The sequence below is a fragment of the Providencia sp. NPDC089933 genome (assembly GCF_049545585.1).
GTDB classification, from domain to species: Bacteria; Pseudomonadota; Gammaproteobacteria; order Enterobacterales; family Enterobacteriaceae; genus Providencia; species Providencia huashanensis.
Map to the genome: position 1 here is coordinate 269,322 of NZ_JBMWDT010000004.1, position 41,264 is coordinate 310,585.

The 41,264-nt window shown below is 41.5% G+C and carries 35 protein-coding genes; 20 read left to right on the plus strand and 15 right to left on the minus strand.

Features of this window, described 5'->3' with window-relative positions:
• Positions 1–332: 332 nt before the first annotated feature.
• Complete coding sequence (gene cysS, locus ACPEH5_RS08535; protein WP_129466312.1) at positions 333–1,721, minus strand: cysteine--tRNA ligase; 1,389 nt, start codon at positions 1,719–1,721, stop codon at positions 333–335.
• A 269-nt stretch (positions 1,722–1,990) separates the two neighbouring features.
• Here cysS and ppiB point away from each other — a divergent pair, with 269 nt between their 5' ends.
• The 5 genes from ppiB to ACPEH5_RS08560 all read left to right on the plus strand — a co-directional run bounded on the left by ppiB (position 1,991) and on the right by ACPEH5_RS08560 (position 6,326).
• On the plus strand, positions 1,991–2,485 hold the full coding sequence (gene ppiB / locus ACPEH5_RS08540) for a peptidylprolyl isomerase B (protein ID WP_042848090.1): 495 nt from the start codon (positions 1,991–1,993) through the stop codon (positions 2,483–2,485).
• A gap of 10 nt (positions 2,486–2,495) precedes the next feature.
• On the plus strand, positions 2,496–3,221 hold the full coding sequence (lpxH, locus tag ACPEH5_RS08545) for a UDP-2,3-diacylglucosamine diphosphatase (protein ID WP_042848091.1): 726 nt from the start codon (positions 2,496–2,498) through the stop codon (positions 3,219–3,221).
• A gap of 149 nt (positions 3,222–3,370) precedes the next feature.
• A complete protein-coding gene (gene purE / locus ACPEH5_RS08550; RefSeq protein ID WP_048608054.1) occupies positions 3,371–3,886 on the plus strand; it encodes a 5-(carboxyamino)imidazole ribonucleotide mutase in 516 nt (171 codons plus the stop codon).
• Entirely contained in the window at positions 3,886–4,968 is a 1,083-nt protein-coding gene (purK, locus tag ACPEH5_RS08555; protein ID WP_042848094.1) for a 5-(carboxyamino)imidazole ribonucleotide synthase, read from the plus strand. The genes purE and purK overlap by 1 nt, the downstream gene beginning before the upstream one ends.
• A 119-nt stretch (positions 4,969–5,087) precedes the next feature.
• Positions 5,088–6,326, plus strand: a complete 1,239-nt coding sequence (locus ACPEH5_RS08560) for a CynX/NimT family MFS transporter (RefSeq protein ID WP_281110578.1) — start codon at positions 5,088–5,090, stop codon at positions 6,324–6,326.
• A gap of 129 nt (positions 6,327–6,455) precedes the next feature.
• Here the strand turns inward: ACPEH5_RS08560 and ACPEH5_RS08565 are convergent, their stop codons facing one another.
• The 3 genes from ACPEH5_RS08565 to ybbA form a co-directional block, all read right to left on the minus strand.
• A complete protein-coding gene (locus tag ACPEH5_RS08565; protein WP_042848098.1) occupies positions 6,456–7,826 on the minus strand; it encodes an esterase-like activity of phytase family protein in 1,371 nt (456 codons plus the stop codon).
• Between the two features lie 214 nt (positions 7,827–8,040).
• On the minus strand, positions 8,041–10,488 hold the full coding sequence (ybbP, locus tag ACPEH5_RS08570; protein ID WP_048608057.1) for a putative ABC transporter permease subunit YbbP: 2,448 nt from the start codon (positions 10,486–10,488) through the stop codon (positions 8,041–8,043).
• Positions 10,485–11,171 carry a putative ABC transporter ATP-binding protein YbbA gene (gene ybbA, locus ACPEH5_RS08575; protein WP_042848102.1) on the minus strand — a complete coding sequence of 229 codons (687 nt, stop codon included), beginning with the start codon at positions 11,169–11,171 and terminating at the stop codon, positions 10,485–10,487. Before ybbA ends, ybbP begins: the two co-directional genes overlap by 4 nt.
• On the opposite strand from ybbA, the gene tesA reads away from it, so the two are divergent.
• The 5 genes from tesA to ACPEH5_RS08600 all read left to right on the plus strand — a co-directional run bounded on the left by tesA (position 11,139) and on the right by ACPEH5_RS08600 (position 15,014).
• On the plus strand, positions 11,139–11,780 hold the full coding sequence (gene tesA, locus ACPEH5_RS08580; RefSeq protein ID WP_042848104.1) for a multifunctional acyl-CoA thioesterase I/protease I/lysophospholipase L1: 642 nt from the start codon (positions 11,139–11,141) through the stop codon (positions 11,778–11,780). The genes ybbA and tesA overlap by 33 nt on opposite strands.
• Positions 11,781–11,859: 79 nt before the next feature.
• On the plus strand, positions 11,860–12,663 hold the full coding sequence (locus tag ACPEH5_RS08585) for an SDR family oxidoreductase (protein ID WP_042848107.1): 804 nt from the start codon (positions 11,860–11,862) through the stop codon (positions 12,661–12,663).
• A gap of 59 nt (positions 12,664–12,722) precedes the next feature.
• The gene (locus ACPEH5_RS08590; RefSeq protein WP_042848109.1) at positions 12,723–13,580 is read left to right on the plus strand and encodes a co-chaperone YbbN; all 858 of its coding nucleotides are present in this window, start codon (positions 12,723–12,725) and stop codon (positions 13,578–13,580) included.
• A gap of 13 nt (positions 13,581–13,593) precedes the next feature.
• On the plus strand, positions 13,594–14,538 hold the full coding sequence (locus ACPEH5_RS08595) for an SPFH domain-containing protein (RefSeq protein WP_042848111.1): 945 nt from the start codon (positions 13,594–13,596) through the stop codon (positions 14,536–14,538).
• Positions 14,535–15,014 (plus strand): NfeD family protein, encoded by a 480-nt coding sequence (locus ACPEH5_RS08600; protein ID WP_129466316.1) that lies wholly within the window; start codon positions 14,535–14,537, stop codon positions 15,012–15,014. The genes ACPEH5_RS08595 and ACPEH5_RS08600 overlap by 4 nt, the downstream gene beginning before the upstream one ends.
• Here the strand turns inward: ACPEH5_RS08600 and cueR are convergent.
• Positions 14,968–15,378 (minus strand): Cu(I)-responsive transcriptional regulator, encoded by a 411-nt coding sequence (gene cueR / locus ACPEH5_RS08605; protein ID WP_129466317.1) that lies wholly within the window; start codon positions 15,376–15,378, stop codon positions 14,968–14,970. The two genes, ACPEH5_RS08600 and cueR, sit on opposite strands and share 47 nt — an antisense overlap.
• Before the next feature lie 117 nt (positions 15,379–15,495).
• On the opposite strand from cueR, the gene copA reads away from it, so the two are divergent.
• The 5 genes from copA to ACPEH5_RS08630 all read left to right on the plus strand — a co-directional run bounded on the left by copA (position 15,496) and on the right by ACPEH5_RS08630 (position 20,941).
• On the plus strand, positions 15,496–18,438 hold the full coding sequence (copA, locus tag ACPEH5_RS08610; protein WP_131680957.1) for a copper-exporting P-type ATPase CopA: 2,943 nt from the start codon (positions 15,496–15,498) through the stop codon (positions 18,436–18,438).
• Between the two features lie 151 nt (positions 18,439–18,589).
• The gene (locus tag ACPEH5_RS08615; protein WP_042848118.1) at positions 18,590–19,171 is read left to right on the plus strand and encodes an HdeD family acid-resistance protein; all 582 of its coding nucleotides are present in this window, start codon (positions 18,590–18,592) and stop codon (positions 19,169–19,171) included.
• A gap of 170 nt (positions 19,172–19,341) precedes the next feature.
• Positions 19,342–20,139: a TraB/GumN family protein gene (locus ACPEH5_RS08620; RefSeq protein ID WP_129466318.1), complete on the plus strand. Its 798-nt coding sequence runs from the start codon at positions 19,342–19,344 to the stop codon at positions 20,137–20,139.
• 29 nt (positions 20,140–20,168) lie between these two features.
• Positions 20,169–20,642 (plus strand): Cys-tRNA(Pro)/Cys-tRNA(Cys) deacylase YbaK, encoded by a 474-nt coding sequence (ybaK, locus tag ACPEH5_RS08625; protein ID WP_042848122.1) that lies wholly within the window; start codon positions 20,169–20,171, stop codon positions 20,640–20,642.
• Between the two features lie 11 nt (positions 20,643–20,653).
• Positions 20,654–20,941 (plus strand): hypothetical protein, encoded by a 288-nt coding sequence (locus ACPEH5_RS08630; RefSeq protein ID WP_042848125.1) that lies wholly within the window; start codon positions 20,654–20,656, stop codon positions 20,939–20,941.
• A 42-nt stretch (positions 20,942–20,983) separates the two neighbouring features.
• Here ACPEH5_RS08630 and ushA read toward each other — a convergent pair whose 3' ends face one another.
• On the minus strand, positions 20,984–22,654 hold the full coding sequence (gene ushA / locus ACPEH5_RS08635) for a bifunctional UDP-sugar hydrolase/5'-nucleotidase UshA (protein ID WP_129466320.1): 1,671 nt from the start codon (positions 22,652–22,654) through the stop codon (positions 20,984–20,986).
• A gap of 256 nt (positions 22,655–22,910) precedes the next feature.
• On the opposite strand from ushA, the gene ACPEH5_RS08640 reads away from it, so the two are divergent.
• From ACPEH5_RS08640 to ACPEH5_RS08650, 3 genes are all read left to right on the plus strand, one after another.
• Positions 22,911–24,134 (plus strand): MFS transporter, encoded by a 1,224-nt coding sequence (locus ACPEH5_RS08640; RefSeq protein ID WP_042848128.1) that lies wholly within the window; start codon positions 22,911–22,913, stop codon positions 24,132–24,134.
• Between the two features lie 286 nt (positions 24,135–24,420).
• A complete protein-coding gene (ybaL, locus tag ACPEH5_RS08645; RefSeq protein ID WP_042848129.1) occupies positions 24,421–26,172 on the plus strand; it encodes a YbaL family putative K(+) efflux transporter in 1,752 nt (583 codons plus the stop codon).
• Positions 26,173–26,283: 111 nt separating this feature from the next.
• Positions 26,284–27,075, plus strand: a complete 792-nt coding sequence (locus ACPEH5_RS08650) for a hypothetical protein (RefSeq protein ID WP_131680958.1) — start codon at positions 26,284–26,286, stop codon at positions 27,073–27,075.
• A 68-nt stretch (positions 27,076–27,143) separates the two neighbouring features.
• On the opposite strand, the gene ACPEH5_RS08655 is transcribed toward ACPEH5_RS08650, so the two are convergent.
• The 4 genes from ACPEH5_RS08655 to ACPEH5_RS08670 form a co-directional block, all read right to left on the minus strand.
• Entirely contained in the window at positions 27,144–27,494 is a 351-nt protein-coding gene (locus ACPEH5_RS08655) for a DUF1937 family protein (protein ID WP_042848131.1), read from the minus strand.
• A gap of 108 nt (positions 27,495–27,602) precedes the next feature.
• Positions 27,603–28,379, minus strand: a complete 777-nt coding sequence (locus ACPEH5_RS08660; protein WP_042848132.1) for a DeoR/GlpR family DNA-binding transcription regulator — start codon at positions 28,377–28,379, stop codon at positions 27,603–27,605.
• Positions 28,380–28,414: 35 nt separating this feature from the next.
• Positions 28,415–29,644: an NAD(P)/FAD-dependent oxidoreductase gene (locus tag ACPEH5_RS08665; RefSeq protein ID WP_166687265.1), complete on the minus strand. Its 1,230-nt coding sequence runs from the start codon at positions 29,642–29,644 to the stop codon at positions 28,415–28,417.
• Positions 29,641–31,041: an NAD(P)/FAD-dependent oxidoreductase gene (locus tag ACPEH5_RS08670; RefSeq protein WP_281110598.1), complete on the minus strand. Its 1,401-nt coding sequence runs from the start codon at positions 31,039–31,041 to the stop codon at positions 29,641–29,643. The genes ACPEH5_RS08665 and ACPEH5_RS08670 overlap by 4 nt, the downstream gene beginning before the upstream one ends.
• Positions 31,042–31,282: 241 nt before the next feature.
• Here ACPEH5_RS08670 and ACPEH5_RS08675 point away from each other — a divergent pair, with 241 nt between their 5' ends.
• Together ACPEH5_RS08675 and eutH are read left to right on the plus strand one after the other, a co-directional pair.
• Positions 31,283–32,722: an FGGY family carbohydrate kinase gene (locus tag ACPEH5_RS08675; RefSeq protein ID WP_042848140.1), complete on the plus strand. Its 1,440-nt coding sequence runs from the start codon at positions 31,283–31,285 to the stop codon at positions 32,720–32,722.
• 20 nt (positions 32,723–32,742) lie between these two features.
• The gene (eutH, locus tag ACPEH5_RS08680) at positions 32,743–33,987 is read left to right on the plus strand and encodes an ethanolamine utilization protein EutH (RefSeq protein ID WP_042848141.1); all 1,245 of its coding nucleotides are present in this window, start codon (positions 32,743–32,745) and stop codon (positions 33,985–33,987) included.
• Between the two features lie 331 nt (positions 33,988–34,318).
• On the opposite strand, the gene ACPEH5_RS08685 is transcribed toward eutH, so the two are convergent.
• The 5 genes from ACPEH5_RS08685 to htpG all read right to left on the minus strand — a co-directional run bounded on the left by ACPEH5_RS08685 (position 34,319) and on the right by htpG (position 40,827).
• Positions 34,319–35,632: an inosine/guanosine kinase gene (locus ACPEH5_RS08685; RefSeq protein WP_048608064.1), complete on the minus strand. Its 1,314-nt coding sequence runs from the start codon at positions 35,630–35,632 to the stop codon at positions 34,319–34,321.
• A gap of 105 nt (positions 35,633–35,737) precedes the next feature.
• Positions 35,738–36,859, minus strand: coding sequence for an LPS O-antigen length regulator Wzz(fepE) (gene wzz(fepE), locus ACPEH5_RS08690; RefSeq protein ID WP_225832991.1), 1,122 nt, complete (start codon positions 36,857–36,859; stop codon positions 35,738–35,740).
• 123 nt (positions 36,860–36,982) lie between these two features.
• Entirely contained in the window at positions 36,983–37,948 is a 966-nt protein-coding gene (gene hemH / locus ACPEH5_RS08695) for a ferrochelatase (protein ID WP_071548528.1), read from the minus strand.
• A 173-nt stretch (positions 37,949–38,121) separates the two neighbouring features.
• Entirely contained in the window at positions 38,122–38,766 is a 645-nt protein-coding gene (adk, locus tag ACPEH5_RS08700) for an adenylate kinase (RefSeq protein WP_004913624.1), read from the minus strand.
• Between the two features lie 192 nt (positions 38,767–38,958).
• Entirely contained in the window at positions 38,959–40,827 is a 1,869-nt protein-coding gene (htpG, locus tag ACPEH5_RS08705; RefSeq protein ID WP_042848252.1) for a molecular chaperone HtpG, read from the minus strand.
• Positions 40,828–41,264 lie beyond the last annotated feature (437 nt).

Consider the following 41,264-nt stretch of genomic DNA (forward strand, 5'->3'; position numbering starts at 1 on the left):
AACTTGGGGAGCATACAAAGGTATGTGACCCAAGTAGCCAAGTGATGGCAACACCGCCACAACGTGAAGTTGATTCTTATTAATACGCTAAATAGTTCGTATTGTGGCTAGGAACCGAAAGCGGATAACTTAGGGAGCATACAAAGGTATGTGACCCAAGTAGCCAAGTGATGGCAACACCGCCACAGCTTGAAATTAACACTTATTAATACGCTAAATAGTTCGTGTTGTGGCTAGGCGCCGAACGCGGATAACTTGGGGAGCATACAAAAGTATGTGACCCAAGTAGCCAAGTGATGGCAACACCGCTACAGCGCGAAATATGACGCGTATTATTTGCGACGCCACGTAGTGCCAGCCGCACCATCCTCCAACACCACCCCCATTGCAGTAAGTTCATCACGCGCCGCATCCGCTTGTGCCCAATCTTTATTCTGACGCGCATCTAAACGTTGTTGAATTAATGCCTCAATTTTTGCCACTTCCGCATCATCTTCAGTCTGTGCGCCACCTTTTAGGAAACTTTCTGGGTCTTGTTCTAACAAACCTAGAACACCGGCTAGCTCACGAAGTTGTGCCGCCATCCCATTGGCCGCTGACATATCTTCTGATTTCAAGCGGTTTACTTCACGTACCATATCAAACAATACAGAATAGGCTTCTGGAGTATTAAAATCGTCATTCATCGCTTCAATAAAACGAGCTTTAAATTCTTCACCGCCAGCTGGTACAGCTGATTTATCGGTGCCTCGTAATGCGGTATACATGCGCTCAAGTGCTGTACGAGCCTGCTTTAAATTTTCTTCGGTATAATTGAGTTGGCTACGATAATGACCAGATAACAAGAAATAACGTACCGTTTCTGCATCGTAATATTCAAGCACATCACGAATAGTAAAAAAGTTATTGAGAGATTTAGACATTTTCTCTCTATCGACCATCACCATCCCTGAGTGCATCCAATAATTAACATATGGGCCATCATGGGCACAGGTAGATTGTGCAATTTCGTTTTCATGGTGTGGGAACATTAAGTCAGAGCCCCCACCGTGAATATCAAAATGGTTACCTAACGTTTTGCTATTCATCGCGGAACATTCAATATGCCAGCCTGGGCGACCTAAACCCCAAGGTGACTCCCAACTAGGTTCACCTTGTTTGGACATTTTCCACAACACAAAATCCATTGGATTTCGTTTAACATCCGCAACTTCAACGCGTGCACCCGCTTGCAGTTGTTCTAAATCTTGGCGCGACAATAAGCCATAATTCGGGTCAGTTTTTACCTCAAACATGACATCGCCATTACCTGCAACATACGCGTGTCCACGTTCAATTAAACTTTGGGTTAATTCAATAATTTCACTAATATGGCGTGTTGCACGTGGCTCGCTGTCTGGGCGCAAGATATTTAAAGCATCGAAATCTTTATGCATTTCAGCCAGCATACGCGTTGTCAGCGCTTCAACGCTTTCATTATTTTCCGCCGCACGTTTAATGATTTTATCGTCAATATCAGTCACATTACGAACATAATTCAAGTCATAACCTAAATAACGTAAATAACGGCTAATTGCATCAAACGCTACAAATGTACGGCCATGACCGATATGACACAAGTCGTAGATAGTGATGCCACACACATACATCCCAATCTTACCTGCGTGGATGGGCTTAAACTCTTCTTTTTGACGACTTAGTGTATTAAAAATTTGCAGCATCTGAACTTTTCCATTTTATTTGAAAAATGATTATCGATTTCTATCGATAAAATATCATGTTATTGAACCCCGTTCACCTTAAGAATGCAAGGGTTTAACCGACCTTTACTATCGGTTTTTTCATTGTATTTAAGACGCACCTATTATGCTATAAAACAGCTACAATGCGTACTGCTGCTTCAAGTCAGGTTTTATCTGTGATATAAACTTGCTGATCTCAACGCTTTCGCAAGATAGCGCATAAAAAACAATTATTCAGGATAGCTATTATGGTTACATTTCATACCAATCACGGTGACATTGTTATCAAAACCTTTGACGATAAAGCCCCCGTCACAGTCGAAAACTTTTTAACTTATTGTCGTGAAGGTTTCTACAATAATACCATTTTCCATCGTGTTATTAATGGTTTCATGATCCAAGGTGGTGGTTTTGAGCCCGGCATGGAACAAAAAAACACTAAAGCTCCTATCAAAAATGAAGCTAACAACGGTGTCAAAAACAGCCGTGGTACATTAGCAATGGCTCGTACCAACGACCCACATTCTGCAACCGCACAATTTTTTATTAACGTTGTTGATAATGACTTCTTAAACTTCCGCTCAGAGCGCCCTGATGGCTGGGGTTACTGCGTATTTGCAGAGGTTGTTGAAGGCATGGACGTTGTCGACAAAATCAAAGGGGTATCGACTGGTCGCAGTGGGTTCCACCAAGACGTTCCTCGTGAAGATGTAATCATTGAGAAAGTGACAGTTAGCGAGTAAGCCTGAGCGCATGTCCACTTATATCATTGCAGATTTGCATTTGAGTGAAGATGAACCGGCGATCACCGCCGGTTTTATTAATTTTATTCAACAGCAAGCCATCCACGCCGATAGCCTGTATATCCTCGGTGATTTTTTTAATTATTGGGTGGGTGATGATGATCAAGGCCCGCTTCATCAACTTGTTGCTAACGAATTAAAAACACTGACAAGTCAGGGAGTCCCTTGCTATTTCATTCACGGAAATCGGGATTTTTTGATGGGTAAACGTTACGCCAAACAATGTGGCATGACTATTTTGCCCCAAGAAACATTGCTGGAACTTTATGGTAATCGCATTTTGATTTTACACGGTGATACTTTATGCACTGATGATGCCGCTTATCAAAACTACCGTAAAAAAGTCCATACTCCATGGGTTCAACGTATTTTTCTTGCACTTCCCTTATTTATTCGCCGCCGCATTGCCCAAAAAATGCGCCAAAATAGCCAGTATGCAAGCAGTATGAAAGCAGAATCCATCATGGATGTTAATCCTCAAGCGGTTATTGACGCACTAAAAAGGCACCAAGCCCAATGGATGATCCACGGTCATACCCACCGCCCTGCTATTCATGAAATCAATATTGGTGGTAAAGTTCATTTTCGTGGCGTGTTAGGTGCATGGCATCATGAAGGTTCTGCCTTTGTTATCAATCAACAAGGTATCGAACTCATTTTCTTCCCATTCGAATAACGCTTCTGCAACTTCTTGGTTGTAAACATAACTGATTGCCTATTTATTAATCACGCAAACGTTTTCCTTGCTGCTTTGTCGTGATATGATCGGCACAATTCAATTCTCCGCCTTCGGGTGACGTTTTTTTCAATACAGGAAAGCACCAAATGACTGCCCAAGCTTCTGATCAATCTGCGGCAAAAATCGCCATTGTTATGGGTTCGAAAAGTGACTGGACAACCATGCAGCATGCTGCTGATGTGTTAACCGAGCTCCAACTCCCTTTTCATGTCGAAATAGTCTCAGCACACCGCACCCCAGACAAACTGTTTTCTTTCGCTGAAAATGCGAAAGAAAATGGCTTTGATGTGATTATTGCCGGTGCTGGCGGAGCCGCTCATTTACCGGGTATGTTAGCAGCGAAAACCTTAGTTCCTGTATTTGGCGTTCCTGTACAAAGTGCTGCACTCAGTGGCGTCGATAGCCTCTATTCTATCGTACAAATGCCCAAAGGGGTCCCCGTTGGGACCTTAGCTATAGGCAAAGCAGGCGCTGCCAATGCGGCTTTATTAGCCGCTCAAGTACTCGCAATCAGTGACTCCGTCGTTTTCAATCGCCTCGCTGCATGGCGTGCGACGCAAACTGATGATGTGTTAAACAACCCAGATCCGAGGGAAGCCTAATGAAGCCCGTCTGCGTTCTTGGTAATGGCCAATTAGGCCGAATGCTTCGCCAAGCGGGCGAGCCATTAGGTATCGCTGTTTTTCCTGTTGGCCTTGATGCGGAACCTGAGGCGGTTCCTTATCAACAAAGCGTGATCACTGCGGAAATTGAACGCTGGCCTGAAACCCCATTAACAAAAGAACTCGCACGTCATAACGCTTTTATTAATCGTGATATTTTTCCACGCCTAGCGGATAGGTTCCCACAAAAAAGCCTATTTGATAGCTTGCAGCTTGCAACGGCGCCTTGGGCACGGCTTGAGTCACCAGAACAATGGCCTGAGCTATTCGCTACGTTAGGGGACTTTCTCATCGTCAAGCGTAGAACTGGCGGTTACGATGGCCGAGGGCAATGGAGAGTGCGCCCCGGCGATGAAACTCAATTGCCCGCAGAAATTTATGGTGAGTGCATCGTTGAGCAAGGCATTCCCTTTGATGGCGAAGTGTCTGTGATTGGCGCACGCAACCAAGCAGGGGAGTCCGTTTTCTACCCAATCACCCATAACCTTCATCAAGAAGGGATCTTGCGTACCAGCGTCGCTTTCCCTAAATCTGCTACTCCATTACAAGCGCAAGCGCAGGCGATGTTAAGTGCAGTCATGGATGAATTAGGTTATATCGGTGTCATGGCAATGGAATGTTTCGTGGTTGGCGATAACTTACTTATCAATGAGATTGCCCCTCGCGTTCATAATAGTGGGCATTGGACTCAAAACGGTGCCTCCATTAGCCAATTCGAATTACATTTAAGGGCAATTTTAAACTTGCCGATGCCATCCCCTGAGGTTTATAGCCCTGCGGTTATGGTCAACCTTATTGGCACTAATATCAACCTTGACTGGCTTAAACTACCGCTTATTCACCTACACTGGTATGAAAAAGAAGTACGCCCTGCCCGTAAAGTTGGTCATTTAAATTTAGCCCATAATGATTACCAGCAACTTATTTCAACCCTTAATAGCCTAATTCCGCTTTTACCAAATGAGTACAAAAGTGGCATTGAGTGGGCAAATGCAAAATTAGACTGGCACTCTCAGCAATAAATAGCGAAAATAACGCTTAATCGATGCCCGAACATGTTTTCGGGCATTCTGCTATTTTTGGCCGTCACCCAATCAATACGTATCCTGGTTTCAAGGTGTGCGGCATTACCGGAGTTAATATGTCCTCGCAGCCTTTTAGTCCGCTTTATCAATGGTGCATTCTCATCCTTTTAGGGCTGGTTTACTTTTTAGCCACCGCAACAACCTTTACCTCTTTGGGTGTGGTACTACCGGAGATGATAAGCGAACTTAAATGGAGCTGGAGCGAAGCAGGCTTCGGTTTTACTTTACTCGGGTTAACCTGTGGTCTCGCCAGTTTTCTCCCTTCACTTCTTATCCGTAAAATGGGGGTACGCGCCACTTTACTGTTGGGAACATTGGTCTTTATCACGGGTTTTTATAACTTATACTCCACACATACCATCAGTACTTATTTTCTTGGCACAGCACTAATTGGGATAGGTTTTACCCTACTGGCTACCGTTCCAGGGACTTATGTCCTCTCACGGTTATTTGAAAAACAATCTCTCGCCTTTGGGATGTATTTCACCATAGGCGGGTTAGGTGGCGTAGCAGGCCCATGGATCTACTTTTATGCCTCTAATCAGCTCGGCTCATGGCGTATGCATTGGGTGCTTTGCGCCGTTTACCTGAGCATTGTTACTTTAATCACGATTTTTATGTTGCGCGAAGGCAAACAAGAACAAGCTCATGCAAAAAAAGTGATGCAAAAACAAGTGAGTGATGCCAATAAACCCATTTATCGTACTGCTGAAGTATGGACTGTCGGCAGAGCACTGCGTACATGGCAATTTTATTTAATTGCAGCAACCTACACCTCTTTTTTATGGTGTGGCATTACTGTCAACAGCTTTGCCGTGGCACATATTGAGGAGCGCGGGTTTGGTATGACCGTTGCAGTTTCATTACTTAGTACAATGGCATTTGTTAATGCATTCTCAAGGTTTATTGGTGGAGCTGCTGGTGAATGGTTAGAACCTAAAAAACTATTAATTGGTAGTCTAATCATTATGGTACTTGGCGTGGTTTTCCTAAGCATTGCGACATCTTGGTTATGGCTCATTTTATTCGTACTGTGTGTCGGTGTTGGGTATGGTATGACCTTCCTTGCATCGAGTGTTCTGCTGTCTAACTATTTTGGTCGTGGCCCTTATTTAGAATTGTTTTCCGTGGTAAATTTAATTTCTACTATTGCCTGTTTGGCCCCTTTTATCGCTGGCGCAATAAAAGATTTTACAGGCAGCTTCAACCCAGCATTTTTAATTATTGCTGCCCCTGTTGTCGTTATTTTACTGCTAACATTGATGATGAAGCCTCCTGTACTCAATACCCAATAAAAAATCCCGAGACTCTAGCTCGGGAAAGATTAAAACCAAGGGAAAATAAGCTAAAAGACCAGATATTGGATCAACACATGCGTATCAGTTTATGCCACCCAACATCGTGTTAAAGTGGCATAAAATAAATTAAGGTTTTAGTAACTCAGGGACTTTCAGTAAAATAAATTCGTTGTCATCCGCTTTATTCGGGTCACGGCTCGATGAGAATGGGAAATTATTGTCATTCCCCACAATAATATGTTCATCATCCACAATATCCACATTTTCAATAGTAAAGAATGGGAAGGTAAATACGCCCTCGTTTAACGCTTTTCTTGCTTGGTTATTCGGGTCTTTAATCTGCATCAAATCTATATATGCTTGCTTATCGACCGCACCGCCTACATTTTTATCCGAGAACTCAATGCGATATACGCGTTTAAATTTCGCTAAATGACTAAAACAATTTTCAGTGTTACTACTACCCGCTGCACATGCCTTGTCAGCTGTCCCCTCGCCATTATCACGCTCAATAATTAAACCGTGGGTATCATCAATTAAATTGAAATCACCAATCGCATTTTGGTTATCTTCAAAGACATACAACCAACTTCTGCCTGTCCAACCTTGTTTCTTGACATCAAATTCCAAAATGCGAGCGGCTCGCTTACCATCCACACTTTCATAGTCTTGCTTTTTATCGTCCCAAATTGCCCCTTCTAGCATCGGATATAATTTTGAGCCATCCGGTGATGATGCCATCCCTTCGAAACCTTTTGAGCGATTAACTTGAAAAGCCACTGTATCAGATGGTTTGCCTGGCGTTGTTACTTGGTAGTGATCTGGAGAAATCACTTTTTCCCCATTCACTTGGGTTTCAAACAATGCCAAGACTTTACCATCAAGGTCCATCTTGATTAAATAAGGGCCAAATTCATCACCTACCCATAACGCACCATCAGCAAACTGAAAGCTTTCTGGGTCGAAATCACTCCCCGTCAGATAACGTTCTTTTGAGTCTTCATTAATAATATGAAAAGGAATAATTTTATTTGGGTCATGGAAGAAAACGGTTTTCAATGGTGTCGTTTTACCTGATTTAAAATCAATATCATATTGCGTGATATATAACATAGAATCTGGTGAATTTACTTTGTTACCAAAGCCGTTATCAGTCAAAACCCAATAAGTACCATCAGCCATATGCTTGATACCTGAATGACCTTGCCGCGGTTGACCTTTAATTGGAATAGACATCCCTGTTGGTCGATCAGCAGATTTACCTTCGACTTTACCGAGAGTATCAACACGAGTCCCCGTAGTAAATTTACCGCTAACTTGTAAACCTGAAGGCGCATTGTGTGGCGCTGAAACCGTTGAATCAACAGGCAAAATAGAATGCCCAGCCAGCGTTGCTGGTACTTCCTGTTGAGCGAACCCTGAAATGCTAAAAGTAATTAAACTTGCCAACAAAGATAAAGAACCGAACTTACGCTTAATAGAATTGTTATATTGCATTGTTATATTTCCACTGTATGACCATCAATAATAGACAGCGGAATCATAACTATAGTGAATGACAATTTTGTGATGAATTAAAGACAGTTATTTGACTAGAGACACCAACAAACGGCCTGCTATGATTAAGGGCAAGCAAACAGCACTCATACTTGCCCCTTTATTTAAGTTAACTTTTAGCATTACAGACCGCCTAACGCTAAAAATCACCCTGTTAACTATTTGGTAGCCGCCTGTGCTGGTTTCCTGTTCCAACCAGACGCAGCCCCAGCCACCCGCCACAAATAGATAACAATAAGGCGGCACTTAAAGGGAGTAATACCCACATACGCCACTCGGGTTGCCATGGAAAATCAAATACTTTACTTTGCAGTAACCATAACGCGATTTCTGCGCCAAATGCAGCCGCAAGACCCGCCATTAAACCAAGTAAAGCAAATTCACTCCACAGTGTTCTTCGCATCAGTTTTTTACTTGCACCGAGGGTGCGATAAACAACCAACTCACGTTCACGCTGGCTCATTCCCACTTGGATCTGCGCTAATAGCAACAGTATTCCACAGAAGATAACCAACACAACCATTACTTCAAGAGCTTGGCTGACTTGCTGAAGAATTTGCTGGATCTGTGTGATAATCGCCCCAGTATCAAGGACATTAATAGTTGGATACTGACGACTAAGTTGTGTCAATAACTGACCATCGCCTTCGTAATGGAAGCTACTTAGCCAAGTTGCTGGCATGGCCGATAACGTTTCTTCTGAAAAAATAAAATAGAAGTTTGGCCGTAAACTTTCCCAATCAACAGTACGAATACTGCTTACTGTTGCCGAAAACACCTGAGCACCTGCGTTAAAAGTAAGTTTATCGCCGATTTTTAAACCTAGCTCTTTAACCACCGTCTGTTCAATTGAAACTTCACCCGCTTTAGGTGGCCACGTCCCTTCATCCACTACATTCGCAGGGGCTAATTCCGATTGCCATGTTAAACTTAATTCACGCCTAACCGTATTATTATTGGGATCTCGCTCATCTGCCCATTCAATAGCAGATTGATCGTTAATATCCGTTAAGCGTGCAAGTACCACAGGGTTAAACTCTGTCGGTTTAACTTGGTACTGTGCAAGTAATTTTGTCACAGGCTCAAGCTGTGAGTGATTCATGTTGATCAAAAAATAATTAGGGCTATCCGCAGGAAGTTGCTGCTGCCAACGATCAAGAAGATCACCGCGCACTAAGATCAATAACGCCAATAACATAAACGATAATGAAAATGCACTCATCTGAGTAATCGTTTGTAGTGGTTGCCTTAGTAACCGGCTCACAGAAAGACGTAAGCTAAGCTGGCGGAATTTAATATGTCGAAGCCCCCATAGCCCTAGCCAACCAATTAAAGCCAATAAAATAGCAACAACCACAATCCCTGCTAGAATCGACCATAACAGTGGGTTTACCCCCGCAAAGATAAATAAACCACCAACAACAATGAATACTACGATAGGTAAATAATAATATAGTGGCCAAACAGGAGACTGAGCATCATCCCGTAATACCCTTGAAGGCTGAGTTGCCATAAGTTGGTAATAAGGCCGGCTACCAACAATAATAGCAATAATAAATAGGGTACCTACAGCCCAAACCCAAGGCATTAAGCTTGCTGATGGAAGTTCTTTCGGTAACATGGCCCCAAGGATTTGCATTAAAATGCCTTCAAAAGCCAACCCTAATAATGAGCCGAGTAGTGCCGCAGCAATTAAGATCACCAACCATTGGCCAATAATCCATTTCCGTAACGCATTTCGCCCTGCACCTAAGGTTTTAAGCACTGCTATTAACTGGTGACGGCTGCGACAATAATGGGTCATAGACACCACTACCGCGGCAATGGCTAACAATAAGGTTAATAAAACTGACAGTAACAAGAACTGTTGCGCCCGCTGGAAGGTTTTTCCGACCGCCCCGTTATTCTCACTTAAAGTATACCAACGTTGGTCACTTCGGAGCTGTTGATCAAATTTTTGTTGAAAACTGCTGACCATGTCGGTATCACCAGCAAACATATCGCGATATGTTAAACGGCTCCCCAATTGAATTGCCCCTGTTAATGGTGCATCTTCAATCGCAATTAATACCCTTGGCGCTATTTGAAATGGGTTAAAACCGCTATCAGGTTCTTGGAGCAATTTACCTGAAATTTTAAGTGTGGCATCACCAATATCGAGGCTATCTCCAACTTTAAGTCCCAATAACTCAAGTAGCCGTGGTGCAACTAAAACCTGCCCTTGTCTAGGCTGTAAGCCTTCAGGTTCAGTTACTAACCCACCATAGAGTGGGTAAGCGTTATCTGCGGCTTTGACTAGTACCAGTTGCGGCCTTGCATCTTCATCTTCGGTTGCATATGCCATCGTCGAAAATGAAATCTGCTGGCTCAGCTGTAGCCCTGTATTTTTCGCTTCTTGCAACCATTTTGGGTCAGCGGGGTGTGAAGAACGTAAAACTAAATCACCAGCCAGTAACTCACGGCTTTGGTAACTCATACTATTTTCAATACGATCACTAATGCGCCCCAACGCTAATACGCAGGCAACAGCAAGCGTCAATGCAAGCCAAACAATAAGTAGCGATGGTGTTTTCCATTCACGCCAAAACCAACGCCAAATCATATTTCTTCCCTCAATTGCCCATCAACTAACCGTAAACGACGCTGGCAACGAGCGGCTAATTCGTTATCATGAGTGACTAAAATTAAGGTTGTGCCATGGTCTTTATTCATAGCAAATAATAAATCAGCAATTTTATCCCCAGTATGGCGGTCTAAATTCCCCGTTGGCTCATCTGCAAACAAAATTTTCGGGCGCCCATTAAAAGCGCGAGCTAATGCAACCCGTTGCTGCTCCCCTCCTGAAAGCTGAGCCGGCATATGATTAAGGCGTTTCCCTAGCCCTAATTCAGCCAGTAAATCAGCGGCTTGTTGGTAGCTTTTTGATTCAGATTCACCACGTAATAAGGCAGGTAGCTGCACGTTTTCAACCGCATTTAATGTTGGAATAAGCATAAAAGACTGGAAAACAAAACCGACACTTTCAGCACGTAAACGCGCACGTTGTTCTTCATCCATACGGGTTAGCTCTTGCCCTAGTAAACTAACCGTGCCACTAGAACCATCATCTAAGCCTGCGATGATCCCCAATAGGGTCGATTTTCCAGATCCAGACTCGCCAATTAAAGCAATTGTTTGACCGGGCTCGACAATTAGCTCAACACCTTGCAATATAGTCAGTTCATGTTCACCTTGACCAACACGTTTAATGAGATGATGAACTTCAAGAATATTATTCGCCGACATATATTGGTTTTTCTCCTGTTACTAACCGCGAGTGGACACGCACTGGCGTCAACTAAGTTATTGATCTTAGGGGATAGCCTGAGTGCAGGCTACCGTTTACCGGCTGAGCAGGCTTGGGCCTCGCTACTTGCCGACCGTTGGCAGAAACTGTCACCGCCCATTGCAGTTATTAACGGCAGCATCAGTGGGAATACCTCAGCACAAGGGCTTGAACGCCTTTCTACCTTACTTACACAAAACAAACCAAACTGGGTTCTGATTGAATTAGGTGCCAATGATGGCTTACAAGGCCTCCCTGTTGAGGATCTCGAAACTAATTTACAGCAAATTATCGACCAAATAGAGCAATCTGGTGCAAAACCGCTCTTAATGCAAATTCGTATTCCACCCAATTATGGAAAACGTTATACAACAAGCTTTGAAAAAGTTTATCCCAAACTTGCTGAAAATAATAAAATACCTTTATTACCATTTTATATGGAAACGGTGATTACAAAGCCTGAATGGATACAACAAGATGGTATTCATCCTACAGTAGAAGCCCAACCATCAATTGCTGATTTTATGGAAAAGCAACTTTCTGCGCATATTTTACCGCCTAAGCAGTAAAATAATGGCTAAACTCAGAGTATAAAAGCCCTCTTTTATACTCGAAATAATTTAAATTGCATGGAATCAAGGTAAAGTTATGCAAACATCAGCACGAAACAAAAAATCAATCTTGGTTACCGGAGCATCGAGTGGTATTGGCTTTTGTGCTGCACAAACCCTACGCCAGCGTGGTTACCATGTTATTGCCGCTTGTCGAAAAGAAAGCGATATTTTACGCCTTCAAGCACTTGGCTATGACACTGTCTCCCTTGATCTTAATGATAACAATAGCATAGATGCTGCGGCACAAACTGTATTATCTCTCTGTAACCATCGGCTTTTCGGATTATTCAATAACGCAGGGTTTGGCGTATATGGGCCTTTAAGTAGCATTAGTCGCGAGCAACTCGAAGCGCAATTTTCCACCAATTTTTTTGGTGTCCACCAGCTTACCTTACAATTACTCCCTTCCATGCTAGAGCACCATGAAGGCCGAATAATTCAAACTAGCTCCGTAATGGGCATTATTTCGACCCCTGGCCGCGGGGCCTATGCAGCCAGTAAATATGCCCTTGAAGCTTGGTCAGATGCATTACGATTAGAGCTAAAAGGTAGCGGTGTATTTATCAGCTTAATTGAACCCGGCCCTATTCATACTGCATTTACCCAAAATGTCGAACAAACTCAAAAAGATAAACCCATTCAAAACCCAGGGATTGCTTCTCGCTTTACATTAACGCCAGAGCATGTGGTTGAGAAACTAATCCATGCTTTAGAAAGCCCACGCCCCAAAGTACGCTATTCAGTCACATTATTAACCGTTGCCGTGCGTATACTTAAACGTATTCTACCCGACAAATTAATGGATAAAATACTGGCAAATCAGGGGAAAAAGGCTTGAAAAAAGCAAAATCAGCCCCACTCTACTATTAATGTTAAAAAATTCTAAAGAGATACCTTATGTTTGCTAACGCTCAAATTATCGATATCAACGAAACTAACCTGCATCAAGTCATTGAACAATCAATGAACTTACCTGTCATGTTTTATTTTTGGTCCCCTCGCAGCCCACACTGCCAAGATTTTGGTACCCTGTTGGAAAAAATCACCAATGACTATGCAGGTTTATTTATTTTAGCTAAAGTTAATTGTGATGAAGAACAAATGATTGCAGGTCAATTTGGCTTAAAAGCAATCCCAACCGTCTATGTATTGCAAAATGGTCGCCCCGTCGATGGCTTTGAAGGGCCACAACCTGAAGAGGTTGTGCTAGAAATTTTATCTCGGGTACTCCCTAGCCCAGAAGAAATGAAAGCGGCACAAGCCGCGGAGCTAATCGCGGAAGGTAAAGCACAAGAAGCATTACCATTATTAAAAGAAGCTAACCAACTTAACCCTAAAAATAGTGACATCACACTATTATTGGCAGAAACACAAATTAGCTTAAACTTAGTTGATGATGCCCAAATCACCCTAAATAGTGTTCCATTACAAGATAAAGACAGCCGTTATCAAGGTTTAGTTGCTCAGATTGAATTGCTGAAACAAGCTGCAGATACCCCAGAAATTCAACAATTGCAGGATGAATTTAACCAAGAACCACAAAATACAAATTTAGCGGTACAATTGGCATTAAAACTCCATGAAGTGAACCGTAATGAAGAAGCACTGGAATTATTATTTGGCTTCTTACGTAAAGATTTGGGCGCTGGTGAAGGTGCCGTTAAAAAAACTATGATGGATATCATGTCAGCAATGGGTACTGGCGATGCGTTAGCAAGTAAATATCGCCGCCAAGTTTATTCATTACTTTATTAATTAAGAGGTCGATATGGACTTGTTCGCCTATGGTGCAATACCGATTATCATTTTTGTCGCTATCGTTATTGTTTTTACCTGTGTTAAAACAGTGCCTCAAGGTTTCCAATGGACTGTAGAGCGCTTTGGTCGTTACACCCGTACCTTACAACCAGGCTTACATATCATCGTGCCATTTATGGATAAAATAGGCCGTCGTATTAATATGATGGAACAAGTCCTTGATATCCCATCTCAAGAAGTCATTTCTCGGGATAACGCCAACGTCACTATCGATGCCGTGTGCTTTATTCAGGTCGTAGACCCTGTTCGTGCAGCTTATGAGGTCAGTAATCTAGAGTTATCCGTACTGAATTTAACCATGACCAATATTCGTACTGTATTAGGTTCAATGGAACTTGACGAAATGCTGTCTCAACGTGATTCTATCAATACTCGCTTATTACATGTCGTTGATGAAGCAACTAACCCTTGGGGGGTTAAAATCACCCGTATTGAAATTCGTGATGTCAAACCACCAAAAGAACTTATCAGCGCGATGAATGCACAAATGAAGGCTGAACGGACTAAGCGTGCTGATATTTTGGAAGCTGAAGGGGTTCGCCAAGCGGCTATTTTAAAAGCCGAAGGTGAAAAACAATCCCAAATCCTAAAAGCAGAAGGTGAACGCCAGTCTGCTTTCTTACAAGCAGAAGCGCGGGAAAGAGCCGCGGAAGCCGAAGCGAAAGCGACTCAAATGGTGTCCGATGCTATAGCCGCAGGGGATATGCAAGCGATTAACTATTTCGTTGCCCAGAAGTACACTGATGCGCTAACCAGTATTGGTTCCGCTGAAAATAGCAAAGTGATTATGATGCCATTAGAAGCTAGCAATCTAATGGGAGCAATCGGCGGAATTACAGAGCTAATCGGCGAAAGTAAAAAAGCCAACAATACCAAAAAACAGGTCGCAGAATGATAGAGCTTATCAGTGCTCAGCCGGCATGGTTTTGGCTGTGTCTTGGTGGGCTATTGCTAATTGCCGAACTACTTGGTACTGGCGGTTATCTACTATGGTCAGGAATTGCCGCTGTTGCCGTCGGGTTACTCACTTGGTTACTGCCATTTCTTGGTTGGGAATGGCAAGGAATTTTATTCGCCGTATTAACGGTTGTGTCTGCCGTTTTATGGCGTAAGTGGTTAAGTGGGCGAAAGAAAACGACTGCCGATGACGTCAATCAAATTAGTCACCAACTGGTTGGCTTCAAAGCACGTTTATTAACCGATACTGAAGAGGGCTATAGCCGCATACGCCTTGCCGATGGCAGTTGGCGTGTTTATAGCGACGTCCCTCTTTCTGTAAACACTGAAGTGGTCGTCGTTGCCGTTGATGGTATCACTTTGAAAGTTAAGCCTTCTGATGGTGACAACAACTACGCGCCAAATGGTCAATAATTGGGCAGTCAGCACCATCATCCCCGGGGCACACATCGACAAGCTCTTGTAATGTATCTCGAATAGCAGACAATTTTACGATTGTCTGCTCTATTTCATTTATCTTAGCAATAGTTGTGCTTTTTACATCCGCACTATGTCTGCTGGGGTTACGGAATAACCCTAACAGCTCGCCACATTCATCCAGTGTAAAGCCAACGTCTTTTGCTTGTTTAAGTAACACAAGTTCATTCAAGTGCCTCTCTTGATAATAGCGGTAGCTATTCTCCCCCCTTTCTGGTGGAGTAATTAGCCCTTTCTCTTCATAAAAACGAATCGCTTTTGCAGTTAGGCCAGTTTTTTTGGCAATTTCACTAATATTCATAATTCCTCTTGACCTTAACCTTGCTGGAAGGTGTAACCTTTGCATATCGACGAATTATAGACCAAATTAAAGATAAAATTATAGACCCATTTACTAAAAGGGTTTGGAGGCTGGAAAATGAGTAATAAAGTTATATTGAAATTACAAGGGCTAAGCTGCATGCATTGCGTCAGTTCAGTCACTAAAGCATTGGAAAGTCGTGATGATGTGGCTAACCTTAAAGTTACCATCGACTATGCTGTTTTTGACAGTGATACCGATGCAACTGATTTTATTCCTACAATCACCGACGCTGGCTATGAAGCTACAGTCGCAACAACCCCTGACGTACAATTACAGCTTTCCGGTCTAAACTGCATGAAATGTGCAGGTAAAACCCAGCAAGCACTTGAATCTGTTGATGGTGTTGCCGTCGCAATTGTTGATACCACGCATGCAAAAGTCTATGGAACCGCTGATCCACAAACTTTAATTAGCGCGGTTCAGCAAGCCGGTTATCATGCGGAGCTTGCACTACCTAATACAACAACACTAGCTCTTTCTGGCTTAAGTTGCATGAAATGTGCAGCGAAAACGCAACAAGCTTTAGAAGCCGTTGAGGGGGTTGAACGTGCTGAAGTTGATACTAAATCGGCTGTTGTTCACGGTCATGCTTCCGTTGATGCACTAATTAGTGCAATTGAAGGGGCAGGATATCAAGCATCCCTCAGTCAAGAAGGTTCTGAATCCCCAAAAACTGAGCCGCTGACGATAGAAACTGAACAGCCGGAAGCTGATTCAGCGGCAATATGTGATATTCCGGCACAGCAGTCTGATTTAGATGAACAACCTAACATAACACCAACCGATGACAGTGTTCAATTATTATTAGACGGGATGACTTGTGCCAGTTGTGTCAGTAAAGTGCAAAAAGCATTAAATAGCGTCCCAGGTGTTGAGAATGCACGTGTAAATTTAGCTGAACGCAGTGCGTTAGTTACAGGAACCGCAGTCCCTGAAGACCTGATTAACGCCGTCATAAAAGCCGGTTATGGCGCTGAAATTATTCAAGATGAAGCAAAACGCCGCGAACGACAGCAAGAAGTGGCGCAGGGAAATATGCGTCGTTTTCGCTGGCAATCAGCGTTAGCACTCGCTCTTGGTATCCCAGTGATGGTCTGGGGGATGATGGGCGATAATATGGTGCTCACTGAGCAAAACCATACTATTTGGCTAACCATTGGTCTGTTAACCCTTGCCGTCATGGTGTTTGCAGGCGGCCACTTTTACCGTAATGCATGGCAAAGCCTAAAAAATGGCAGTGCCACAATGGATACCCTAGTTGCACTAGGAACAGGTGCAGCTTGGCTTTACTCTATCGTCGTCAATATTTGGCCAGAGTGGTTTCCTGATCAGGCAAGGCACCTTTATTACGAAGCCAGTGCAATGATTATCGGTCTGATTAACCTAGGCCATGCGCTAGAGCAACGTGCTCGTCAGCGTTCATCAAAAGCTCTCGAAAGGCTATTGGATTTAACGCCCCCCACTGCCCGTGTCGTCACAGAGCAAGGCGAAGTGGATATGCCATTAGAGCAGGTGACAAAAGGGATGGTGTTACGCTTAGCGACGGGCGACCGCGTACCTGTCGATGGTGAAATCATTGAAGGAGAAGTCTGGCTAGATGAAGCAATGCTAACTGGTGAGCCAATCCCTCAGCAAAAAAGCAAGGGTGACCAAGTCCATGCAGGTACTGTAGTTCAGGATGGAACTGTGCTATTTCGCGCAGCAGCTGTGGGGAGTCAAACTACCTTAGCTCGTATTATTTATCTTGTTCGCCAAGCACAAAGCAGCAAACCACAAATCGGCCAACTTGCTGACCGTATTTCTGCGGTGTTTGTACCTATCGTCGTGGCTATTGCTTTGATTTCAGGTGCCATCTGGTACTTTGTTGGCCCTGCCCCACAAATTACCTATGCACTGGTCATTACCACCACGGTACTTATTATTGCTTGTCCTTGTGCCTTAGGTTTAGCGACGCCTATGTCCATTATTTCAGGCGTAGGTCGAGCTGCTGAATTTGGTGTCTTAGTGCGTGATGCAGATGCGTTACAACAAGCCAGTGAATTAGATACCATAGTATTCGATAAGACAGGTACATTGACTGAGGGTATGCCACAAGTTACCGATATCCATGTATTTAATGGTTATGAACAAGATACCGCCTTACAACTGGCGGCCTCATTGGAAAATGGTTCTAATCACCCATTAGCACGTGCGGTATTAGCCCGAGCAAAAGGCTTAACATTACCAACCAATGAACAATTTAGGACTCTCGCAGGCCTTGGTGTCAGCGCCATCATTAATGGGCAAACCATTTTATTAGGCAACCAAAAGCTGTTAACACAAAATAATATCGACACCCGCGATATTGAAGAGACATTGCATCAACAAGCAACTCAAGGTGTAACACCTGTCATGTTAGCGGTGGATGGCAAAGTCGCTGCACTATTATCTATCCGTGACCCATTACGTGAAGACAGCATAAGTGCGCTGGCGCGTTTACATAAACAAGGTTTCCGTTTAGTCATGTTAACCGGAGACAACCCAGTAACCGCCAATGCGATAGCCAAAGAAGCGGGTATTGATGAAGTTATCGCCGGCGTAATGCCTGACGGTAAATCAGCAGCAATCGAAGCCTTGCAAGCCAAAGGCCACAAAGTGGCGATGGTCGGTGATGGTATCAATGATGCCCCTGCTCTAGCCCGAGCTGACGTTGGTATTGCGATGGGTGGCGGTAGTGATATCGCGATTGAGACCGCATCCATTACCTTAATGCGCCAAAGCTTACATGGCGTTGCCGATGCAGTGTCTATTTCAAAAGGAACACTGCGTAACATGAAACAAAACCTGTTTGGTGCCTTTGTTTATAACACATTAGGCATTCCAATCGCGGCGGGTATTTTATACCCAATTACGGGGACTTTACTTAACCCTGTCGTTGCAGGTGCAGCAATGGCCTTATCATCCATTACCGTGGTCAGTAACGCCAACCGCTTATTACGCTTTAAACCTGAGAAATAACCCTGTAAGGAGAGGAAATTGATTTCCTCTCCTTTTATCCATTCTCACAGAAAATGCTTTATGCAGTAAAATCTTATTATCTTATATGTTATTAATTGAAAGCGAAGTCTATAATGTTAAATATCCCGTTATTTAATATTTGGAGTACAAAATGCTTAATATTGATAGTGATAAGCTCGCAAAACTCGCTAGTGAAGAGTTTAAAAAACAGCGCACCATTTTGTTAATATTATCTTTTTTACTATTAGCAGGTGGGATTTTTTGTATTATTAACCCAATGATATCTGGTATCGCCGTCAGTACAGTACTAGGTGTTTTGCTTATTATTGGTGGTGTTGGCGCAATTGTGAGCATCTTAAGCACCGTTATTTACACGGGGTGGTCACGCTTATTTGGCTTTATTATTGGGCTAATCTATATCATTGTTGGCTATTCCTTTATCAAAGACCCGCTCCAAAGTCTAATTGCTCTCGCCATTTTTGTAGCCGCTCTTTTTATTATTGGTGGTGTTATTCGGCTATATGTTGGCTTCCAACAAATCAGCTCCGCTAGCGGTTGGTTGCAAATTATTATTGGTCTTTTAGATTTCTTTATCGCCTATTTACTCATCGGAAACGGCCCAATTACGTCAATCACTTTACTGACAACATTGATTGGTATTGAAATGGTATTTAGTTCCTTTAGCTTATTTACGTTGTTAAGCGTGTTTAAAAATATCAATAAGCAAAGTTAATCACTGATAATGCCTCTATTATAGAGGCATTATTTCCTCGGTTTTATCCACCCTTTATTTAATCACTTTTAATGACAAACACACTAAAAATGCGCAATTGACGTTCAACATTCGCAAAATGACCAAAGATTGTTTAACCTAGTTGTCTAACTAAGAATTGGGTAGGGAACATGGGAAAACTTATCGAAAATTTAAAAAATTGGCTCCATATGGAAACTGCGCCAGTCTATCCTTATCCCGCCATTGATGTTCGACTATCAAAGTACCTCAAACTGCACATAGTGGGCAGTATTCATATGGGAACAGAAAATATGTTTCCCTTATCTAGTGTACTATTAGACAAACTTAACCAAGCAGATGCATTGATTGTTGAAGCGGATATTACTGATACCCACTCACCTTTTTCTGACGGTAATACTGAGCTACCTCCAGTCCAACAGCGGTTAACTGATAAAGAGTTCAGTCTTTTCTTACAGTCTTGCCAAGAAATACACCAATCACCTGAACGCTTTGACGCACTACCTTCATGGCAAATCGCGTTGATCTTACAAGCAACACAAGCCCAAGAACTGGGTTTGCGCGGTCATTATGGCATAGACTATCAATTACTCCGCAGTGCCCAATCGCAGAATAAACCTATTATCGAGCTTGAGGGAACCCATTCCCAAGTTGAATTGTTGCTTTCCTTGCCTAATAATGGGCTTACGTTATTACAAGACTCACTGGTTCACTGGCGAGAAAACGCACGTTTACTGCAAACCATGATAGGTTGGTGGCTAGATTACCAACCCAATAATCGAACGATTCTCCCAAATACCTTTAGCGAAGGGACATATCAAGTATTAATGAATCAACGTAATGCAGATTGGGGAAAGAAGCTCAAAGCGCTCCCTGATGGAAATTATGTTGTCGCCGTGGGCGCATTGCATTTATTTGGTGAAAATAGTCTTGTTGAATATTTGCGTTAGTAAGTCATAACTCAATAAAAGGCAAAAGAATGACTCCAGCCGTTAAATTACTCGAAAAACAAAAAATTCAATTTACACTGCATCCCTATGAACATGACCCCAATGAAAGTAACTTTGGTGATGAAGCAGTGCGTAAGCTCGGGTTAGATGCCAAACAGGTATTTAAAACACTCTTAGTCGCCTTAAATGGTGACCAAAAAACATTAGCCGTTGCTGTCACCCCTGTTTCAGGTCAATTAGATTTAAAGTTAGTCGCCAAAGTATTTAAAGTAAAAAAAGTTGAAATGGCCGACCCTCAGATAGCCCAAAAAACAACGGGGTATTTGCTTGGGGGGATTAGCCCATTAGGCCAAAAGAAGCGTCTGCCCACCGTTATCGATGACCAAGCACAACAATATGCGACGATGTTTATTTCTGGGGGAAAACGTGGATTAGATATTGAGCTCGCCCCCACAGACCTCGCTAACGTACTGAATGCCACCTTTGCTGAAATTCGCAAGTAGCTACTGATTTAATGTTTCCCGTTACTATTGAATGGGTATTAACTAAAAATGGTGGTAGAAAACAACTACCACCAATCGGGCTCTATTATGCAGTCGCTCACTTCGATATCCCTAACAGTAAAAATTGGAGTGTAGTATTTCAACTTGAAATCCACTTAATAAATAGCCATCAGTTGTGGTTAACACAAGGAAAAGTTCGTTTTCTTGTTGACCATGCACCTAATGACTATTTTAAGCACTTATCTACTTTCAAGATCTTTGAAGGACCACGTTTAGTGGCAAATGTATTTTTGCGATAAAAAAGCCCCATATAAATGGAGCTTTTCTACTGGTTTTATGAATTATTTATTGTTGTAAATAATTTCACCTTTAGGTTCATAGTCCGCGGCCTTCAGAGGGGAATGTTTTTCAATATACCCCTTGAGGACTTCTGCATCGACAAAACCTGTATTGACGTAGTTTGGATGGTTGTCGATTTTCGGATAACCATCTCCACCGATAGCATTGAAGTTTAATGTTGCCATGCGATAAGTTTTGCTAGGGTCAACAGGCTTACCATCAATTTTAACATCACTGATAGTGCCATCTTTATTCAGTGTTAAATTCACATTATAAAACTGACCATACGCACCCGCATCAGGCTTCATATTTGCCACAGCTGTCAAATAAGGGATCACTTCATCCCCTTTAAAATCAACATACACTAGCTCATTAGCAAACGGTTGAACTTTAAGGACATCTTTGTAGGTAATATCACCACTTTCAATAGAATCACGAACACCACCACCGCTCATGATGGCGAAATCGGCCCCTGCTCGCTCTTTTTGTGCAGCTAACAGAAGATGCCCCATATTGGTTTGAACAAAACGAACTTTACTGCGGTCACCTTCAAGTTTACCTTCAACTGACCCCACCTTCACACTAAGTTGCTTATCACCTTTTTCTTGGTAAGGCGTCAGAAGCTTGGTCATTTCAGGGTTGTGAGCTATTTCTTGCGTATAATAAACGCGCTCACTCGTGCCGTCTTCTTTCGTGATTTTTTTCTTTAAGTTAATTGGAATTAACTGGTAATGTTTCAGGGTAAACTTACCATTTTTAAATTCAAAATCAGCACGTCCGACATATTTACCCCATTCGTGTGCTTGAACAATCCAAGTCCCATTTTGGTTATCTGGCGCACAAGGCGTGCCTGGCACATAATCAGCTTGCTTGTAGTTTTTATTTTCTTGAGACATACAAACAGGGTCTTGTGAATGCCCCCCAACAATCATATCTAAATAACCCGCGGGTAAACTACGAGCCATTTCTACATCACCCGGCGCATTTGAACCATGATTGCCATCATCATAGTGCCCCATGTGGGTTGCGGCGATGATGATGTCTGGTTTTTCTGTTTCTCGTAACTCTTCGACGACTTTTTTCGCTTCATCAGCAGGTACGCGAAACTCAACGTCAGGGAAGTTTGCTGGGTTACCGATACGAACTGTATCATCGGTTGTTAGCCCCATCACGGCGATTTTTACGCCTTGCTTATCGAAAACTTGGTAAGGCTTAAATAAACGCTTACCTGTGCTTGCCTGATAAATATTGGCAGATAAGAAAGGAAACGTTGCCCATTTTTCTTGCTGGCGCAGAGTTTCCAAAGGATTATCAAATTCATGGTTACCCAATGCCATTGCATCGTAACCTACAAGGTTCATACCTTTGAAGTCAGGCTCTGCATCTTGCAGATCTGATTCAGGAACACCTGTGTTTATATCACCACCAGACAGCAATAAAACGCTACCACCCTGCTTTGCTACTTCATCGCGAATTTCATCAACCACTGTTTTCTGAGCTGCTAGCCCGTATTCGCCATGGTCATTATGCCAAAAGTGCCCATGATGGTCATTGGTATGCAAAATAGTGATATTATAGGTTTTATCTTTTTCCCACGCATTTGCCATAGTGGCGGGTATTAACGCTAATGATACCGTCAATGCACATGCGGATGCCTTAAATGTAAACCTCATACATTTCTCCCTGCTGGTATAGGAATTTTAATTGACTAATATTAGATTATAGCTTGTCACGACCCTCAGTTTTATAGCACAAAAATATGAACAGGATTTGATACCTATTGCAGAATAAGAAATTCGTTTCATAAAAATGAGATCGCCATCAAATAAATCACTGGTGTTATTTTTTCATGTGACTTATTTATTCATTTAAATAAATTGTATTTCAGCTATATTGATAACAATTATGTAACACAGAAAGTTGATAATTATGAGTGAGCAAACCACAACCCCAAATAACACGAATCCATCAAAACCACTGAATAAAACTGGGAAAACTGTTTTTAGTATTCTAACTGCTATCAGTGTTTCTCATTTACTCAATGATATGATCCAATCGTTGATATTAGCGATTTACCCTTTGTTGCAAGCTGATTTCTCATTGAGTTTTGCCCAAATAGGGATGATCACCTTGACCTATCAGATTACGGCTTCATTATTGCAGCCTATCATTGGGTACTATACCGATAAGCACCCACAGCCGTATTCATTGCCGATTGGAATGACCTTTACCCTAACGGGGCTTATTTTGCTCGCAATGGCTGAAACTTTCCCTACCATTTTGCTCGCTGCCGCTTTAGTCGGAACCGGCTCTTCGGTCTTTCACCCTGAGTCTTCGCGTGTTGCTCGTATGGCATCAGGGGGGCGTCATGGCCTCGCTCAGTCCTTTTTCCAAGTTGGCGGCAATTTAGGCGCTTCTTTAGGACCATTACTCGCGGCTTTAATTATAGAGCCTTATGGGAAAGGGAATATTGGCTGGTTTTCATTAGCGGCATTACTCGCCATCGTCATTTTATTACAAGTCAGTAATTGGTATAAGCAACAGCACCGTGCTGCAAGTAAAAAACCCGCTTCTACCGCTGATATTAACGTGTTACCACGTAAAGCGATTATTGGTTCACTAGCAGTATTGTTAGTGTTGATTTTTTCCAAATATTTCTATTTGGCCAGTATTAGCAGCTATTACACTTTTTATCTGATCGATAAGTTTGGTGTTTCTGTGCAAAACGCCCAGATCCACTTATTTGTTTTCTTATTCGCAGTTGCAGCAGGCACCATGATTGGCGGCCCTATTGGTGACAAAATAGGGCGTAAATACGTTATTTGGTTCTCAATCCTCGGAGTTGCACCTTTTACCTTAATTTTACCTTATGCCTCACTGTATTGGACTGGTATCCTTACCGTGATTATCGGGATGATTTTAGCCTCCGCTTTTTCTGCTATTTTGGTCTATGCGCAAGAACTAATCCCCGGTAAAACAGGCATGGTGTCAGGGTTATTCTTTGGTCTCGCTTTTGGAATGGGAGGCGTCGGTGCTGCCGTCTTAGGGCATATCGCTGACTTAACCAGTATAGAACAAGTTTATCATTATTGTGCTTTCCTACCATTACTTGGCATTTTTACAGTATTGCTGCCGAATATCGGTCACAAATAGATTTATTTTGTTATATTTCCCACACTTACCTAAAAATAAGTGTGGGTCTTTCTCACCACATTAGAGATAAATTCCAGATAAAAATCCCATAATCTTATCGTTTGTAACGATTTAGCACCCTTAAAGCGTCTTTTTTTTAAAAACATTTCATTTTTTTAAGGAAATTTTTCTCAAAAAAAGTTAAAATATAAAAACATCGCATTTGCATTTTAAAATGAAGGCCTCATTTTAAAAGTCAACGGCATGTACCCACCTATTATTATTTATACTAATCAGAGGAGACTAAATGGAGCATTCAACGCCCTTAATCACAACCATTGTTGGTGGTCTCGCCCTTGCATATGTGTTAGGTATGATCGCACAGCGATTAAAAATCTCCCCTTTAGTTGGTTACCTTGCAGCAGGTGTTCTCGCAGGCCCATTTACGCCAGGGTTTGTTGCGGATGCGGCTCTTGCACCCGAGTTAGCTGAAATCGGTGTTATTTTACTGATGTTTGGGGTTGGCCTACATTTTTCACTGAAAGATTTACTCGCCGTTAAATCCATCGCCATTCCTGGGGCAATTGCACAAATCGCAGTAGCCACCTTACTTGGTCTTGGGTTATCCCTATTGTTCGGCTGGGGGATCTTTACGGGTATTGTTTTTGGTCTTTGTCTTTCGACCGCCAGTACTGTGGTATTACTTCGTGCATTAGAAGAACGGCAACTGATTGAAAGTCAACGTGGGCAAATTGCGATTGGCTGGCTGATTGTGGAAGACTTAGCCATGGTATTAACCTTGGTCCTACTCCCCGCAGCCGCTGCCATCATGAATACCGATGACGCAAGCTTTAGTGAATTAGCATTAGGCCTAGCTTGGACTATCGGGAAAGTTGTTCTATTCATCTTCATTATGATAGTGATTGGCAGAAAGGTCATTCCATGGATTTTATCGCGCACCGCTTCTACGGGGTCTCGTGAACTATTTACCCTTGCAGTACTTGCGCTAGCATTAGGTATTGCCTACGCAGCAGTCGCGATTTTCGACGCTTCATTCGCTCTTGGTGCTTTCTTTGCTGGGATGGTATTAAACGAATCAGAATTGAGCCACCGCGCAGCACAGGATACCTTACCATTACGTGATGCATTTGCTGTTCTGTTCTTTGTCTCCGTCGGGATGCTATTTGACCCAGTCGTACTTATTGAACAACCTTTAGGCATTCTTGGTGTACTCGCCATTATTATCATTGGTAAATCTGCGGCGGCATTAGCACTAGTCAGGATGTTTGGCCATTCACGGCGAACCGCCTTAACCATATCAGTTAGCCTTGCACAAATCGGTGAGTTTGCATTTATCTTAGCAGGTATGGGCTTAACACTCGGTGTCATGGATAAAGACGCGCAGAACCTTGTGTTAGCAGGGGCAATTGTCTCTATTATGCTTAACCCTGTGTTATTTACTTTATTAGATAAATACCTCGAAAGTACCGAAACCATTGAAGAACAACTTCTGGAAGAAACGCTGGAAGAAGAAACTCAAGTGCCTGTCGATATTTGTGGCCATGCCATCATTGTCGGTTATGGGCGTGTAGGCGGTATGCTAGCAGACAAGCTACGTAGAAAAGAAATCCCTGTTGTTGTCGTTGAAGATACTCGAGCAAGGTTTGAAGAGCTGGCCGAAAATGGCTTTAGTGCGATTTTAGGTAATGGCGCGAATAAAGACATTATTAGCCTTGCCCGCATCGAATGTGCCAAAACGTTACTGCTAACCATTCCTAATGGTTATGAAGCAGGTGAAATTGTGGCAACAGCTAAAGAAATGAACCCTAACATTACTGTGATTGTTCGTGCTCACTATGATGACGAAGTCAGCTTTATCAAAGAACGCGGTGCTGACCATATCATTATTGGTGAACATGAAATTGCCAAATCAATGGCGACACTCATGTGCCACGATGTAGAGGAATTTGGCTGTTCTGTCGATGATTTTATTGATGGTGACAACGATAAAAAAGGTGAAGGCAAGAATTTAGCGGAATACCTAAAACCTAGCCACTAGAGCTTTATTCCCCCTTTAAAGCCGTAACTCGAGTTACGGCTTTTTTACACAAACTTTTTGATTACACCTTCTATATTATTTCCTACTCGTTAAAATTCAGGAAAATAATAAATGAAAAAAAACCACCTGCTTTGCTTATTGTCATTATTTATTTCATCGGCTTATGCAGTAGATGACTGTCGTGATGAGTTACGAAACACACATCGTGAAAACTTGCATTTAATGACTCAAAAGATAGTCTATGGCCCTATTAAATCAATAAAGTCAGTAAGCTATGCATCAACTCCCACAGGCTCGCCTCTAGATACAAAAACGCTACAAATGCAGTTTTCAACTTGTGGTGCTTTAGAAAGCTATCAAAGTGAGTCAAAATGGTTTTTAGACAAAGAACTAAACTCATCACTAAAGAGAACCATCCAAAAAAATCCAACCTATGAAATGGTAAATATTATTTCATTCGGCCAGCCAATACAGAGTATCGAAGGTAAGTTCACCTTTGAGCAAGACCCATCCGGGAAAATATCCACAGTCAAAACCCATGACCAAGCAGGTAATGACTATACAGTCAGTACCACGTACAAAAATGGCAAAATAGATTCCACAAAGGGCTTTACTGAAGGAGTCGAGGTATTTTACCAATATTCCTATGATGACCAAGGAAAACTTGTCTCAATGGTCGGTAATTCAGGGCAAGATATCCGCCAGTTTAGTTATGACACTCACGGTTTTTTTAAACAAGAAATACGTAAAATCAAACTCAATAATGAGGAAGTCTCCACCACTATTGAGTGTTTAGAAACTGATAAATTTGGTAACTGCCTAACAGAAAAGTTAACGAATTCACGTAGTAATCTACCTGATACTTTAATTGAAACGTTCAAATATCAGTACGAATATTATTAAATAATTGGCATAAATAAAAAGTCCATAACAACAATAGGTTATGGACCGATTTATTTTATGGCTGGAAATTATTTTTCCATTTGAGCCTTAAACTCGTCGCCAGTCCAAACAGGCAAGCCTTTATCTTTAAAAAATTGAATTTCTGCCGCAACACCACCACTCTTTTCCCAGCCGGGTAACGTCAATACAATTAACCCATCACAACGTTTCAAGAATTCCATATCGATGGAAGACCAAGCCACTTTTTGTCCTTGTGTTGCAAGAAATTGATTTATTGGATGAGTCATTGTGATCTGGCTATAAGTTGCAATCCCTTGAAGGGCGAGTTCAGCGGCAAATTTTGTACACTCCTGAAAGCGCATTTCCACAACATTGCTATCAGGGTCTGAGTAAGGGCAAGCAATAAAATAAAGGCTCATAATAATTCCTAGTGTTGGCAATAACGTATTTTGGATAAAGCAACCCTATAAAAAATAATTCATTATTTTCCATAGGGAGAACTAAAATTTAATTTTTAAAACTACAGCTTATTCAAGCTCTGCAATAATAATCTTTGTTTTTGGTCGTTTTTTATTTTCAGGTAATTTAAAGTCTTTGCTGGTTGTCACTAAATAATCAATATTATCCCAACCTGTAACAAAATTAATGGCATGCTTATTGGCTTTTGTGCCGTCCGCTAATACCATTAATTTGTCACTATTTTCCATCATTTTTTGCGCAATAGCAGCCTCATCAACATGTTGATCCATAACCCCATGTAATGAATGAATAGCCCCTGCACCTATAACCGCATAATCAGCAAAAAATTCAGCAATATTCTTTAGCGCAATAGCCCCTAAGCAGGCATTTTGCGCTGCATTAAATTGCCCACCAATTAAAATAGTTTCAATTGTTGGGTTTTCCTGCAATATATTCGCTAATAGCGGTGAGTTAGTAATTATTGTTAGGTTATCAATTAGCTTTACTCGCTGGCTAAATTCAAATGTTGTTGTACCAAAATCGATAAACAACGTATCACCCGGTTTAATAAATTCAGCCGCTTTCGCTGCAATCGCTTTTTTTTCATCAACCGCGGCTTGAGCCCTTTCAGTAAAATTACGTTCAAACTTTGACTGAATATTAACTGCGCCACCATGAATTTTCTTAAGTAATTTTTGAGTTTCGAGCTTACTCAGATCTCGACGGATAGTTTCTTGCGCGACATTAAAATGCTTTGCGAGCTCTTGTACATACACCTGACCCTGAGTAGAAAGTAACTCAATGATGGTTTGATGACGTACTTTTGAGGAACGCCCCTCACACATAGTTTAACCCTTCTTGACCATTTACATTTCTAGCACTATACAACAGCGATACTAATTTCAGTAGCATCTCGTTGTATTTTTGTTAAATCGATATTTTTCAGCAAAATACGCCTAGTTGGCAAACCTCGATGGTGCTTTTCATATAATAATGTACTGCCAGCCATAACCTTAATAGTGCCATTCACCGGGTGCTCGACTTTAATATTAAAATTAATTTTATTTATTGAATTATCATTAATATCAATGCAAGCAGGCACACTAAAGCAAATTTTATCATCCAGATGCACTGGGAGCCGTTGAGTCTCTTTTAGTTGCTGTTGGTGATGATTCGCCAGTAGGTCATCTGCAATCTGTTCACCTACCCAAAGCCCCTCTTGGTAACACTGATCACCCATATCTGCAGGGTGTAACATATTACCAGCAGCATAGTAGCTCGTATCAGAGCAACGACCCCGTTGGTCCGTTACAGGTTTGCCTGTCGCCGCATCATAATCAAGGTGGCTTTTGCGAATTAATGTATTTTCCCCAACAAATTGCCCAGTAAAAATGACCGAATCACACATAATTTTGTGAGTTTTACCGGCACTTTCAACTACCACATACTCTACACGCTCTAATCCACCAATTTCAGTAATTTGGCTATTAAGAAACACTGGCGTTCCCATTGCTTTGGCAAATAATGTGGCTGGCTTAAAGGCCAAAATGCGATCACCACTTTCAATCATAGCCTGCGCTTTAACGCCTGCATTTTTTAGTGTCCATAAAGCAGAAAAGCTTACCAGTTCGCTCCCCACAATAACTGGGTTACGACACGGTTTTTTACCATTAAGATACACAAATTGCTGTAATGCCCCCGCAGTGATAATACCTTGGGGACGCAACCCTGATACCAAGCGTGGATGCCTTGGTGTCTCCCGCACTCCTGTTGCAATTAAAACACGTTTTGCTTGCGCCTCTACAAGCCCATCAGGAGTAGAAATGGTTAAATGCCCATTAGGGTGAAGCTGAGTCACCGTACTACGGGTAAAGATAGGCGTGTCTCCCAGTTGAGCTACAATCTTTTTAGCGAACTGGTTCCCTTTCATTGGGCGCTTAAAGGCAAGTACCCCAAACGTTGGGTGCTGGCAATGACGCGGAACCCCGCCAGCATCAGCTTCACGTTCAATGATAGCAACACGTTGAATACCGCGACGGCGCAACGAATACGCAGCAGCAACCCCAGCAGGCCCTGAGCCTATGATAACCACATCATAATTCAAACTCATTTTACTGCCTCCACTGCTAATGTATGGTCAAACCGGCCATTGATTATTTCTGCTACCTGACTGCTACAATAAAACCCATTACAACGCCCCATCATCACGCGCGTTCTACGTCGCAATGCCCCTAAGCATTCAGGCGGAATATCGGAGTCAAACGCAGCTTCAATTTCTCGCTGCGTAACAAGCTCACAGTGACATACGATGCCACCATTACTTTTACACTGATAATCCCGTTGGTGATATTCGGATATCATTGGCATTGTTGGCCAAATTAGCGTTTCTGGAGGAGAAAGCTCAAATAATGGCGTAAAGTGTTGTTGGTATAGTTTTGCCAAGTAGTTAGCAACACCTAAAGCAGAGGTTAACCCCGTTGAACGGATCCCGCCTGCGCATATCCAGTGTTTTTCAGGATAATCATTTATACGATAATATTTTTCTTCTGTTGCAGGGCGCAGTCCCGCATAAGTTGCCGTTACACTATAATTATGTAATGAAGGTAACATCTGAGAGCCTTGGGCGATTAAACCCTCTAGCACTTCTTGTTTCACTTCCGCTTTCCAACGGTCATCCTGTTCTTCTGCTGTTGGGCCTAATAATAAGTTACCAAAAATAGTTTTTGATAATAGTACGCCTTTAGTTATTGCGGTTGGCACTGGTAAAATGATCGCATTAATATCGGCAGCGGCGGCTTTGTCATAAACCAAAAACTGCCCTTTGCGTGGTTTTATTTGGAATGGTGATGGGTGGCAGATCGACTCCACAATATCACCGTTAATACCAGCACAATTAATTACCAAACGGGCAGAAAACTCACCTTTTGATGTGGTTAAATCCCACACCCCATTGTTTAGCGAACCGTTTTTTACTTCACAATGAAAACGATATTCAGCACCATGTTTCACTGCTTGAGTTAAATAAGACAGTGGCGTACTCCAAGGGTCGATAACCGCTTCACCGGGGACATGAACCGCAGCCTGCGCGCCCTGAGCCAAATGTGGTTCTCGGCGATATAACTCCTCTTTATCGATGATTGCCACATCTAATACATTGTTAGTGTGTGCTTGCTCAACAATCGCAGGGAGTTTACTCAATTGCTCTTCATTCCATGCAACAACTAATGCTCCGGTTTCGAGTAATGGTAAATTCATTTTTTCTCTGATTTCAATGAATTCACGATACCCATCTTGCATACATTCAAGTTCCAGACTCCCTGGTGTGGCGTCAAAACCCGTATGTAATAGTGCACTATTTGCCTTACTTGCTCCCGAAAGAATGTCTCCACCACGCTCTAACAGCAGTGTTTTGGCACCCATTAGTGTAAATTTACGTGTCACAGCACAGCCAATGACACCACCGCCGATGACAATGACATCCCAAATTTTTTTATTATTAATATCCATGGCTGAGATCCTTAATTTCTAACTTGCACACATAAAACCACATAATTCCCACAACCACAACAAATAAAACAACACAAACCACAACATTAACAAAAATATTATTCACATTGTTACAATATTGTGAGTTTTATCACATTAGTGAAACTTATTGTGAGTTTTTTGTGGATTTTATTTCCGATTAAACGATAGTAAGCAAAAAAACAGACTAATTTACAACATTTACAACACTGGGAATATTGCGATGCTCAATCAACGTTATGCGGCTATCGATCAGGGAACAACGGGAACCCGGGTCGTTGTCTTTGAAGAAGGCGGCCATTATCACTCCCCAATGAGCATTCCTCATAAACAAATCACGTTGAACAGTGGTTGGGTAGAACATGACCCTGAGGAAATCTTGGCAAATATTATTAAATGCTTAAATAGCTGCGAGGTTGTTGATGCGATTGGTCTTTGTCATCAAGGTGAAAGCATTGTCGCATGGGATGCTCAAAGTAAGCGCCCTTTATACAATGCGATCGTTTGGCAAGATTTACGCACTGAAAAAACCATTTCACGACTGAAAGAAGCAGGCTTGGAACCACTAGTGCAATCTAAATCAGGTTTGCCACTAGACCCTTATTTTTCCGCCAGCAAAATGGGATGGATTATTGAGAATGTGGTGGGAGCGAAAACGCTAGCGGATAAAAACCAGCTACGGATAGGCACAATGGATGCTTTTTTCCTCGACCGTTTATGTGGTGTATTTGTCACTGACTATAATTCCGCATCACGAACCTCACTACTCAATATTCACACTTTAGAGTGGGATCAACAACTATGTGACATTTTTGGTGTGCCTATTCATTGTTTGCCACCTATTAAAGACAATATTGGTGATTTTGGTGCCATCAACCTCGATGGGCATTTAACCCCTGTCACGGCAATCATTGTTGACCAGTTTGCCGGCACATACGGTCATGGCTGCCGTGAAAAAGGGGATGCAAAAATTACTTTCGGTACAGGCGCTTTTTTACAAGCACTGACAGGGGCTGATATTCCTAAAACTCACGAAAGTGGATTATTACCAACCTTGTGCTGGAAATTTCCGGGTACACCTGCCGTTTTCGGATTAGATGGAGGGGTATATAACGCAGCATCAGCCATTAATTGGGCGCGTAAAATTGGCCTTTTCGACTCATTCGATGAACTCACCGATTTTAGAACTGAACCAGCAATTAAACGCGGCCTTGCATTCGTACCTGCATTATCTGGCTTAGGCTGCCCTTACTGGGATCGGAGTGCCGCGGGGTTATGGGCGGGGCTTTCTCTAGATACCGATAAAAAAGACATGATGCAGTCCGTTCTTGAAGGAATAGCAGCTCGTTCAGCGGAAGTTATTTTTGCAATGGAGCAAGTTTCACCTTTAGGTCAGTCAATTTCAGTCGATGGAGGGTTATCTTCAAATCAATACTTTAAGCAGTTTTTAGCCAATTTATTACAAAAAAATATTGAAGCACCAGCAAACCGTGAAGTAACAGCATTAGGCGCAGCCTTATTGGCTCGTAAAGGCCTAGGTATCACTCACGAAATGGCAGTTAGACGCAATGCAACCATAACACGCCCAGATGGAACCAACATGCAAGGCGTGATGGAACAGTATCGCGACATCATTGCCCGTTCTCGCCAATTAAGACACTAAAATAATAAAAGGACCCTACCATGGCTGAATTCGGAAATTACATTATCTATTTAATCATGTGCGGTGCGATTATAGGCGCAGTCGCATCTATTGTTAGACCAACAAGTGACCTCGGAAAAGAGTTTGTTAATGGTATATTCTCTATTGGTCCCGTTTTCCTTGCACAAGCAGGGATTATGGCAGCCGTACCGTTACTATCACAGTTAATATCCTATGTGCTTGGCCCTGTTTTTTCATCTGTAGGGTCAGATGTTTCAATTGCTGCATTGTCAATTATTGCAGTCGATATGGGTGGCTATCAATTAGCTGATGCACTCACAACAAACCGCGATATGTGGATCACGGCCATGTTGATCGGCTATACCTCTGGTGCCACCATTGTTTATTTGATCCCTGTTGGTTTAACCATGTTAAATCGTAAAGATCATAAATATCTAGCACTGGGTGCGATGGCAGGTCTGATCTCGATCCCCTTTGGCGTACTGGCATCCCTGTTGTTAATTACATTCAATAATATTCCAGTTAGAGACATTATTTCGACTAACTCACCCGCAGCGCATCAATTAACCTTAGACTTCTTCACGATGTTGCAATACTTGATGCCACTGTTTGTATTCTGTTTCTTACTCGCAGCTGGGTTAAAATATCGCCCAATGCTAATGGTTACCGGTTTTTTAATTTTCGGTAAGATTATGGATGCATTTGTGAAATTAGTCTTAGCATTCTCTATTGTTGAGCATTTTACTGGCGTATTTAGTAAAGTCTTCGGTGCATGGGGCTTTGACCCACTGTTTGCAGATCAAAATGAGCTATTCCGTGCAATCGAAATTGCAGGTTATATTGGTATCATGCTGGCAGGGACATTCCCAATTTGTTACCTGTTCCAACGTTACTGTAAACCATTAGTTCGCGCATTAAGTAACCGTTTAAAATTGAGTGATACCGGTTCGTTAGGTTTTATTATGGTAATGGCAAACATCATTGCAACTTATCACTTATTCAAAGATATGCGTGCAAGAGATAAAGTATTATGTGTTGCATTCGGTGTTTGTGCACAGGCTACAATTGGTGATCACTTAGCCTTTACCGCAAATTTCCAACCCACGCTTGTTCTCCCCATTTTACTTGGTAAATTGGTCGGTGGGGCCTTAGCCGTATTTATTGCAATCAAAATATCAGTCCCTCAAGCTATGCGCTATGAAGAGGAAGATGCAAAAGAATCTGAAAAGGTGGAGGTAGAGCACCAACTTGCTACCACTAAATAAAAATAATTCACATTAGTTATGTTTATATAATTATTATTAGAGATTAGCTGCATTTGAAATGTCTATACCCATAAAGTAGGATGCAGCTTTTATTTATTCGTCGCTTTTAAATGCCAAAATTCATCCATTAACTACATTTAGTTAATGCCCCATGATTTATTTCTTGTCATCATTATTCACAATTTATCTCATAATTTGTTACTAATTAATTAATATATTAATCAATTAATATATAGATGTTATATATTGATATAAAAAACCCCAATATTTATATTAGGGTCAATTAACTTAACATACTTCAATAATATAAATATTGAATATCATTTTTAACTTAGCGGTCCCAGTAGGATTCTTCCAAACTATCTTCTTTTTCAGGTAACCCGCGAGTTAACCGTGGTGAATGCTGTGTTAACACTTGATAACTAACACGATTAGCATACTTACACACTTGAGCTAAAGATGAATATGTTAAGTATTGGCGTTCATGTTTACTGGAGTTTGGGACGTTTGAACGATGATAAGAATTTGCTGTGATATCATGGAGTAATGCAGATAATGCGCCGTCTCCCGCACCATTCGTATTCATTATTTTTTCCGGCCCCCCCATATAAGGTTCAATATGAGAAAAAATCCGTAATGGTACTTGGCAATCTTGCTGGCGCATTGCACGACTAAACTCATACAAATTAAACTCTGCAATCGCCCCTGGTAACAATGGGTGCTGTGTTGTACGTTTATAGCTTTCTTCTGTGTACCCAGCCATATACAACCCTGACGGCCCAGCGGTACAAAGCACTAAATCAACCCAATCTAAAGCCATATTCGAGGCTAATAGAGGGTCACTTAAACCGGTTAGTTCTTGTGCTTCATCTTCGTTCATCGCGACTACTGAAATATGTTCGGCGAGAAAATCACGCCAAAACTGTGGGTCCTGAGCAATAACGAATTTAGTCCCCAAAGTTAATACCACTGGCACATTATGTTTTTTCGCATATGTAATGGCTTGCATCGTCGCTTCAGGCATGGTCTCACCTGGCTTACAACGTACTAAATAGGCCGTTAATACTAATGCAGAAGCCCCTGCAATAATATCTTCAGGGATACTACTAGGCTGTAAGCGGTTCATATGGCCAGGGCTAATAGCAAACGTCCGCTCACCATTTTCAGTAATTAGCGTGAAACAACGCCCAATAGGGCCATCAACACCTTGCAAGAAATTTAAATCCATACGGCTAGAGGTATGACATAAATAACGATAAGCATAACTGCCAATTTGGATATTGTTACACATTGTGCCTAACAGGACAGAGCGATCATCCGCTAAGACAGAATAATTATGCAATGTATTACCAATCGTACCACCCGCAAATTCATGTGTAATCAATGCGTTATCTGTTAATTCTTTATATAACGCCTCAGCAATAGCATCTTCTATAACCAGTGAGTGCCCTTTGCTTAATTGATAGCGTTGAATAAACTCATCATCCACTTTTGCTTCGATGTCGACCAAAGTTTGGTCGATACCAACAATATAGGATTTACAGTTTTCTTCATCAGCCAACGTTTCTTTTAGGGGCTGTAAAAGCGGATCTCTGAGACTAACAGGGAAGTAATGTTTTGACTTACGCTGACCGGGGAATTTCATAATTAGGAGATTAAAAATGGAACATCTCCCTATTCTAACACGATAAAGCTAAGCCAGCACCTCAAAAGAAAGAGCTGGCTTGATTACTATCATCTAGCTGAATAATTACACATTTTGCTGTTTATAATCACGATATAACTGGCGACTCAATACAAATGAACAGCTCAATATAAAGCCGAGAACTGCGCTCAATGCCACAATAAGCGATGATTTAGGTGAATCTTTTTGTAGTGGGAAATCCGGTGTCAAAATAAACATCACGGGTGCAAAGTCTAACTCCTTGCTCGTTAACGCATTAAGTTCATCAATATAAATTTGACGGTTCTGCAAGGTTTCGCTCATTAAAGCTAAATCACGGTTTTGTGTCTCAATGAGTAATTTCTTTTCTAAGGCTTCTGTACCAAGCGCAATTGGGTAGTCAGGGTCATCGTTGATCGTTACAGAATCACTCGCAATCGGTTTTTCTATCCCAGCAGCTTTCGCGATGTCAACAGCTCGCTTTAAGCGTTCAACTTTAACATCATATTCCGTTTGGATTTTACTGACTTCGCGTTTCAGTGATTCGCTAGCAAAGATCAACCGCTGAGAAACAGTGTTATCTATCTCAACTTTAATTTGCTGCCTCACTTTTGATGCACTATAGCGAATATACCCCTCAAGTAAGTCTTGTGCTTCGATAGGTAAAGACGCCGTAAACTTTAAAACAATGTCATTGGAGGTACTGTTTTTTTCTTTCGATTGGTCTTGAATTTGGATATCGTTGGTAATGATTTGATTCACTAACCGTTGTTGACTAGCAACATCATCTTTCGGTTCGATATTTTGCGCTAACTGCTGAAAATACCGTGTACTTTTTACATATTCGCTCTGGTTAACTTTTGAACGAAACTGATCAACAAACACACTAAAAATGCGCTGAGCACTTAAATCAATAGGGATTTCTAGTGCGTCTAATTGCGCTTTTAATTTGTTTACTTCTTGGATGTTTTCAGATGTAGGAGGAATAACAATTGCTGTACTACTCCATTTTTGGGGTAAAAAGCTGACAATCCCCGCGCTCAACACAATACAGAAAGCAGTAAAAATAATAATTAAGAGCTTATGCTTTAATAAAATCGAAAATAATGCCATGAGGTCAATTTCATCATTCTGCTGTAAATGAAACTGAGGAGCAGTATTTGATTTCTGCTCTATATTATTGCCTCGTGGCGGTTGCTCATTGCTCATATTAATTCCAAAAGACATAAAATTTGTTTAATCGTTTTTAATTTCAGATAAGTTATTATAGTCTATAATCGAATTTTTGATATATCGATAAGCTAACTTTTTTGTATTAATTGTATGCATTGACTACTTTAATGCATCTTCAATTATTAAATTAATCATGCTAATACTATCTTGATTATCATTTAAAGCCGATATGTAATTATATTTATGACCACCACTGCTAATAAAGAACTCTTTATTTTGTTCGCTTATCTCTTCTAATGTTTCCAAACAATCAACTGAAAACCCAGGACAAATAACCTGAACTGATTTTACACCTTGGCTGGGTAATTCATGCATTGTTTTATCCATGTAGGGCATGAGCCAAGGCTCTCGTCCAAAACGTGACTGGTAAGTGAGTAACACGTTATCACTTGGATAATTTAAGGCTTCACGCAATGCCTGAGCGGTTTTTTCACATTCTTGCTGATAGATATCACCTGTATCACAATAACGCTTAGGAATGCCGTGGAAAGACAATACCAGCCTATCTGGTTCACCGTGCTTGGCAAAACTAGCTTCAATAGAAGTTACCAGTGCTTTAATGTACGCAGGATGAGTGGCATAACTCCGAATAAATTGAACTGACGGAATAGTACGTCGACCTTGAAATGCCCTTGTAACTGCATCATAAACCGCAGCAGTTGTGGTACATGAATATTGTGGATATAAAGGTAAGACCACTAAATCAGTAACCCCTTGCTCCATCAGGTTATCAATCGCAGTTTTAATTGATGGTGAACCGTAGCTCATCCCTATATCTACTGGAATATTAGGCAACAAAGCGGCTAATTTTTGCTTTTGGCGTAAAGAGTAAACCAATAATGGGGAGCCGTCTTCTAACCAAATAGATTGATATAATTTCGCGACTTTCGACGACCGAATAGGCAAAATTGCACCATATAGAATAGGTTTCCAAATTAGACGAGGTACATCAATAACGCGAGTATCACTAAGAAATTCTGCTAAATAGCGTCTAACTGCTGAGGTTGTTGGGGCATCAGGTGTTCCTAGGTTAGCCAATAAAATGCCGTATTTTTTTTCTGACATGAAACAACTCCTAATTGATAATCATTCCCAACATTAACATAGTTAAATAACTATTTTTATCACCAAGTGGTATAACAATAAAGGCAGCGATCTCGCTGCCTTATACTTGGCTTACACCCTTAATAATGCAAGTTACTGTTATACAGTAACAAGAAGCATAAGGAGTGCCAATATTAACCTAAAATTTTTGCTAATTCTTCACTAACTTCAGAAACTTTACGTGTACCATCCAATTTGAAGTACTTCGTATTACCTTGTTTTGCTTCATTTTGATAATAAGCAATTAAAGGAGCCGTTAATGCATGGTACTCAACTAAACGTTTACGTACGGTATCTTCTTGGTCATCTTTACGTATCGTTAATTCTTCACCGGTTACATCGTCTTTACCTTCCACTTTCGGTGGATTAAAGTTGATGTGGTAAACACGACCAGATGGTGCATGTACACGACGGCCAATGATGCGCTCAACGATGATTTCGTCTGGTACATCAAATTCAAGGACGTTATCAACGGTAATACCTGCTTCTTTCATGGCATCCGCTTGCGGAATTGTGCGAGGGAACCCATCTAACAAGAACCCATTACGGCAATCATCTTGTTTGATACGCTCTTTAACTAATGCGATAACCAATTCGTCAGTCACTAATTTACCGTTATCCATTAATTCTTTAGCTTGCAAACCAAGTTCGCTCCCTGACTTAACAGCTGCACGTAGCATGTCACCTGTTGAAATTTGAGGGATCCCAAACTTTTCCATAATAAATTGAGCTTGAGTGCCCTTACCAGCGCCTGGAGCGCCAAGCAGAATGATACGCATTGCGTAAACCCCTTGCTATTTAGATTTTTATAATTTGAAAAGAAAACAAGCTACCATACCATTAGCATGGCGCTTTACTCAAGAACACACGTAAACGTTTTCGCATTTATCTTTTTTCGCAAAAGAAAAAAACCACGCTAAAGCACAAGCAAAAGCGTGGTTTATGTTCAAAAACGAAAGTACAAAATTAACTTATTTTAAAAGCAATTCGTTGATTTTTCGTATAAATAAATTTGGATCTTCCAATGTACCACGCTCGGCCAATAATGCTTGATCCAATAACACATCAACCCAATCAGCAAATACAGACTCATCTGACACTTCAGACGCTTTTTTCACCAATGGGTGTGCTGGGTTTAATTCGAAGTTGTATTTCACTTCTGGCGCAGCTTGACCAGCCGCAGCGAATAATTTCGCCATCTGAGTGCTCATTTCATCAGCATTTGTAGTGACAATCGCTGGAGTATCGGTTAAACGATGCGTCAGTTTGACGTCTTTAACCCTTTCACCCAAGAATGATTTTACACGCTCAACAAATGGTGCTAATTGTTTATCCGCTTCTTCTTGTTCAGCTTTGTTTTCATCCGCAAGTTTATCTAATGACTCATCAGCTTTACTGACTGATTGGAATTGTTTGCCATCAAACTCAGACAAATAGTTCATCATCCATTCGTCAATACGGTCGGATAACAACAATACCTCAATACCTTTTTTACGGAATAATTCGAGGTGTGGGCTACCTTTTGCCGCCGCATAGCTATCTGCGGTGATATAGTAAATTTTATCCTGCCCTTCCACCATACGGCTAACGTAGTCTTCTAAAGAAACATTTTGCACGCTGCTATCTGTTTGAGTGGTCGCGAAACGCAGAAGTTTAGCAATGGTTTCACCATTTGCCATATCTTCCGCAGGGCCCTCTTTCATCACTAAACCAAATTGTTGCCAGAAAGTTTGATATTTTTCCGCATCTGTTTTCGCCAATTTTTCAAGCATTTGTAGAACACGTTTAGTCAATGCACTACGTAAACTGCGTGTTAATGCGCTATCTTGCAATATTTCACGAGAAACGTTCAATGGCAAATCATTGGAATCTAATACACCACGAATAAACCGTAGGTAATTTGGCATAAACTGTTCAGCGTCATCCATAATAAATACGCGTTGAACGTATAATTTCAGGCCATGCTGTTGGTCACGATTCCATAAGTCGAATGGTGCTTGAGAAGGAACATACAGTAAACTGGTATACTCTTGTTTACCTTCAACGCGGTTGTGCGTCCAAGTCAAAGGGTCAGCATAGTCGTGGGAAATATGTTTATAGAATTCAACATACTCTTCATCAGAGATCTCAGACTTACTACGTGTCCATAGTGCTTTAGCTTGGTTAATCTTTTCCCACGTTACCGTACCGTCTTCTTCATTTTTATCTTCAATTTCAACAGGTAAAGCAATATGGTCTGAATATTTACTAATTACTGAGCGTAGACGCCAGTTATCAAGGAATTCTTTTTCATCGTCACGTAAATGCAACGTAATTTCTGTACCGCGTTCCGCTTTTTCAATATCGGCAATAGTATACTCACCTTCACCCGCAGATTCCCAAAAAACACCTTCATCCGCAGGGGCTCCTGCTGCACGGCTACGTACTGTGACTTTATCTGCGACAATAAAAGCTGAATAGAAACCAACACCAAATTGACCAATCATTTGGCTATCTTTTGCCTGATCAGTACCTAGAGATTCTAAAAATGCTTTCGTACCTGATTTTGCGATAGTCCCCAAGTTATCAATAACTTCTTCACGGCTCATACCAATACCGTTATCACTAATCGTTAATGTACCTTGGTCTTTATCTGCGCTAATACGTACACGCAATTCACCATCATTCTCATACAGTTCTGGTTTAGATAACGCACGAAAACGCAGTTTATCCGCCGCATCTGATGCGTTGGAGATCAATTCGCGTAAGAAAATCTCTTTATTCGAATAAAGAGAGTGGATCATTAATTGGAGGAGTTGCTTAACTTCTGATTGGAAACCACGCGTTTCCTGTCCTTTCATACTCATTAATCGCCTCTATTTCATCAATCTAATTGGATAGGTTTGACTTATCGATGCAGATTAGTTGGGGGCGAAAAACAAAAATTCAAGCGATAAAGACAAAAAAATTTACTGAAGAAAAAACCAAAACCAATGATTAGAAAGGAAATAATAACAACCGCAATCATTTTAAAGATAGTTAATGAAAGGAATAATTCTACTCATCTCCAATCATATACTCTAAATAATTTGTGCTGTAGCTAGGCGTCAAATACGTTAATCCCTAGGAACATACACCAGTATGTGACCCAAGTCACCGAGTGTAGCCCCCACGACTCAAATTAGTAACTGAATTCTGTAGGATGATTTTAGAAAAACGAAATCAATACTATCCTCTAAATAGTTCAAGTTGTAGGTAGGCGGCAAATGAGGAGATCTCGGGGAGCATACATCAGTAT

Coding starts and splice junctions, on each gene's coding strand:
- cysS (WP_129466312.1), bottom strand. CDS start 1,721: ATGCTGCAAATTTTTAATACACTAAGTCGTCAAAAAGAAGAGTTTAAG.
- ppiB (WP_042848090.1), top strand. CDS start 1,991: ATGGTTACATTTCATACCAATCACGGTGACATTGTTATCAAAACCTTT.
- lpxH (WP_042848091.1), top strand. CDS start 2,496: ATGTCCACTTATATCATTGCAGATTTGCATTTGAGTGAAGATGAACCG.
- purE (WP_048608054.1), top strand. CDS start 3,371: ATGACTGCCCAAGCTTCTGATCAATCTGCGGCAAAAATCGCCATTGTT.
- purK (WP_042848094.1), top strand. CDS start 3,886: ATGAAGCCCGTCTGCGTTCTTGGTAATGGCCAATTAGGCCGAATGCTT.
- ACPEH5_RS08560 (WP_281110578.1), top strand. CDS start 5,088: ATGTCCTCGCAGCCTTTTAGTCCGCTTTATCAATGGTGCATTCTCATC.
- ACPEH5_RS08565 (WP_042848098.1), bottom strand. CDS start 7,826: ATGCAATATAACAATTCTATTAAGCGTAAGTTCGGTTCTTTATCTTTG.
- ybbP (WP_048608057.1), bottom strand. CDS start 10,488: ATGATTTGGCGTTGGTTTTGGCGTGAATGGAAAACACCATCGCTACTT.
- tesA (WP_042848104.1), top strand. CDS start 11,139: ATGATGAACTTCAAGAATATTATTCGCCGACATATATTGGTTTTTCTC.
- ybbA (WP_042848102.1), bottom strand. CDS start 11,171: ATGTCGGCGAATAATATTCTTGAAGTTCATCATCTCATTAAACGTGTT.
- ACPEH5_RS08585 (WP_042848107.1), top strand. CDS start 11,860: ATGCAAACATCAGCACGAAACAAAAAATCAATCTTGGTTACCGGAGCA.
- ACPEH5_RS08590 (WP_042848109.1), top strand. CDS start 12,723: ATGTTTGCTAACGCTCAAATTATCGATATCAACGAAACTAACCTGCAT.
- ACPEH5_RS08595 (WP_042848111.1), top strand. CDS start 13,594: ATGGACTTGTTCGCCTATGGTGCAATACCGATTATCATTTTTGTCGCT.
- ACPEH5_RS08600 (WP_129466316.1), top strand. CDS start 14,535: ATGATAGAGCTTATCAGTGCTCAGCCGGCATGGTTTTGGCTGTGTCTT.
- cueR (WP_129466317.1), bottom strand. CDS start 15,378: ATGAATATTAGTGAAATTGCCAAAAAAACTGGCCTAACTGCAAAAGCG.
- copA (WP_131680957.1), top strand. CDS start 15,496: ATGAGTAATAAAGTTATATTGAAATTACAAGGGCTAAGCTGCATGCAT.
- ACPEH5_RS08615 (WP_042848118.1), top strand. CDS start 18,590: ATGCTTAATATTGATAGTGATAAGCTCGCAAAACTCGCTAGTGAAGAG.
- ACPEH5_RS08620 (WP_129466318.1), top strand. CDS start 19,342: ATGGGAAAACTTATCGAAAATTTAAAAAATTGGCTCCATATGGAAACT.
- ybaK (WP_042848122.1), top strand. CDS start 20,169: ATGACTCCAGCCGTTAAATTACTCGAAAAACAAAAAATTCAATTTACA.
- ACPEH5_RS08630 (WP_042848125.1), top strand. CDS start 20,654: ATGTTTCCCGTTACTATTGAATGGGTATTAACTAAAAATGGTGGTAGA.
- ushA (WP_129466320.1), bottom strand. CDS start 22,654: ATGAGGTTTACATTTAAGGCATCCGCATGTGCATTGACGGTATCATTA.
- ACPEH5_RS08640 (WP_042848128.1), top strand. CDS start 22,911: ATGAGTGAGCAAACCACAACCCCAAATAACACGAATCCATCAAAACCA.
- ybaL (WP_042848129.1), top strand. CDS start 24,421: ATGGAGCATTCAACGCCCTTAATCACAACCATTGTTGGTGGTCTCGCC.
- ACPEH5_RS08650 (WP_131680958.1), top strand. CDS start 26,284: ATGAAAAAAAACCACCTGCTTTGCTTATTGTCATTATTTATTTCATCG.
- ACPEH5_RS08655 (WP_042848131.1), bottom strand. CDS start 27,494: ATGAGCCTTTATTTTATTGCTTGCCCTTACTCAGACCCTGATAGCAAT.
- ACPEH5_RS08660 (WP_042848132.1), bottom strand. CDS start 28,379: ATGTGTGAGGGGCGTTCCTCAAAAGTACGTCATCAAACCATCATTGAG.
- ACPEH5_RS08665 (WP_166687265.1), bottom strand. CDS start 29,644: ATGAGTTTGAATTATGATGTGGTTATCATAGGCTCAGGGCCTGCTGGG.
- ACPEH5_RS08670 (WP_281110598.1), bottom strand. CDS start 31,041: ATGGATATTAATAATAAAAAAATTTGGGATGTCATTGTCATCGGCGGT.
- ACPEH5_RS08675 (WP_042848140.1), top strand. CDS start 31,283: ATGCTCAATCAACGTTATGCGGCTATCGATCAGGGAACAACGGGAACC.
- eutH (WP_042848141.1), top strand. CDS start 32,743: ATGGCTGAATTCGGAAATTACATTATCTATTTAATCATGTGCGGTGCG.
- ACPEH5_RS08685 (WP_048608064.1), bottom strand. CDS start 35,632: ATGAAATTCCCCGGTCAGCGTAAGTCAAAACATTACTTCCCTGTTAGT.
- hemH (WP_071548528.1), bottom strand. CDS start 37,948: ATGTCAGAAAAAAAATACGGCATTTTATTGGCTAACCTAGGAACACCT.
- adk (WP_004913624.1), bottom strand. CDS start 38,766: ATGCGTATCATTCTGCTTGGCGCTCCAGGCGCTGGTAAGGGCACTCAA.
- htpG (WP_042848252.1), bottom strand. CDS start 40,827: ATGAAAGGACAGGAAACGCGTGGTTTCCAATCAGAAGTTAAGCAACTC.